Origin of the sequence: Streptomyces sp. NPDC046716, assembly GCF_040645755.1 — a bacterium.
GTDB lineage: Bacteria > Actinomycetota > Actinomycetes > Streptomycetales > Streptomycetaceae > Streptomyces.
On sequence record NZ_JBEYYU010000031.1, the window covers coordinates 18,886 to 74,791 of the forward strand.

The 55,906-nt window shown below is 70.0% G+C and carries 53 protein-coding genes, 1 tRNA gene and 1 pseudogene (1 of these 55 cut by a window edge); 18 read left to right on the forward strand and 37 right to left on the reverse strand.

All coding sequences use genetic code 11. The annotated features are described in order from the left end of the window. Both ABZ930_RS22980 and ABZ930_RS22985 read right to left on the reverse strand, forming a co-directional pair. A pseudogene (locus tag ABZ930_RS22980) lies at positions 1–321 on the reverse strand (hypothetical protein); the annotation flags it as partial. Beyond that, entirely contained in the window at positions 318–1,622 is a 1,305-nt protein-coding gene (locus tag ABZ930_RS22985; RefSeq protein WP_361550587.1) for a peptidoglycan-binding protein, read from the reverse strand. The pseudogene ABZ930_RS22980 and the gene ABZ930_RS22985, both read right to left, overlap by 4 nt. A gap of 207 nt (positions 1,623–1,829) precedes the next feature. On the opposite strand from ABZ930_RS22985, the gene ABZ930_RS22990 reads away from it, so the two are divergent. The 3 genes from ABZ930_RS22990 to ABZ930_RS23000 all read left to right on the forward strand — a co-directional run bounded on the left by ABZ930_RS22990 (position 1,830) and on the right by ABZ930_RS23000 (position 6,285). Beyond that, positions 1,830–1,903: transfer RNA gene (locus ABZ930_RS22990), tRNA-Lys, on the forward strand. 504 nt (positions 1,904–2,407) lie between these two features. Further along, on the forward strand, positions 2,408–4,348 hold the full coding sequence (locus ABZ930_RS22995) for a cellulose synthase catalytic subunit (protein WP_361550589.1): 1,941 nt from the start codon (positions 2,408–2,410) through the stop codon (positions 4,346–4,348). Next, positions 4,345–6,285, forward strand: coding sequence for a kelch motif-containing protein (locus ABZ930_RS23000; RefSeq protein ID WP_361550591.1), 1,941 nt, complete (start codon positions 4,345–4,347; stop codon positions 6,283–6,285). Before ABZ930_RS22995 ends, ABZ930_RS23000 begins: the two co-directional genes overlap by 4 nt. Before the next feature lie 62 nt (positions 6,286–6,347). On the opposite strand, the gene ABZ930_RS23005 is transcribed toward ABZ930_RS23000, so the two are convergent. After that, entirely contained in the window at positions 6,348–7,352 is a 1,005-nt protein-coding gene (locus ABZ930_RS23005; protein ID WP_361550593.1) for a glycoside hydrolase family 6 protein, read from the reverse strand. Positions 7,353–7,515: 163 nt separating this feature from the next. On the opposite strand from ABZ930_RS23005, the gene ABZ930_RS23010 reads away from it, so the two are divergent. Beyond that, complete coding sequence (locus ABZ930_RS23010; protein ID WP_361550595.1) at positions 7,516–8,268, forward strand: GAF and ANTAR domain-containing protein; 753 nt, start codon at positions 7,516–7,518, stop codon at positions 8,266–8,268. Between the two features lie 279 nt (positions 8,269–8,547). On the opposite strand, the gene ABZ930_RS23015 is transcribed toward ABZ930_RS23010, so the two are convergent. The 11 genes from ABZ930_RS23015 to ABZ930_RS23065 form a co-directional block, all read right to left on the reverse strand. Further along, entirely contained in the window at positions 8,548–9,216 is a 669-nt protein-coding gene (locus ABZ930_RS23015; RefSeq protein ID WP_361550597.1) for a class F sortase, read from the reverse strand. Positions 9,217–9,226: 10 nt separating this feature from the next. Next, positions 9,227–9,805, reverse strand: coding sequence for a hypothetical protein (locus ABZ930_RS23020; RefSeq protein ID WP_361550599.1), 579 nt, complete (start codon positions 9,803–9,805; stop codon positions 9,227–9,229). A gap of 80 nt (positions 9,806–9,885) precedes the next feature. Continuing rightward, positions 9,886–10,665 carry an HAD-IIA family hydrolase gene (locus ABZ930_RS23025; protein ID WP_361550601.1) on the reverse strand — a complete coding sequence of 260 codons (780 nt, stop codon included), beginning with the start codon at positions 10,663–10,665 and terminating at the stop codon, positions 9,886–9,888. Positions 10,666–10,748: 83 nt separating this feature from the next. Beyond that, entirely contained in the window at positions 10,749–12,233 is a 1,485-nt protein-coding gene (locus tag ABZ930_RS23030) for an alkaline phosphatase family protein (protein ID WP_361550603.1), read from the reverse strand. Positions 12,234–12,364: 131 nt separating this feature from the next. After that, the gene (locus tag ABZ930_RS23035; protein ID WP_361550605.1) at positions 12,365–13,426 is read right to left on the reverse strand and encodes a 2-aminoethylphosphonate ABC transporter substrate-binding protein; all 1,062 of its coding nucleotides are present in this window, start codon (positions 13,424–13,426) and stop codon (positions 12,365–12,367) included. Positions 13,427–13,475: 49 nt separating this feature from the next. Continuing rightward, positions 13,476–14,273, reverse strand: a complete 798-nt coding sequence (locus ABZ930_RS23040; protein WP_361550607.1) for an ABC transporter permease subunit — start codon at positions 14,271–14,273, stop codon at positions 13,476–13,478. Between the two features lie 90 nt (positions 14,274–14,363). After that, positions 14,364–15,236, reverse strand: a complete 873-nt coding sequence (locus tag ABZ930_RS23045) for a 2-aminoethylphosphonate ABC transporter permease subunit (protein WP_361550609.1) — start codon at positions 15,234–15,236, stop codon at positions 14,364–14,366. Continuing rightward, positions 15,229–16,293, reverse strand: coding sequence for an ABC transporter ATP-binding protein (locus ABZ930_RS23050; RefSeq protein ID WP_361550611.1), 1,065 nt, complete (start codon positions 16,291–16,293; stop codon positions 15,229–15,231). Before ABZ930_RS23050 ends, ABZ930_RS23045 begins: the two co-directional genes overlap by 8 nt. 192 nt (positions 16,294–16,485) lie before the next feature. After that, positions 16,486–17,262, reverse strand: a complete 777-nt coding sequence (locus ABZ930_RS23055; RefSeq protein ID WP_361550613.1) for a GntR family transcriptional regulator — start codon at positions 17,260–17,262, stop codon at positions 16,486–16,488. A 61-nt stretch (positions 17,263–17,323) separates the two neighbouring features. After that, positions 17,324–18,094: a hypothetical protein gene (locus ABZ930_RS23060; RefSeq protein ID WP_361550615.1), complete on the reverse strand. Its 771-nt coding sequence runs from the start codon at positions 18,092–18,094 to the stop codon at positions 17,324–17,326. A gap of 180 nt (positions 18,095–18,274) precedes the next feature. Continuing rightward, positions 18,275–19,408 carry an ROK family transcriptional regulator gene (locus ABZ930_RS23065; RefSeq protein ID WP_361550617.1) on the reverse strand — a complete coding sequence of 378 codons (1,134 nt, stop codon included), beginning with the start codon at positions 19,406–19,408 and terminating at the stop codon, positions 18,275–18,277. 56 nt (positions 19,409–19,464) lie between these two features. On the opposite strand from ABZ930_RS23065, the gene ABZ930_RS23070 reads away from it, so the two are divergent. Next, positions 19,465–20,547, forward strand: coding sequence for a Gfo/Idh/MocA family oxidoreductase (locus ABZ930_RS23070; protein WP_361550619.1), 1,083 nt, complete (start codon positions 19,465–19,467; stop codon positions 20,545–20,547). Further along, positions 20,544–21,020 (forward strand): heme-degrading domain-containing protein, encoded by a 477-nt coding sequence (locus tag ABZ930_RS23075; RefSeq protein WP_361550621.1) that lies wholly within the window; start codon positions 20,544–20,546, stop codon positions 21,018–21,020. Before ABZ930_RS23070 ends, ABZ930_RS23075 begins: the two co-directional genes overlap by 4 nt. Here ABZ930_RS23075 and ABZ930_RS23080 read toward each other — a convergent pair. The 5 genes from ABZ930_RS23080 to ABZ930_RS23100 all read right to left on the reverse strand — a co-directional run bounded on the left by ABZ930_RS23080 (position 21,004) and on the right by ABZ930_RS23100 (position 25,378). Beyond that, on the reverse strand, positions 21,004–22,389 hold the full coding sequence (locus tag ABZ930_RS23080) for a choice-of-anchor A family protein (RefSeq protein WP_361550623.1): 1,386 nt from the start codon (positions 22,387–22,389) through the stop codon (positions 21,004–21,006). The two genes, ABZ930_RS23075 and ABZ930_RS23080, sit on opposite strands and share 17 nt — an antisense overlap. A 210-nt stretch (positions 22,390–22,599) precedes the next feature. After that, positions 22,600–23,457 carry a fumarylacetoacetate hydrolase family protein gene (locus tag ABZ930_RS23085; protein ID WP_361550625.1) on the reverse strand — a complete coding sequence of 286 codons (858 nt, stop codon included), beginning with the start codon at positions 23,455–23,457 and terminating at the stop codon, positions 22,600–22,602. A gap of 157 nt (positions 23,458–23,614) precedes the next feature. After that, complete coding sequence (locus ABZ930_RS23090; protein ID WP_361550627.1) at positions 23,615–24,379, reverse strand: YidC/Oxa1 family membrane protein insertase; 765 nt, start codon at positions 24,377–24,379, stop codon at positions 23,615–23,617. A gap of 88 nt (positions 24,380–24,467) precedes the next feature. Beyond that, entirely contained in the window at positions 24,468–24,785 is a 318-nt protein-coding gene (locus tag ABZ930_RS23095) for a DUF6412 domain-containing protein (RefSeq protein WP_361550629.1), read from the reverse strand. Positions 24,786–24,850: 65 nt separating this feature from the next. After that, positions 24,851–25,378: a helix-turn-helix domain-containing protein gene (locus ABZ930_RS23100; protein ID WP_361550631.1), complete on the reverse strand. Its 528-nt coding sequence runs from the start codon at positions 25,376–25,378 to the stop codon at positions 24,851–24,853. A 109-nt stretch (positions 25,379–25,487) separates the two neighbouring features. Between ABZ930_RS23100 and ABZ930_RS23105 the strand changes: the two genes are divergently transcribed. Continuing rightward, a complete protein-coding gene (locus ABZ930_RS23105) occupies positions 25,488–26,912 on the forward strand; it encodes an MFS transporter (RefSeq protein ID WP_361550633.1) in 1,425 nt (474 codons plus the stop codon). A gap of 389 nt (positions 26,913–27,301) precedes the next feature. Here ABZ930_RS23105 and ABZ930_RS23110 read toward each other — a convergent pair whose 3' ends face one another. From ABZ930_RS23110 to ABZ930_RS23120, 3 genes are read right to left on the reverse strand one after another with little or no spacing between them, the layout of a single operon-like run. Next, complete coding sequence (locus ABZ930_RS23110) at positions 27,302–28,789, reverse strand: sodium:solute symporter family protein (protein ID WP_361550635.1); 1,488 nt, start codon at positions 28,787–28,789, stop codon at positions 27,302–27,304. Continuing rightward, entirely contained in the window at positions 28,786–28,989 is a 204-nt protein-coding gene (locus tag ABZ930_RS23115) for a DUF3311 domain-containing protein (RefSeq protein WP_361550637.1), read from the reverse strand. Before ABZ930_RS23115 ends, ABZ930_RS23110 begins: the two co-directional genes overlap by 4 nt. A gap of 11 nt (positions 28,990–29,000) precedes the next feature. After that, positions 29,001–29,795: a class E sortase gene (locus ABZ930_RS23120; RefSeq protein WP_361550783.1), complete on the reverse strand. Its 795-nt coding sequence runs from the start codon at positions 29,793–29,795 to the stop codon at positions 29,001–29,003. A 117-nt stretch (positions 29,796–29,912) separates the two neighbouring features. On the opposite strand from ABZ930_RS23120, the gene ABZ930_RS23125 reads away from it, so the two are divergent. From ABZ930_RS23125 to ABZ930_RS23135, 3 genes are all read left to right on the forward strand, one after another. Then, positions 29,913–30,353 (forward strand): DUF3592 domain-containing protein, encoded by a 441-nt coding sequence (locus tag ABZ930_RS23125; RefSeq protein ID WP_361550639.1) that lies wholly within the window; start codon positions 29,913–29,915, stop codon positions 30,351–30,353. 182 nt (positions 30,354–30,535) lie between these two features. Further along, positions 30,536–31,579, forward strand: a complete 1,044-nt coding sequence (locus tag ABZ930_RS23130) for an SEC-C domain-containing protein (RefSeq protein ID WP_361550641.1) — start codon at positions 30,536–30,538, stop codon at positions 31,577–31,579. 204 nt (positions 31,580–31,783) lie between these two features. Continuing rightward, positions 31,784–34,942 (forward strand): DUF3427 domain-containing protein, encoded by a 3,159-nt coding sequence (locus tag ABZ930_RS23135; protein ID WP_361550643.1) that lies wholly within the window; start codon positions 31,784–31,786, stop codon positions 34,940–34,942. A 5-nt stretch (positions 34,943–34,947) separates the two neighbouring features. Here ABZ930_RS23135 and ABZ930_RS23140 read toward each other — a convergent pair whose 3' ends face one another. Further along, on the reverse strand, positions 34,948–35,586 hold the full coding sequence (locus ABZ930_RS23140) for a hypothetical protein (RefSeq protein ID WP_361550645.1): 639 nt from the start codon (positions 35,584–35,586) through the stop codon (positions 34,948–34,950). A 201-nt stretch (positions 35,587–35,787) separates the two neighbouring features. Then, on the reverse strand, positions 35,788–36,393 hold the full coding sequence (locus ABZ930_RS23145) for an ATP-binding protein (protein WP_361550647.1): 606 nt from the start codon (positions 36,391–36,393) through the stop codon (positions 35,788–35,790). 229 nt (positions 36,394–36,622) lie between these two features. Between ABZ930_RS23145 and ABZ930_RS23150 the strand changes: the two genes are divergently transcribed. Together ABZ930_RS23150 and ABZ930_RS23155 are read left to right on the forward strand one after the other, a co-directional pair. Next, a complete protein-coding gene (locus ABZ930_RS23150) occupies positions 36,623–37,468 on the forward strand; it encodes a helix-turn-helix transcriptional regulator (protein ID WP_361550649.1) in 846 nt (281 codons plus the stop codon). Between the two features lie 2 nt (positions 37,469–37,470). Beyond that, the gene (locus tag ABZ930_RS23155; protein WP_361550786.1) at positions 37,471–37,674 is read left to right on the forward strand and encodes a DUF397 domain-containing protein; all 204 of its coding nucleotides are present in this window, start codon (positions 37,471–37,473) and stop codon (positions 37,672–37,674) included. On the opposite strand, the gene ABZ930_RS23160 is transcribed toward ABZ930_RS23155, so the two are convergent. Beyond that, complete coding sequence (locus ABZ930_RS23160; protein ID WP_361550651.1) at positions 37,667–38,311, reverse strand: hypothetical protein; 645 nt, start codon at positions 38,309–38,311, stop codon at positions 37,667–37,669. The genes ABZ930_RS23155 and ABZ930_RS23160 overlap by 8 nt on opposite strands. Before the next feature lie 32 nt (positions 38,312–38,343). On the opposite strand from ABZ930_RS23160, the gene ABZ930_RS23165 reads away from it, so the two are divergent. Then, the gene (locus tag ABZ930_RS23165; RefSeq protein ID WP_361550653.1) at positions 38,344–39,375 is read left to right on the forward strand and encodes a hypothetical protein; all 1,032 of its coding nucleotides are present in this window, start codon (positions 38,344–38,346) and stop codon (positions 39,373–39,375) included. Positions 39,376–39,389: 14 nt separating this feature from the next. Here the strand turns inward: ABZ930_RS23165 and ABZ930_RS23170 are convergent, their stop codons facing one another. Then, a complete protein-coding gene (locus ABZ930_RS23170; RefSeq protein ID WP_361550789.1) occupies positions 39,390–40,313 on the reverse strand; it encodes a hypothetical protein in 924 nt (307 codons plus the stop codon). Between the two features lie 198 nt (positions 40,314–40,511). On the opposite strand from ABZ930_RS23170, the gene ABZ930_RS23175 reads away from it, so the two are divergent. Then, the gene (locus ABZ930_RS23175) at positions 40,512–41,435 is read left to right on the forward strand and encodes a hypothetical protein (RefSeq protein ID WP_361550655.1); all 924 of its coding nucleotides are present in this window, start codon (positions 40,512–40,514) and stop codon (positions 41,433–41,435) included. Here ABZ930_RS23175 and ABZ930_RS23180 read toward each other — a convergent pair. Further along, positions 41,432–42,001 carry a VanZ family protein gene (locus ABZ930_RS23180; protein ID WP_361550657.1) on the reverse strand — a complete coding sequence of 190 codons (570 nt, stop codon included), beginning with the start codon at positions 41,999–42,001 and terminating at the stop codon, positions 41,432–41,434. The two genes, ABZ930_RS23175 and ABZ930_RS23180, sit on opposite strands and share 4 nt — an antisense overlap. A 25-nt stretch (positions 42,002–42,026) precedes the next feature. After that, the gene (locus ABZ930_RS23185) at positions 42,027–42,452 is read right to left on the reverse strand and encodes a hypothetical protein (RefSeq protein WP_361550659.1); all 426 of its coding nucleotides are present in this window, start codon (positions 42,450–42,452) and stop codon (positions 42,027–42,029) included. Between the two features lie 211 nt (positions 42,453–42,663). Between ABZ930_RS23185 and ABZ930_RS23190 the strand changes: the two genes are divergently transcribed. Next, positions 42,664–43,524, forward strand: coding sequence for a maleylpyruvate isomerase family mycothiol-dependent enzyme (locus ABZ930_RS23190; protein WP_361550662.1), 861 nt, complete (start codon positions 42,664–42,666; stop codon positions 43,522–43,524). A 164-nt stretch (positions 43,525–43,688) separates the two neighbouring features. Beyond that, on the forward strand, positions 43,689–43,994 hold the full coding sequence (locus tag ABZ930_RS23195) for a hypothetical protein (RefSeq protein WP_361550665.1): 306 nt from the start codon (positions 43,689–43,691) through the stop codon (positions 43,992–43,994). Between the two features lie 259 nt (positions 43,995–44,253). On the opposite strand, the gene ABZ930_RS23200 is transcribed toward ABZ930_RS23195, so the two are convergent. The 5 genes from ABZ930_RS23200 to ABZ930_RS23220 all read right to left on the reverse strand — a co-directional run bounded on the left by ABZ930_RS23200 (position 44,254) and on the right by ABZ930_RS23220 (position 49,676). Then, positions 44,254–45,177 carry a calcium-binding protein gene (locus ABZ930_RS23200; RefSeq protein WP_361550668.1) on the reverse strand — a complete coding sequence of 308 codons (924 nt, stop codon included), beginning with the start codon at positions 45,175–45,177 and terminating at the stop codon, positions 44,254–44,256. A 165-nt stretch (positions 45,178–45,342) separates the two neighbouring features. Then, positions 45,343–45,717, reverse strand: coding sequence for a VOC family protein (locus ABZ930_RS23205; protein WP_361550671.1), 375 nt, complete (start codon positions 45,715–45,717; stop codon positions 45,343–45,345). A 5-nt stretch (positions 45,718–45,722) separates the two neighbouring features. After that, positions 45,723–46,700 (reverse strand): helix-turn-helix domain-containing protein, encoded by a 978-nt coding sequence (locus ABZ930_RS23210; RefSeq protein WP_361550674.1) that lies wholly within the window; start codon positions 46,698–46,700, stop codon positions 45,723–45,725. A 13-nt stretch (positions 46,701–46,713) separates the two neighbouring features. Then, positions 46,714–48,189, reverse strand: a complete 1,476-nt coding sequence (locus tag ABZ930_RS23215; RefSeq protein ID WP_361550677.1) for an MFS transporter — start codon at positions 48,187–48,189, stop codon at positions 46,714–46,716. A 128-nt stretch (positions 48,190–48,317) separates the two neighbouring features. After that, positions 48,318–49,676 carry a DUF445 domain-containing protein gene (locus ABZ930_RS23220; protein ID WP_361550680.1) on the reverse strand — a complete coding sequence of 453 codons (1,359 nt, stop codon included), beginning with the start codon at positions 49,674–49,676 and terminating at the stop codon, positions 48,318–48,320. Between the two features lie 283 nt (positions 49,677–49,959). Here ABZ930_RS23220 and ABZ930_RS23225 point away from each other — a divergent pair, with 283 nt between their 5' ends. Then, complete coding sequence (locus tag ABZ930_RS23225) at positions 49,960–51,282, forward strand: SGNH/GDSL hydrolase family protein (protein WP_361550683.1); 1,323 nt, start codon at positions 49,960–49,962, stop codon at positions 51,280–51,282. Positions 51,283–51,794: 512 nt separating this feature from the next. Here the strand turns inward: ABZ930_RS23225 and ABZ930_RS23230 are convergent. The 4 genes from ABZ930_RS23230 to ABZ930_RS23245 form a co-directional block, all read right to left on the reverse strand. Beyond that, the gene (locus tag ABZ930_RS23230) at positions 51,795–52,658 is read right to left on the reverse strand and encodes a DUF1707 domain-containing protein (protein ID WP_361550685.1); all 864 of its coding nucleotides are present in this window, start codon (positions 52,656–52,658) and stop codon (positions 51,795–51,797) included. An 18-nt stretch (positions 52,659–52,676) separates the two neighbouring features. Continuing rightward, positions 52,677–53,678 (reverse strand): ATP-binding cassette domain-containing protein, encoded by a 1,002-nt coding sequence (locus ABZ930_RS23235; protein WP_361550688.1) that lies wholly within the window; start codon positions 53,676–53,678, stop codon positions 52,677–52,679. Between the two features lie 6 nt (positions 53,679–53,684). Beyond that, complete coding sequence (locus ABZ930_RS23240) at positions 53,685–54,461, reverse strand: ABC transporter permease (protein ID WP_361550791.1); 777 nt, start codon at positions 54,459–54,461, stop codon at positions 53,685–53,687. Between the two features lie 148 nt (positions 54,462–54,609). Continuing rightward, positions 54,610–55,422 carry an ABC-2 family transporter protein gene (locus tag ABZ930_RS23245; protein WP_361550691.1) on the reverse strand — a complete coding sequence of 271 codons (813 nt, stop codon included), beginning with the start codon at positions 55,420–55,422 and terminating at the stop codon, positions 54,610–54,612. 119 nt (positions 55,423–55,541) lie between these two features. Here ABZ930_RS23245 and ABZ930_RS23250 point away from each other — a divergent pair, with 119 nt between their 5' ends. Further along, positions 55,542–55,906, forward strand: partial view of a transglycosylase domain-containing protein gene (locus tag ABZ930_RS23250; protein ID WP_361550694.1) — the start only. The gene runs 1,894 nt beyond the window's last position; 365 of the gene's 2,259 nt are visible here — the first part of the coding sequence; the start codon lies at positions 55,542–55,544; its stop codon lies off the right edge, out of view.

Here is a 55,906-nt window from a genome sequence, read left to right on the forward strand (position 1 = left end):
CGCGGCCGCCCCGATCGGTACCTCGGCAGCCATCCCGGCCGTCGCCCTGGCTGCCGTACGGACTGTCGCCCCGATCGCCACCTCGGCCACCGTCCCGGCCGCCCCGATCGGTACCTCGGCAGCCATCCCGGCCGTCGCCCTGGCTGCCGTACGGACTGTCGCCCCGATCGCCACCTCGGCCACCGTCCCGTCCGCCACCTCGGCCACCGTCCCGGCCGCCCCGATCGGTGCCTCCGTCGCCGTCCCGGCCATCGGCCTGGCTGCCGTGCCGGTCACCCCGGCCATCGCCCCGGCCGTCGTCCCGGCCCCGGTGGTGGTCATGAGAAGAGCCGCCGCCAGGTCTCCGGGCCGGGATAGCCGTCGGCCGACGCGCCCCGCCAGCCCTGCGCGCGCTGGAACGCCTCGACGGCCCGCCGGTCCGCCTCGCCCCAGCGCGGGCCCGGACCCTGCGCGTAGTACTTGCCGAATCCTTTCTTCACGAGCCGCTCGCCGAGCTTCGTCACGGCGGCGCCGCTCGCGCCCGGCCGGAACGCCGCCCGGCCCGGGAAGGCCGGGACCTTCGTGGCACTGGCCCCCTTGGCGCCCGACGCGCCCTTGCTCGCGGCCGGGATGTCCTTGCCCTTCCCGGTGACCAGGTACGACCAGGTCGTCGGGCCGGGGATGCCGTCGGCGTCGGCGCCGCTCCAGCCCTGGGCCTTCTGGAACGCCTGGGTCGCCTTCCGGTCGGCGTCGCTCCAGCGCGGGCCAGGGCCCTGGCTGTAGAACCGCTTGCCGCCGCGCTCCACGAGCAGCCGGCCGAGCTGGGTGACGTAGGCGTTGTTCGCCCCGGGACCGAAGGATCCGGCGCCCGGGAACTTCGTGGTCGAGGTGCCCGCGCCCGAGGTGGAGCCCGCCTTCACGCCCTTGTAGCGGTAGGCGAGGTACTTGCCGGAATTGCTCCAGTACGCATACGGGGTGGACTGTTTCCTGGTGCCCGGGCGGGTCTGCTCGTAGGCGATGTAGTGGTTGCGCGTGTAGTCCGTCCACCCGCCGAAGATGGTGACGTGCGAGCCCTTCTCGGGGTCGGACGGGTTGTGGAAGAGCAGGATGTCGCCGGGCTGGAGCTGCGCCTTGGTGATCCGGGTGCCGTACGCCGCGAGGCTGCCCGTCCACTCGTTGCCCGGCAGGTCCCAGGCCATGGAGACGAAGCCCGAGCAGTCCTGGCGGTAACCGTCGTTCCAGTACTTGTCCATGCTGTACGGGACCTTGGCCGCCACCCAGGTCTTGGCGCGGTTGATGATCGCCGCCCGGGTCGTGGTGCGCAGCGCCGTCTGCTGCGTCAGGTCCACCGCGTTCGCGGCCTGGCCCGGCGCTCCGTGCAGCGGGCTGGTGCCGCCCTGCGGGGTGACGTCGTCGTCGCCCGGCGCGGGGTCACCCGGTCGCGCCTCGTGCTGCCCGGCCGCGGTGGCCGGGGTGAGCTGGACACCGCCGATGACGGTGCCGGCCGCCGCGGCGACGGCCAGGGCGTGCCGCGCGCCGAGCCGGGTCCGTCCCGGCGGCGGTGCGGTGCGCCGCCACTGGACGCACCCCGCGCAGCGGCAGCCGCCCGCCGGGTCGTAGTCCTCGAATACCGGAGCCTCCATGCGATTCCCCTCACACTCCAGAGCCGCCAATGAACTGACGAGCCTCGCCGTCGCACGCTGGCAGCGTCTCAACTGTCCGGACAAACCGCATGTTGACGGTCCGAATGATGTAAATCCCCACAAATCCCCCTCCCGCTCGGCGCGTCGCCTGGCCAACGGCGGTCCGGAGCACCCCGGGAGTTCGGGTAAAGTTATGCAGGTCAGCGGGCGCCATTAGCTCAGTTGGTTAGAGCAGCGGACTCTTAATCCGCGTGTCCGGGGTTCGAGTCCCTGATGGCGCACAGCAAGCCGAAGGCCCTCCACGAGCGTGGAGGGCCTTCGTCGTTCATGTGTCCGAGTGGCGGGTTTTTGGTCGCACAGGAAACACATAGGCCACTCACAGTCGCGGGCGATATGGGATCGCTGCACATTAAGGCCGGTAAACACCGTGTTTCGATCCGTATCGACCTTGCGATCATGAGGTGGGGCGCTCCAGGCTGTCCTGGAGCCTTTGGCTCCAAAGAGTCTTACGGTGCACGGCAGTTGCCACCCGCTCGGCGGGGGTGCCGAGGCGGGGTTCGGCGGGAGTACGGCGCGATCCGGTTGCTCAAGGCGCGGGGACGGGGGCCCCGTTCATGAAGCGATGTCGAGGGGGGCATCATGCAACCGGAAGGTTGTCGTTCCAGTCTTAGAGAGGGTGGGACGGTGGCCAGCCACTGATACGCCCGGGGATGGTCGAGGGGGACCGGTCACGGGCGGAGGACCGACGACCACGCGGTGACTCGCGTGCGGGGGGATGACTCAACATGACGTCGACGCCGACGGGTGCCCGCGGGCAGTTCGACCCGTCCGAGACGACCCAGCTGCGGGTGCCACCGCACCGCACCGGCGGCTTCAAGCGCATAAAGAAGACGCTGCCGCGCTACGACTACGAGCACTACAGCCGGCTCGCCGGGCCCCTCACCCAGCCCGATCCGAGCAAGCCGTACACGGTGCAGTACCGCTCACTGCTCTCGCAGGAGCCGCACCGGATCCGCGCGGCGCTCATGCTGGGCGCGGCCCCGCTGCTCTCGCTCGTGCTGCTGTTCTGGCTGCTCCAGCCCGAGCACTGGACCGAGCGCGACTACGTGCAGTACGACTTCCTGCCCGCGCTCGACATCGTCATGCTCGTCGCGATCGGCCTGATCGAGCTCTTCCGCTGCATGAACGTCCTGTCGAACGCGCACGCGACGCTGGTCGCGAGAGACCCGATCCCGGTGGTGCCCGAGACCGGTACGAGAGTGGCGTTCCTGACCTCCTTCGTGCCCGGCAAGGAGCCCATCGAGATGGTGACGAAGACCCTGGAGGCGGCCGTCAAGCTGCGCCACCGGGGCCTTCTTCACGTCTGGCTCCTCGACGAGGGCGACGACCCGGAGGTCAAGGAGGTCTGCGCGCGGCTCGGCGTGCACCACTTCTCCCGCAAGGGCGTCGCGAAGTGGAACCAGGCGAAGGGCCCGCACCGCGCGAAGACCAAGCACGGCAACTACAACGCCTGGCTGGACGCGCACGGCGGCGACTACGACTTCTTCGCCTCCGTCGACACCGACCACGTGCCGATGCCCAACTACCTGGAGCGGATGCTCGGCTTCTTCCGCGATCCGAACGTCGGGTTCGTCATCGGCCCCCAGGTGTACGGCAATTACGACAACTTCGTCACCAAGGCCGCCGAGTCCCAGCAGTTCCTCTTCCACGCGCTGATCCAGCGCGCGGGCAACCGCTACGGCTCGCCGATGTTCGTGGGCACCTCGAACGCCGTGCGGATCAGCGCCCTGAAGCAGATCGGCGGCCTGTACGACTCGATCACCGAGGACATGGCGACCGGCTTCGAGATCCACCGCCACAAGAACCCGGCGACGGGGAAGAAGTGGCGTTCGGTGTACACGCCGGACGTGCTGGCCGTGGGCGAGGGCCCCAGCGCGTGGACGGACTTCTTCACGCAGCAGATGCGCTGGTCGCGCGGTACGTACGAGACGATCCTCAAGCAGTACTGGAAGGGCTTCTTCACGCTCCCGCCGAGCAAGCTCTTCAACTACACGATGATGATCATCTTCTACCCGATGGCCGCCATGAACTGGATTCTGGCGGCGCTGAGTTGTGCCCTGTTCCTGGGCCTCGGCGCCTCGGGTGTCAACATCGACCCGACGGTCTGGCTGATGCTGTACGGCAACGCGTCGGCGCTGCAGATCGGCCTCTACATCTGGAACCGCCGGCACAACGTCTCGCCGCACGAGCCCGAGGGCTCCGGCGGTGTCGCCGGTATGGTCATGTCCGCGCTGTCCGCGCCGCTGTACGCGAAGGCGCTGATCGACTCACTGCTGCGCCGCAAGAGCAAGTTCGTCGTGACCCCGAAGGGCGACTCGGCCAGCCCCGACCGGTGGTTCGGGACCTTCCGCTACCACTGGTACTTCATCGTCATCTTCGGCGCCTCGATCACGGCCGGCTTCGTCCTCGGACACGCGCACCCGGCGATGATCACCTGGGCCTGCTTCGCGCTGCTCATCACCGCGCTGCCGATGTTCGCCTGGCGCTACATGCTGCGCCAGGACAAGAAGAAGCCGAAGCCGCCCGCGGCCGAACCGGCCGACCAGCCGCACACCGGCCGCCATGCCGCGCCGCAGCACGGCGCACCGCAGCAGAAGCCCACCTGGGTCGCCGGCGAGGGCAACGACCAGACCATGCAGATCTCCCTGGGGGGACGTAACAAGTGAAAGACGGTGCGAGCCGACGCCGTGCCCGACGGATAGCCATCGGCACGGTGGTGGTACTGGCGATCGCCGGGATGAACGGTCCCTGGCTGTATCGCTTCGGATCGGCCAAGTACCACGAGTACAAGATCAACAGACCGGAGTACAAGGCCGAGAACGGGCACTGGGACGTCATCGACTTCCCCAAGGACCTGCGCCTCAACACGATCCACGCGGCACTGCTGCACACCGGGAAGATCCTGCTGATCGCCGGGTCGGGCAACAACCAGAAGAACTTCGACGCGAAGAAGTTCGACACCCGGCTCTACGACCCGGTGAAGAACACGATCAAGAGGATCGACACCCCGACCGACCTGTTCTGCACGGGCCACACCCAGCTGGCCAACGGCAATCTGCTGATCGCGGGCGGCACCAAGCGCTACGAGAAGCTCAAGGGCGACGTCACCAAGGCCGGCGGCCTGATGATCGTGCACAACGAGGACCCGGACGAGCCGAAGACCATCAAGGCCGGCACGAAGTTCACCGGCAAGGAGAACGGCAGGACGTTCGTCGCCAAGGACAACATCGTCGTCCCGCGCGCCAAGAAGGTCTTCGACCCGGCGACCGGCGCGTTCGTGCGCAACGACCCGGGGCTCGGCCGGGTCTACGTCGAGGCGCAGCGCTCCGGCACCAAGTACGAGACGGGCACCCAGGACAACTACCGGGTGCAGGGCCTCACCGGCGCCGACGCGCGCAACGTGTACGGCATCGCGCAGAAGCTCGCGCTCGACAAGAAGGACTTCCAGGGGATCCGCGACTCCTACGAGTTCGACCCGGTCGCCGAGAAGTACATCAAGGTCGACCCGATGAACGAGGCGCGCTGGTACCCCACGCTGACCACGCTCTCGGACGGCAGGGTGCTCTCCGTCTCCGGCCTCGACGAGATCGGGCAGCTCGTGCCCGGCAAGAACGAGGTGTACGACCCGAAGACGAAGAAGTGGACGTACCTGACCAAGGACGTCCGCCAGTTCCCCACCTACCCCGCGCTGTTCCAGATGGAGAACGGCAAGATCTTCTACTCGGGGTCGAACGCGGGCTACGGCCCCGACAACGTCGGCCGCAAGCCCGGCATCTGGGACCTGACGAACAACAAGTTCCAGAAGATCCCCGGCCTGTCCGACGCGAACATGATGGAGACGTCGAACACGGTCGAGCTGCCGCCCGCGCAGAGCCAGAAGTACATGGTGGTCGGCGGTGGCGGCGTCGGCGAGTCCAAGCTGGCCAGCGACAAGACCCGGATCGTCGACCTGAACGCGAAGAACCCGGAGTTCACCGACGGCCCGACGCTGGAGAAGGGCACCCGCTACCCGCAGGCGTCGGTCCTGCCCGACGACTCGGTCCTCGTCTCGGGCGGCTCGGAGGACTACCGCGGCCGCGGTGACTCCAACATCCTCCAGGCCCGGATCTACGACACGAAGACCAACGCGTTCAAGCGGGTCGCCGACCCGGCGGTGGGCCGCAACTACCACTCGGGGTCGCTGCTGCTGCCCGACGGCCGGGTGCTGTTCTTCGGCTCGGACTCGCTCTACGCCGACAAGGCCGACACCAAGCCCGGCGTGTTCGAGCAGCGGCTGGAGATGTACACGCCGCCGTATCTGTACCGGGACTCCCGCCCGACCCTGGAGAGCGGCCAGAAGACCATCAGGCGCGGCGGCTCGGCCACGTACGGCACCGCCCACGCCTCGGCCATCAAGACGGCGCGGCTGATCAGGCCGAGCGCTTCCACGCACGTCACGGACGTCGACCAGACGTCGATCGCGCTGGACCTGAAGAAGTCCGGCGACTCGGTCACGGTGACGGTGCCCAAGAGCCGGTCACTGGTCGAATCGGGCTGGTACATGCTGTTCGTGACGGACGATCAGGGCACGCCCAGCAAGGCGCAGTGGGTGCACGTGCCGTAGCGCCGCACGCAACGGCCAGAGGGGCGCGGGGAGTCGATCCCCGCGCCCCTCCGGTTTTCTTGTCACGAACCGGCGTTGGCCAGCTTCACCGCGTACGCGCCCCACCAGGCGCCGGCCTTGGGCCCGCCCTTGCAGGTGCCGTCGGACTCGCCCGGCCGCTTCACCCACAGGTACGCCTTCACCAGCGGGTCGCCGGTCTTCGTGGTCGGTGTCTCGCCGAGGGCCCGCCCCGGCGGGTTGCACCAGCGCTCGTCCGGATCGCCGCCCGTGTACGGCCCGTTGCCGTTGCGGCTGGTGTCGACGACGAACGGCTTGTCGCCGACCTTCGCCGAGAGCTCCTTGCCGTAGGTGATCGAGTCCTCGGTGGAGTAGAAGTTCGACACGTTCACCGAGAAGCCGTCGGCCTGGTCGACGCCCGACCGCTGGAGCGGCTGGAAGATCTGCTCGGGCTTGCCCCAGCCCGCGTTCCCCGCGTCCAGGTAGACCTTGGTGTCCTTCAGCGTCTTGAGCTTGGCGACGGCGCCCTTGAGCAGGTCGTAGCGCTCCTCGTGGAACTGTCCGGGCGTGCAGTTGTCCACCATGTGCTGCACCGCGTCCGGCTCCAGGATCACCGTCGCGGGCCGGTCGCCGATGCCCGCCGCGACCTGGTCGATGAACGCCCGGTACGCGTCGCCGTCCGCGGCGCCGCCCTGCGAGTAGTTGCCGCAGTCGCGGTGCGGGATGTTGTAGATGACGAGCAGCGCGTCCCGGTTGGCCTTCTGGGCGGCCTCCGTGTAGCCGCGCGCCTGCGATTCGGCGTTCTCCGGCAGGATCCACTCGCCGCTCGGCTGCTCCGCGATCTTGCGGACCGCCTTCGCCTGGTCGTCCTTGCCGTCCTTCTCCAGGGCGGCCACGGCCTCGGCCGCCTTGCTGTCGGGATTGACCCAGAACGGATCGGCGCTCTTCGGCTGCTGCCCGACCGGACGGGCCGAGCTGTCGTCGCCCTTCTTGTCGCCTCCGGAGGAACACGCGGACACGAGCAGCGCCGCCCCCACGACGACTGCGCCGGCCCTCAGTTTCCGGTACATCCACTCCCCCTTGGGTGCACTGTCTGGCCCTCAATCGTGACATACGCCGCCGCGCGGTCACGAGGCCGGAGGGCGCTTGTCAAAGAGCTGTTACAGCACGCCGGAGCAGGGTAGGCGCCGGGCGTCGGGGGCCTGGCCCCGGGGGGCGGAAGAGGTGGCACACATGTCGCAGGAGTCCCACGAACTGCGTCTCGCCGCAACACTGGTGGAGTTCGCCGACACCCTCATCGGTGACTTCGACCCCGCCCTCCACCTGAGCCGGCTGGCCGACCGCTGCCTGGAGTTCCTGGGGGCGCGCGGCGCGGGGGTGACCCTGCTGGAGGGGAACGGCCGGCCGGGCCCGGTCGTGCACGGCGCCCGGCAGGCGCCGCCCGTCCGCGAACTGCTGGAGTGGGAGCAGGAGTCCGGCCCGGTGCGCGACAGCCTGGCGCCCGGGAACGCGGCGCGGGCGGTGTCCCTGGTGTCGCGGGAGGCCGCCGCCCGCTGGCCCGAGTTCACCGAGGCCGCCCGCCGGTTCGGGATCGCGTCGACGTACGCGGTACCACTGCTGCGGCACGAGACGCTGCTCGGCGCGCTCAGCGTCTACGCCCCGCGTCCACCCTCCGCCGAGCGGGGGTTGGCGATCGCACAGACCCTTGCCGACGCAACCACCGTGGGGCTGCTCAACCATCGTGCCTACGCCCAGTACAGGCAGTTGTCGGGGCAGCTGAGAGAAGCGCTTGCCAGCCGTGTGCGGATCGAACAGGCGAAGGGCATGCTCGCCGAGCGCTGGGGCACGTCTCCGGACGGCGCGTTCGACACGTTGCGGCAGTATGCGCGCAGGAACCGGCGCCCGCTCGACCAGGTGGCCCGCGCGGTCGTGCACCGCGCGCTGACCGACGCGCAGTTGCGCCCCTTCAGGTCCGGACCTGCCTGAGAAGCGGCTCCCACCTGCGTCGACCACGCAGCGCCACCATCCTCGTACTTGGCGTCAAACACCCTCTATCCTGCGCGCCGCATCCGTCCTAGAGTCGGTCGCAGTGGCCCCAGACCTCGGCCTTCAGGACCGGGAAGGTTCCTCTCCCAGGGGAGCGATTCTCCTTCAAGCCTCCTGCGCCGGCGCCGGGTTACTCCCGCAGCCCGCTGCGCGCGCGGTCGAGGACCAGTCCGGCCGGCGGCTCCGGGGGGAGCGGGCCGCCGGCCGGCCAGGTGCGGTTCAGCCGGTCCGGTGCGCGGGCTCCTGGACGCCCGACAGATACGCGGAGACGACGACGTTCGCCGTATAGGTGCGCGAGGCCTTGTCGAAGGTGCCGCCGCAGGTGATCAGGCGCAGTTCGGCGCGGGACGGGTCGTGCGGGCCGTAGGCCTTGGCGGGGTCGAAGTGCGCGCGGTCGTAGACCTCGACCTCGTCGACGGTGAACGTGGCGATGGAGCCGTCGTCGCGGACCACCTTCACGGTGTCGCCGGGCTTCGCCTCGCTGAGGTGGTAGAAGACGGCCGGCTTCGTCTCGGTGTCGACGTGGCCGACGAAGAGGGACGTGCCCCGCTCCCCCGGCCGGGCGCCCGCTCCGTACCAGCCGACGACGCCCGCCTGGTCGTAGGGCGGCGGGTCGACGGCGCCGCCGCCGTCCAGGCCGCGGGCCACGACGGGTGCCTGGATGCGCAGCGCGGCGACGTCGACACGCTGCGGCTTCGCGCCCTTGACGGGCTTGTGGGCGGCGGGCAGATCGGCGCCGAAGGGGCGGCCGACGGCGGCGGCGTCGCCGGTGGCGGGCCCGGACAGGGACACGTCGGTGGCGCCGCGGCCCCACAGCCACAGGCCGAGGAGGAGCACCGCCCAGGCGATGCCCGTGATCAGCCGTCCCGTGCCGGGATGCTTGCTCACCGTGGGCTCGTCACTGCCGTGCGGACCGGCGGCGCCGGACGCTGCGGAAGGCCACGGCGACGGCGGCGACCGCGGCGAGGACGAGGCCGATGACGGCGTGCCGGGTGCCGGGGCCCTCGGCGGCCACGGCCGCCTGGCCGGTGTGCGCGGCGGCCGCCGGGTGGGCCGCGGTGCCGCCACCCCCGGCGTGCACGGGCGCGGTCGGCGTCGGCGCGGGGGTGTGGCCGCCCGGCAGCACCCGGACGCTGCCCTTGATCTCGGAGAGGATGTCGGGGCCGGGGCAGACCACGAGGATGTCGTAGGTGCCGGGGGCCGCGGAGGACTTCACCCGGGCCTCGCCGAACAGGGTCGGCCGATCGGCGGAGGGTCCGAGCCGCGCGGCCGACACGAAGGCCGCCGAGGTGGCCGTCCCGGTCTTCCCGGCGCAGCCGGAGACCCGCAGGTCGACCTCGGTGCCGGGCGGCACGCCGTAGGGGGTGACGGTGACGGATCCGCCGCCCTCCGCGTGGGCCGGGGCCGCGACGACCGGCAGCGTCACCAGAACGGCGGCCGCACCTGCGGCACGGAGAGCGAGCAGACCAGTACGCATCGTGAACCTCCTGTTACTGGCAGGTTCACGCGCCCGGCGGCATTCCGCATCCCGGGAGCCGCCGTGCGGAGGTCAGCCGGTCACACCAGGTCGACGAGGTCCGCGATGGAGTCGACGACGTGCGACGGCGTGAACGGGTACTTGGCGATGTCGGCGTCGCTGGTCAGGCCGGTGCGCACCAGGAAGGTCTGCATGCCCGCCTCCAGTCCGGCCAGCACGTCGGTGTCCATCCGGTCGCCGATCATGGCGCTGGTCTCGGAGTGCGCGCCGATCGCGTTGAGCCCGGTGCGCATCATCAGCGGGTTCGGCTTGCCCGCGAAGTAGGGCTGCTTGCCGGTGGCCTTGGTGATGAGGGCGGCGACGGCGCCGGTGGCGGGCAGCGGGCCCTCGGTGGAGGGGCCGGTCTCGTCGGGGTTGGTGCAGATGAAGCGGGCCCCGGCGTTGATCAGCCGGACCGCCTTGGTCATGGCCTCGAAGGAGTACGTGCGCGTCTCGCCGAGGACCACGTAGTCGGGGTCGTGGTCGGTCAGCACGTAGCCGATGTCGTGCAGGGCGGTCGTCAGGCCCGCCTCGCCGATGACGTACGCGGTGCCGCCGGGCCGCTGGGACTCCAGGAACTTGGCGGTGGCCAGCGCGGACGTCCAGATGTTGCCGACCGGGACCTCGAGGCCCATGCGGGTCAGCCGGGCCTGGAGGTCGCGGGCGGTGTAGATCGAGTTGTTGGTCAGCACCAGGAAGGGCTTGCCCGAGTCGCGGAGCTTCTTGATGAAGGCGTCGGCGCCGGGGATCGGCACCCCCTCGTGGATGAGCACCCCGTCCATGTCGGTGAGCCACGAATCGATGGGCTTGCGCTCTGCCATGGGGTGCACTCCTGCGGTCTCGCTGCGAAACAAGGGAACTGAGGGGCGCCGGGACCACTCTGTGCCGACGCCCCTCACCCTAATCAGGATTGGGTGATCGCGACCCCGTCGATCGTCCAGAACCAGTTGTTGCCGCCGGTGTACCGGAAGCGGACCTGCGCCGTGGTCGCCCCGGCCGGGACCTGGAGGGTCACGGTCTCGGTGCGGGAGGAGGTGTCGGCGGTGTACGTCTTCACGGAGACGGGGGCGGCGCCGCCGTAGGAGACCAGGACCTCGCCCTTCTGCGGGGACTCCTGGCGGTAGTACGTCGTGTACGTGAGGGTGGCCGTGCGGCCGCCGGTGACCGGGTAGGCGGGGCTGATCAGCGTCGAGTCGAAGGTGCCGGAGACGGTCCTGTCGGACCACTCGTCGCCGTCGGCCACCGCGAAGACGTTCCGGGCGCGGATGTTGGACTCGCGCTGCTGGTCGCGCTCGGCCCTGGTCCAGAACTCGTCGGTGGTGAAGGTCCAGCCGCGCCACTCGGTGACGCCGCCGGTGCCCATCGTCGAGTTGTCGACGGACCAGCCGCTGGGCGGGGTGTGCGTGAAGCCGACGACGCCGGAGCCGATGCCGCTCTCGTCGACCGGGCCGGTGAGCTTGGCGCGCAGGCCGTCGAAGTCGTCGGGGCGCGGCTGCTGGACGGGGCGGCCGTCCAGGCCCCAGGCCGGGTCGAGGGCGATGCCGAGGTGGGCGAGGGCGCTGGCCGCGATGTCGGGCATCTTCACGTCGTAGCGGGTGGATCCTGCGGTGACCGTACCGCCGACGGCGATCATGAAGGTCTGCCGCTCGGGCCAGGTCGAGCCGCCGTGGCCGCCCGCGTCGGTGTGTCCGTGGTCGGCGGTGACCATGATCAGCCAGTCCTCGGCCGCGTACGTGGACCGGGACTTCACCGCGTCGACGAGCTGCCCGACCTGTCCGTCGACGCCGTGAATGGCGTCCAGGTACTGCTGGCTCGCGGCGCCGTAGCTGTGGCCCGCGTGGTCGACGTTGTCGAGCTGGAGGAAGACCGCGTCGGGGTTGGCGCTCTTGAGCTGCGCGACGGCCCGGCTGGTGGTGCCGGTGTCGTACTCGGCGCTGGGTGTGGAGACGCGGGTGTCGACCTTCGAGGAGAAGACGGTGTCGGTGAGCGGCGCCCAGGAGGAGACGGCGTACGTGGACAGGGCGGGCTTCGCGGTCTCGATCCGGGTGAGGAAGTCCGGGTACTGGGCGAACTTGTGGCCGGTGAAGTTGTTGTCCTTCACGTTGTGCTTGTCGGGCCACACGCCGGTGATGAGCGTGGACCAGCCGGGCCCGGAGAGGGTGGGCGCCAGCGGGTTGGCGTAGATCGAGCTGGGGGCGGTGAGGCCGGCCGCCATCAGGGCCTTCAGGCGCGGGGCGTCGGCGTCCTTGACCCTGCTGAGGAGGGTGCCGTCGAGGCCGATGACCAGGACCTTGGGGGTCCGGGCGGCGCCGAGGGCGGTGGTGGGGACGGCGAGGGCGGCGGCCGCGGTGGCGGTGCCGATGAGCAGGGAGCGGCGGGTGAGCGACATGCGGTCCTCCGGGAGGTAAGGGCATGGCTTGGTCCAACGACCCCGATGACACAGGAGCGTTGGACCAGACCCGTTATCTTTTGGTGACGTCGGCGCGAATGGCCATGGACATTCGTCACCGCGCGATGGACTCAGCTGCCGGTGGCGGACTTCCAGTCGTCGACGTACGCGGTGAGGTTCTTGTCGATGTCGGTCCAGTCCGGCTCGAAGATCTCCACGCCGTCCATGATCTTGGCGAGGGCGATCGCGTTCTCGTCGGTGGCCTTGACGTCGGCGCGGGCGGAGAAGCCGCCGCCGATGGAGCTGACCTCCTGCTGCTGCTTCGCGGCGAGCATGAAGTCGAGGAGCTTCTTGCCGTTGGCGGTGTGCGGGGCGTTCTTCACGAGCCCGGCCGCGTACGGGAGGGCGAAGGAGGTCGGCTTGCCTCCGTCGGCCTTCGGGAACCAGATGCCGAGGTTGGGCATGTCCTTGGACTGGGCGTAGTTCATCTGCACATCGCCGTTGGCGACGTGGAGTTCGCCCTTGTCGACCTTGGGGGCGAGCTTGCCGGTGGAGGCGGACGGGCCGACGTTGTTGGCCTGGAGCTTCTTCAGGTAGGCCATGGCGGCTTCCTTGCCGCCGAAGTCGTGCATGGCCTTGACGACGACCGCGGTGCCGTCGCCGGCGACGCCCGGGGTGGAGTACTGGAGCTTGTTCTTGAACTTCCCGTCGAGCAGCTCGTCCCACGTGGTGGGCGGGGTCTTCAGCTCCTTCTTGTTGTAGATGAAGCCGAAGTAGTTGTTGACGACGGAGGTCCAGGTGCCGTCGGCGCCCTTGTCCGCGCCGTCGACCTGGTCGGCGCCCTCGGGGCTGTACTTGGCGAGCAGGCCCTTGCCGTCGGCCTGCTGGATGAACGGCGGCAGGGTGACGAGGACGTCGGCCTGCGTGTTCGTCTTCTCGCGCACGGCGCGCTGGACGACCTCGCCGGAGCCGCCCTCGACGTACTTGACCTTGATGCCGGTCTTGGCGGTGAAGTCCTTGAAGACCTTGTCGTACCAGCCGTCGCCGTTCTCGCCCTTGAGGCCGTCGGCGCTGTAGACGGTGACGGCCTTCTCGTCGGAGGCGGCGGAGCTGCCGCCGCAGGCGGTCAGGGAGGCGGCGAGGGCGAGGCTGCCGGTGACGGCGCCTGCGGCGGTGAGCGTGTTTCTGCGCATGGCGAGGTGAACTCCGTTGGAAGTCAGGGGTGTTGTCGTTGCGAGGGCGTTATCGGTACGAGGCTCTGGTGCGGATCCGCGACACGGCGAGCAGGACGATCAGCGTGGCGGCCATCAGGACCACCGCGATCGCGGAACCGGTGAACAGCGAGCCGCGGTCGGTGGTCGCGTAGATCTGCACCGGCAGCGGCATCCAGTCCGGCGGGTAGAGCATCATCGTGGCGCTCAACTCCCCCATGGACAGGGCGAAGCAGAGTCCGGCCGCCGCGTTCAGGGACGGCAGCAGCAGGGGCAGCTTCACCTTCCACAGGACGTACGCGGGCCGGGCGCCGAGCGACGCCGCGGCCTGTTCGTAGACCGGGTCGAGACGCACGATGGCGGCCGAGACCGACTGGTAGGCGAACGCCGTGACAAGAATCGTGTGCGCGATGATGACGATCCAGCGGGTGCCGTTGAGCAGCATCGGCGGCTGGCTGAACGCCACGAGCACGGCGAGGCCGACGACCACGGACGGCACCGCGACGGGCAGCACGAACAGCGCGTCCATGGCGCGCCGCCCGCGCTTCTTGAGCGACGCGGCGGCCAGCGCGGCCCACCCGCCGGCCAGCAGCGCGAGCACGCTCGCGGTGACGGCGGTGACGAGGCTGGTGGTCAGCGCGGTGAACGAGTCGCCGCTGGTGGCGGCGGAGTAGTGCTCCCCGGTGAACCCGGAGGGCAGGGCCCCGGACCAGTTGGTGGCGAAGGACGCGGCGACGATGACGAGCAGCGGCAGCGCGAAGAGGGGCAGGAAGAGCAGAAAGAAGAGGCTCCAGGCGGCCCATTTGCCCGGCTTGCTGTGAACGAGCATCAGCTGTCCTCTCCCGTCGGGCACAGGCGCCCCGTCAGGGGCGCGGGGAACTGCGCGAGAAGCGGCCACCGGGCCGCAGCCGAAGAACGCTCAAGCACCCACACGGCGACTCACCACCCGATACATCCCGTACAGGCCCACGGAGATGGCCACATTGACGACGGCCACGACACAGGCCCCCGGATAGTCGGACTCCAAGATGGCCTTGCTGTACACGAGCATCGGCAGCGTGGTGACCCCCTTGGCCCCGGTGAACAGCACGATCCCGAACTCGTTGAGGCACATCACCAGCACCAAGGACCCGCCGGCGGCCAGCGCCGGCAGCGCCTCGGGCAGGATCACCTGCCGCACGATCCGCGCGGGCCGCGCCCCCAGCGACGAGGCGACCTCCAGCTGCGCGGTCTCCACCTGCGAGAACGCGGCGAGCAGCGGCCGCATCACGAACGGCGTGAAGTAGGTGATCTCGGCGAGCAGCACGCCCCACGGCGTGGTGAGGAACTGGAAGGGCCCGGTGGCGGCGCCCGTGACGTCCCGCCACAGCCCGTTGGCCATGCCCACCTGCCCGTAGACGAAGAGCAGGGCGAGCGTGATCAGGAAGGACGGGAAGGAGAGGAAGACGTCGATGAACTTGGCGACGGCCTTGCCGCCGGGGAACGGCACGAACGCGATGATCAGCGCGAGCGCGAAGCCGAGGACGAGGCAGCCGACCGTCGAGCCGACGGCCAGCCACACCGTCGTGCCGAGCGCTTCGCGGAAGGCCGTCGAGGCGAAGACGTCGGCGTACGGCTTCAGGGAGGTGCCGCCGGTGTCCGGCTGGAGGGACTGCCGGACGACGAGGAAGAGCGGGTAGAGGAAGACGACGGCGAGGGCGGCGACCGGCGGCAGGGCCCACACCCAGGCGGGCGTCTTCCTGGGCGGCTTCGGCGGCGCCGCGACCGGGACGTCGAGCGTGGCGCTAGTCATCGTCGGCCACCCCCGCGCGGAGCAGCACGGCGTCCTCCGGCGCGAAGTGCACCGTGACCTGTTCGCCGAGCGCGGGCGGCTGCCGCAGTTCGCGCACGTCGGCCTTGACCTGGCGGCCGTCGACGTCGACGTACAGCCGGTGGGTGGAGCCGCGCCACTGCACCTCGGCGACGGTGCCGGTCAGGGCGTTGGGCCCGTCGCCGAGTCCGACGAGGTGCGGGCGGACGCAGAGGGTGGCGGTGGCGCCGGCCGCGACGCCGTCGGTGGGCACCTTGAGTTCGGCCTGACCGAAGGAGACCGCGCCCGAACCGACGCGTACGGGGAGGAGGTTGGCGCCGCCGACGAAGGACGCGGTGAACTCGGTGCGCGGGGTGCGGTACAGCTCCTGCGGGGTGCCGACGTCCTGGAGCCGGGCCTTGTCCATGACGGCGATCCGGTCGGCCAGGGTCAGCGCCTCGACCTGGTCGTGGGTGACGTAGAGGATCGACACGTCCGGCAACTCGCGGTGCAGCCGGGCCAGTTCGGCGAGCATGCCGGAGCGGAGCTGGGCGTCGAGCGCGGACAGCGGTTCGTCGAGGAGGAGCACTCCGGGCCGGATGGCGAGGGCCCGCGCGATGGCGACGCGCTGCTGCTGGCCGCCGGAGAGTTCGCGCGGGTAGCGGCGCGCGTAGGCCGCCATGCCGGTGAGCTCCAGGGCCTCGGCGACCCGCCCGGGTATCTCACCCTTGGGCACCTTCTGCGCGCGCATCCCGAAGGCGACGTTGTCGGCGACGCGCAGGTGCGGGAAGAGCGCGTAGCTCTGCACGACCATGCCGATCCCGCGCCGGTACGGCGGCAGGTCGGTGACGTCGCGCTCGCCGATGAACACCCTTCCCGACGCCAGCCGGACGAACCCGGCGACGGCGCGCAGGGCGGTGGTCTTGCCGGATCCGGACGGCCCGAGGAGGGCCATCACCTCACCGGGCTCGACGGTCAGCTCCAGGGAGTCGAGCACGGTGTTCCCGCCGTACGCGACACAGACCCGGTCGAACCGGATGCCGCTGCGGCCCTGCGTCATCAGGCCTCAACCTCTCTGTCTTCCAGTGCTCTCACGGCGCCCACGCTCCTCAAGGCGGGTGTCCCGGGCCGGTCCACCCGGCAACGGGACGGTGAACGGGCTCCCAAGGTTGGCCTAGACCCGTTACGTTCCCGTTATCGTTCCGCGTCGATTCGGCTCAACGGGCCGAGAGCAAAGGGCAGTTGTCCGCCGCTACCGGTCGTTTCCGCCCAGCCGCGTGGTGAAGGAGAACCGGTCGCCCCGGTACAGCGTCCGCACCCGCTCGGTGGGGTCGCCCCCGGTGTCGTAGGAGACGCGGTGGATCAGCAGCATGGGCAGTGCGGGCGGCGTGCCGATGAGCAGCGCCTCGCGCGGGGTGGCGAGCACCGTCTCGATGCGTTCGTCGGCGGAGCCGAAGTCGATGCCGAGGCGCTCGTGGACGTACGAGTAGAAGGACGAGTCGGGGTCGAAGTCCTGGTCGAGGCGGGGCATCCGGGCCACGGACACATAGGTGGACTCCAGGCCGACCCGCTCGTCGTCGGCGAGCAGCACCCGCTCCATGTGCCAGACGGGCTCACCGCGCTCCAGGCCGATCTCGGGCGCGAGCGCGGGCGGGCACGGAAAGCGGTCGAGGCCGATGAGGGTGCGGCCGGGCCGCCTGCCCTGGCGGCGCACGCCCTCGGTGTACGAGGCCAGGGAGAGCGGCTGCTCCAGTTTGGGTCCGGCGACGACGGTGCCCCGGCCGCGGCGGCGCAGCCGTCCTTCGAGCAGCAGGTCGCGCAGCGCCTGCCGGACGGTCTCGCGCGCGACGCCGTGCCGCACGGCGAGGTCGCGTTCGGTGGGCAGCGCCTCGCCTTCTCCCAACTCGTCGACGAGTGCGCCGAGTTGTGCCTTGACGGCGTAGTACTTGGGGATCCGGCCGTGCTCGGGAATGCCGTCGCGCACGGGGGCGCCGGGGGCCTGGGCGTGCGGGTAGTTCGGGTGGTCCACGCGGGGATGGTCCCAGACGCGGGTGAACGGACCGGGTCGCCGGGTGCGCGAGGGGCCGGTTTCAGCTCCTCGGGAGGCGCAGGCGGCGGGATCCGATGACGAGGGCGCCGCCGCAGGCGAGGAGGGCGCAGGCGGTGGCGCCGAGGCCGAGCAGGGAGGCGTCGCGGCCCGTCTCGGCGAGCTGGTCGGGCAGGGACGGGGACGGGCCCGTCTCCTCGTCGGCGCCGGCGTCGGCGTCGGCGTCGTCGGCGATCGCGAACGGGTAGTCGCCGGACTCCCCCACCCAGTCGCCGTCGTCGCCCCGGCGCTGCACGACGGCGGCGTCGGCGACGACCCGGCCGGGTCGGGTGTCCGCGGTGAAGGCGAGCCGCAGCTGGACGGTCACGGTGCGGCCCGCGCCGACCGGGAAGCCGGGGAAGCCGTCGTCGAGGACGCCGATGTTCTCGTCCTCGTCGGTGTGCTCGAAGGGCACCGGCCGCCAGCGGGTACCGTCGTGGAACTCCAGCCGGATCTGGCGGGGCTTCAGTTTCCGTTCCCGGTCGACGAGGACGAGCACGGGGTGGATGGCGGAGCAGCTGCTGCCGGTGGTGTTGGTGAGGTCGATCGACCAGCGGCGATGGCCGTCGCCGGGGTGGTAGGTGTCGGGCCCCGGGTGGATCCGGGCGTCGACCGGGAAGCGGGTCCCGTCGGCCGCCGCGTCGCAGGAGAGGTCGCGGGAGACCTCGCGGGCGACCGGGGCCCCGCCGTGCGCGGTCGCCGGGGGCGGTCCGGCGAGCGCCAGGGCGGCGGCGGTCGCGGTGATGCCGAGGGCGAGCGGGCGGCGCAGTCGCATGCGGGGCCTTTGCTGGTCCGGGGTCGGGCGGTCGCGGGCACGGCCGACGCCGTGGCGCCCCGCACGCTGCCACGCCCGCCCGGCACGACGGCCGCGCCACGACCGCCCGCGAGCGGATAACCATCAAATAGCCCGCCGAACGGCCCTCTTTCGGCCCAGCGCCCCCTATCGCCCGCCGCCCTAGCGGACCAGCCTGCCGAAGAGGGGGGCGAGGATCAGCTGGGCGGCGCCCTCGACGACGAGGCCGGCGCCGCCGGGTGCCCCGCGCACCGGTATCGGCGCGCACCCGCCGCGCCGTGCCCGCGCCTGAAGCACCGCGCCGACCCCGCCCACGAACCGCTCCTCGGCGCCGAGCACGGTCCGCCCGCCGAGCAGCACGGCGTCGATGTCGAGCAGGCTCACCAGGTTCCCCGCCCCCTCGCCGAGCACCCGCGCGGCCTCGTCCAGGCCTGCATCGGTGCCGCGCGCGACGGCGGCCAGGCACAGCGCCTCGATGCAGCCGCGGTTGCCGCAGTCGCACAGCGGCCCGTCCAGCTGGATCACCTGGTGGCCGAACTCCCCCGCCCCGGTGCGCGCCCCGCGGTACAGCGCGCCGCCCAGGACGAGCCCGGCGCCGAGCCCGGTCCCGAGGTGCAGATAGACGAAGGAGCGCGGGCCGTCCCCACCCGCGCCGAGGGCGAGGCCGAGCGCGGCGGCGTTGGTGTCCTTGTCGACGACGACCGGCAGCCCGAGCCGCTCGGCGAGCGCGTCGCGCAGCGGGAACCCGTCCCACTGCGGGAAGCCGGTGACCCGGTGCAGCACCCCGTCGGTGTGGTCGAGCGGTCCGGGCACGGCGACGCCGACGCCGAGCGCCTGCCCCTGGGCGGCCTCGTCGAGCAGCCGGTCCACCGCGCAGGCCGCGGCGGCGAGGACGGCCTCGGCTCCCGCGCCCAGGTCGAGCGGGACCCGCCGGCTCGCGACGACCGCCCCCGACAGATCGGTCAGGACGGTGTGCAGTTCGTCGCGGTCCAGGTGCAGGCCCACCGCGTGCCCGGCGTCCGCGACCAGCCGCAGCACCGTGCGCGGCTTGCCGCCGGTGGAGGCCCGGCGGCCCGCCTCGACGGCGAGCCCCTCGCCCCGGAGCCGGGCGGTGATCTTGCTGACGGCCTGCGGGGTCAGGCCGGTGCGCTCGGCCAGCTCCAGGCGGCTGATGCCGTGCTCCCCGGCGGTGCGGAGCAGGTCGAGCACGAGCGCGGCGTTGTGCCCGCGCAGGGCGGTCAGGTTCACGCCCGCGGTGGGCTGCGCATGCTGGGCATGCGTGACATGCGTGTTCACCCCGCCATTGTCCCTCCCGCTTGCACTTTGGCAACAGCGTTGTTTAAGTGGGGAGCATGACTGGTACGAGTGCTTCTCTTCGCGTGGGCCTGATCGGCTACGGCCTCGCGGGCTCCGTCTTCCACGCCCCGCTGATCGCCGCGACCGAGGGCCTGACCCTCGACACGGTCGTCACCTCGAACCCGGAGCGGCAGGCGCAGGCCCGCGCCGAGCACGGCGACGGGCTGCGCTTCGTGGCCTCCCCCGACGAGCTGTGGGAGCACGCCGGCGAGCTGGACCTGATCGTCATCGCGTCGCCGAACAAGACGCACGTACCGCTCGCGAAGGCCGCGCTGGAGGCCGGTCTTCCGGTCGTCGTGGACAAGCCGGTGGCGGGCACGGCCGCCGAGGCCCGTGAGCTGGCGGCGCTCGCCGACGAGCGCGGGCTGCTGCTCTCGGTCTTCCAGAACCGCCGCTGGGACAACGACTTCCTGACCCTCCAGTCCCTCCTGAAGGACGGCGAGCTGGGCGACGTGTGGCGGTTCGAGTCGCGCTTCGAGCGCTGGCGCCCGCAGCCCAAGGGCGGCTGGCGCGAGTCCGGGAACCCGGAGGAGATCGGCGGCCTGCTCTACGACCTCGGCAGCCACGTCGTCGACCAGGCCCTGGTGCTGTTCGGCCCGGCCGTCTCGGTCTACGCCGAGTCCGACGTGCGGCGCGCGGGCGCGGAGGCCGACGACGACACGTTCATCGCGATCACGCACGCGAACGGCGTCCGCTCGCACCTCTACGTCTCGGCGACCACGGCCCAGCTCGGCCCGCGCTTCCGCGTCCTCGGCTCGCAGGCGGGCTATGTGAAGTACGGCCTCGACCCGCAGGAGGCGGCCCTGCGCGACGGCAGGCGCCCGGTGGCCGGCGAGCCGTGGGGCGTGGAGTGCGAGTCGATGTGGGGCCGGGTCGGCTCCGGCGAGTCCCCGGCGACCGGCGGCGGCCGCCCGCAGCCGACGGTGGACGGCGACTACCCGGCCTACTACGCGGCCGTCGCCGCCGCCCTGCGCGACGGCGCCCCGAACCCGGTGCCCGCCACCCAGGCGGCGGACGCCCTCGACGTCCTGGAAGCGGCCCGCCGCTCCGCCGACCAGAAGGTGACGGTGACCCTGTGAGCACTCCCTCCACTCCCGACATCCCGGCCCTGGAGGAGCAGGAGCGCCGCCTGGTCCTGGACGGCTTCGACCACGACGCCGCCTGGCGGCTCGGCACTCTGCTGGTGGAGCTGGCCCGTGAGCGCCGGGCGCCGGTCGCGATCGACATCACGCGCTCCGGCCAGCAGCTCTTCCACGCGGCGCTGCCCGGCTCGACGCCGGACAACGACGCGTGGATCGCCCGCAAGCGCCGGGTGGTGGAGCGCTACCAGGTCTCTTCGCTGCTGGTCGGCACCCGTTTCCGGGCCAAGGGCACGACGTTCGAGGACTCGTCCCGCCTGGACCCGGACACGTACGCGGCGCACGGCGGAGCCTTCCCGCTGACCGTGCGGGGCACGGGCGTCGTCGGCACCGTCGTCGTCTCGGGCCTCCCCCAGGTCGAGGACCACGCCCTCGTGGTGGAGGCCCTGAGCCGCTTCATCGACGCGGGCTGACCCCGCGCTTCTTGCGCGTCGCGCCGGCGATCGCCGCGCCCGCCGTCAGGGTGGCCGCGGCGATCCCGCCGAGCACCACGACGCCCCCGGGCGACCCGGTCTCGGCGAGCTCCCCGCCCCCGGTGCCGCCGCTCGAACCCCCGCCGCCCGTCGTGCCGGGGGTGCTTTCGGAGGGGCTGGGAGTCGGAGTCGGGGTCGGTGTGGGAGTTGGGGTCGGTGTGGGAGTCGGCGTGGGGGTCGGCGTCGGCGTGGGGGTCGGAGTAGGCGTTGGAGTCGGCGTGGGCGTAGGAGTGGGTGTAGGTGTCGGCGTAGGAGTCGGCGTCGGGCTGGTGTCGTCGCAGGACGGCAGGTCGCCCACGAACGGGTAGGCGTGGAACTCCTGGCCGCCACCGCCCCCGGCCGACGATGCGTGGGTGAGCGAACCTGCGGTGTAGAACCTGCCGTTGAACCCGGACATGGTCACCGTGGTCGTACTGGCCGGGTTGCCGACCAGGGTGCTGCCGGAGAACTGGGTGGTGCCGGCGAGGGTCACGTCCGTGGCGTCGGGGAAGTTCCACAGCAGCCGGTCGCGGAGTTCGGCGGGGAGCATCGCCTCGTACGTGTTGATCTGGCGCGCGTCCCCGTAGACGTTGACGAGGACGGTGGCGCCGGACGGAATCCCGGCGAACGAGAAGCCCTCCTGGCCGCCGCTCCTGCTGACCAGGTCGAAGTCGACGTCGAAGATCTGGATCGGAGACCGGCCGTCGCCGGTGAAGACGGTGCTGCTGCCGTCGTTCACGGCCGTGCCGGTCGGGGTGCGGCGGTCGCCGCCCACGTACGCGTAGCAGTGGCTGGCGTCCTGCAACTGCTTGCGCAGCGCGGTGTAGGGCGCGACGGCGTCGGCGTCGCGGATGTGGTCGGTCTCGACGGTGCCGGTGAGGGTGCCCGCGTGCCGTACGTCGCCGTGGGCGCTGGCGTCCTCCACGGCGAGGCGCTCGCCGGAGTCGACGGTGACGTTCCCGCCGACGGTGAGGAAGTCGGTGTCGTCGGGGGGCGGGACGCGTGAGCCGACGCCCGCGACGCCCACGTTGTAGATCTGCGAGACCCCGGCGTCCTTGTCCTGGTCGAAGTCGCCGAGCACGACGACCTTGCCCTCCGCCTCGGCGGCCGAGCGCCGGACGAGCATGTCGCCGCCGACGAAGACGTTGATGTTGCTGTCCCGCCCGGTCGGGGCGCCGTTGTTCGGGTCCGGGTAGGTGCCGGGACACTGACTCCCCAGACAGGGCCCGAGCCCGCCCGGCAGCGGATCCGCGACGGCGACCCCGGCGGCACCCCCGACCAGCAGGGCCGCCATGGCGGCCACGGACATGCGCGCGCTGATTTTTCCCATAGACGCACTATGTGAACGCCCCCCGCCCCCAGAAAGCAGCCACGCCCCGAGGCCCCCCGTTCGGGGGCCCCTCGGGGCCCTGGGGACCGCACGAAGTGCGCCCCCCAGGGGCGCGGGGAACTGCGCGAGAAGCCCCACCGGCCGGTACCCGCCAACGCACCCGCACCCGCAACGGCGCACCCGCGATGACCAGCCCCCCGAGCGGAGCGACTAGGCCGGCTTCAGCTCCTGCCGCTGCCTCCCCAGCCCCGAGATCTCCAGCTCCACCACATCCCCGGCCCGCAGATACGGCTTCGGCTCGGGCTGCCCCATGGCGACCCCCGCCGGCGTCCCGGTGTTGATGACGTCACCGGGATACAGGGTCATGAACTGGCTGACGTAGCGCACGACCTCCGCCACGGAGAAGATCTGGTCGGCGGTGCTGCCGTCCTGCTTCAGCTCGCCGTTGACCCACAGCTTCAGGCCGAGCGCCTGCGGGTCGGGGACCTCGTCGGGCGTCACCAGCCACGGCCCGAGCGGGTTGAACGTCTCGCAGTTCTTGCCCTTGTCCCAGGTGCCGCCGCGCTCGATCTGGAACTCGCGCTCGGAGACGTCGTGCGCGACCGCGTACCCGCCGACACAGGCCAGCGCGGCCTCGTGGGACTCGACATAGCGGGCCGTACGTCCGATGACCACGGCCAGCTCCACCTCCCAGTCGGTCTTGGTGGAGCGGCGCGGAACGAGCACCGTGTCGTCCGGGCCGACCACCGTGTCCGCGGCCTTGAAGAAGACGACGGGCTCGGCGGGCGGCTCGGCGCCGGTCTCGGCGGCGTGGTCGTGGTAGTTCAGGCCGATGCACACGACCTTGCCGATCCGGGCCACCGGCGGGCCGACGCGCAGACCCGCGGAGTCAAGGGCGGGCAGCTCTCCGGAGGCGGCGGCGGCCCGCACCCGGTCCAGCGCGGCGTCGTCCGCGAGCAGCGCCCCGTCGACGTCGGGGACGAGTCCCGACAGGTCACGGAGGGTTCCCTCGGCGTCGAGGAGTGCGGGACGCTCGGCTCCGGCGGGTCCGACTCGCAGCAGCTTCATGGTGTAACTCCCTCTGATCTAGGAGGAGCCTCCATGGCAAGGTGCGGCCTCAGCCATCGGAGGTCTGGTCGATCCTCCAAGTTCGGCGTCCAGTCCGCAATACCCCGTTCACGGACTGGACCCGCCCCCTGACTCGGACGCCGCCTCGGACGCCGCCTCAGACGGGGAGCGCCGCGGCGCCCGCGTACGGCATGTCGCGGTAGAGGGCGGCGCGTTCGACGGCGCTCCAGGTCGTCGAGGTGACGATGTACAGCGCGGCGGCGAGCGGCACGTAGGCCACCGAGAACAGGGTCATGAAGGACATCAGCGGCATGAGCTTCGTCATCGCGCCCATGCCCGGCACCTGCGGCTGGTCCGAGGCGGGCGTCGCGGCCGCGGACAGTGCCATCTGCCGCTTCGTGCGCCGGTAGTTGAAGGTGGCCACGGCCGCGACGAGCACGAACAGCGCCACGTACACCAGCCCCTGCGCCCCGAAGAGCCCGCCGTGCGCGAGCGCGTCCTTGAAGCGCCCGCCCAGCGGGGCGGCGCCGAGGGTGTGGCCGAGCAGGGCGTTGGGGTCGCCGCCGATGCTGGTGCTGGAGAACAGGTGGTAGAGCAGGAAGAACGCCGGCATCTGGCACAGCATCGGCAGGCAGCCGGAGAGCGGGGAGACCTTCTCCTCGCGGTGCAGCTCCATGATCGCCTTCTGTAGCGCCTCGGTGTTCTTGCCGTGCTTCTTGCGCAGTTCGGCGATGCGCGGCTGGAGCTTCATGCGGTCGCGCTGGCCCCGGGCGCCGGCCCGCGACAGGGGATGGACGAGGAGCCGTACGAGCGCGGTGAACAGGACGATCGCGGCGGCGGTCGCCGAGGCGTGGAAGAGCGGCTGGAGCAGGGTCGCCAAGTGCTCGACAAGACTGGCGAATACGGACATGAACGACGACATGGGTGAGCCCTCCGGGGGTCTCGTCGTGCCGGAAACAGGAGTGGTTTCGGCGTGACGGACCGCGGGCCCGGCAGGAGGAGCAGCCGGGTCAGCAGGCCGTCGGGACGAGACGTCCGGGCGCTCGGGGTCGGGTGCGCCCCCGTGCGTCGGGGTCGCGCTGCGGCAGGAAGGCCGTGCGGTGCCTGCGGTCCCGCATCGCCGTGCGCACGCTGGTCGGCGGCACGGCGGGCGCGGAGCGCGCGGTGAGCAGGGAGCAGACGGCGAGCGCGGAGCCCGCGGCGGCGGTCGCGGCGAGCGCGACGGCCCCGGCGAGGCTGCCGGTGTCGACGAGGACGGACTCGACGAGGAGGAAGAGCAGCAGCGCGGCCGGGCGCAGCGTCGCGACCCAGGTGCCCGTACGGGACATGCGCCGTCCTCCTCTCCGTCGTTCTCCGCGTATCCGTCGTTCTCCGCGAATCGATGTCCTGCCAGTTATACAGGCTCGGTCACGACCGGCTGAAGAAGGCGCCGGGGTGCGAGCAGGGCGCGGCTGACCGGATCGGCGGGGTCCGGGTCGAGCCCCGCGCCGGGCAGCATCTCGACGTCCTCGAGCGGCACGGGCCCGCCGCAGGTCGCGCACTCCCCGACGATGCCGAGCGGGGTGCCGCACGCGGCGTGCCGGAACTCACGCATCGGCAGGGCCCCGGGAATGCCCCGCCCCCAGGCGCTGAGCGAGCGCAGCACCGGCCACAGTTCGCGCCCGCGCCCGGTGACGACGTACTCGTCGCGCGGCGGGGACTCCTGGTAGCGCCGCTTCTCCAGGATTCCGGCGCCGGTGAGCGCCTGGAGGCGGGAGGCGAGGACGGCGCGCGGGATGCCCAGGTGCACGAGGAAGTCGTTGTAGCGCCGCACGCCGTAGAGGGCGTCGCGCACGACGAGCAGCGTCCAGCGCTCGCCGACGATCTCCAGCGCGCGGGCGATGGAGCACTCCTGGGTCACGTAGTCCTTGCCGAGAGCCATGCCCCCACTCTGCCATTTCCCGATCCCAGGTTCAATGAACGAACCAACCGTGCTACGTTCATCGGGCACCATCAGTTCATTCACTGAACCCACCTCTGGATGGCGACCCATGTCCCAGCCCGTCCGCACGGCACCGGCTCCCGCCCCCGCCCTCGCCCACCCCGCGGCGCCGGAACCACGCCCGGCCGCCACCCTCGCCGTGACCAGCGCGGCGACCGCGGTGGCCCTGATGACGTACACCGCGCCGATGGTCACGCTCGGCGACACGGCCGCGTCCCTGCACACCGGCCTCTCCGCGCAGGCCTGGCTCCTGAACGGCACCCCGCTCGGCCTCGCCGCGCTGCTCCTGGTCGCGGGCAGCCTGGCCGACGACTACGGGCGCCGCCGCGCGTTCCTCCTCGGCACCTTCGCGCTCGGCCTGACGACGGCACTGGGCGCGCTGGCCCCGACCACCCTGCTGTTCACCCTCGCCCGGATCGCACAGGGCGCGGCGTCGGCGGCGATCCTGGCCGCGAGCCTGGGCCTGCTGGTGCACGCCTTCCCGACCCTGTCCGGGCGGATCCGGGCCACCGGAGTGTGGGGCGCGTTCGTCAGCGGCGGCATCGCGCTCGGCCCGGTCGTGTCGGGTTACGTGTCCCAGGTCGCCGACTGGCGCTGGGCGTACGGCACGCTCGCCGTGGCGGCCCTGCTGGTCGCCGCGCTGGCGCCGCGCTCACTCACCGAGTCGCGCTCGCCCCGGGGCGGCCGCCCCGACCTGCCCGGCGCCCTCACGCTCGGCCTCGCGCTGGCCGCGCTCCTCGCCGCGCTGACGCTCGGCCGCGACGGCTGGCTGCGCGCGCCGGTCGGTGTTCTCCTCGCCTCGGCGGTCGCCCTCCTGACGGCCTTCGTCGTCGTGGAACGCCGCGGCGCCACCCCGATGCTGGACCTGTCGCTGCTGCGCCGCCCGCTCTTCCTCGCCTCCACGGCCGGCGCGTTCTTCACCGGTCTGTCCGTCATCGCGCTCTTCAGCTACGTTCCGACGCTGGTCCAGCGCACGATGGCGGTGACCCCGATGGGCACGGCGGGCCTGTTCGTCATCTGGTCCGGCGCGGGCTTCGTGGTGGCCCTCCAGGCGCGGCGCCTCGCCGGCCGGGTCTCCCCGCGGCATCAACTGGCCGTCGGTTTCGCCCTGCACGCGCTGGCCGTGCTGACCCTGCTGGGCGCGGCGGGCTCCGGCCACTGGACCCGGCTGCTCCCTGGCCTGCTCATCTCGGGCATCGGCAGCGGCCTGCTCAACGCCGCGCTGCCCCTCCTGGCCGTGGAGTCCGTCCCGGCCGGCCGCGCCGCGATGGGCTCCGGCGCCAACAACACGGCTCGGTACATCGGTTCGGCGGCCGGCGTGTCCCTGATGATCGCGCTCGCCACGTCTTCCGGAACCTCGCCCCACGCCCTGTCCGAGGGCATGAACACGGCACTGATCGTCTCGGCCGCCCTGGCGGTGGTGGCGGCGACCCTGCTCCTGACCTTGCGGGAACGTCGTTCCAGCGCGGCTTGAGTGTGGCTGGCCGCGCAGTTCCCCGCGCCCCTGAGATGCGCACTGCGTGCGCCATCTCATCGGGGAAGGGTGCGCGCAGCGCAAGCCTTCAGGGGCGCGGGGAACTGCGCGAGAAGCGGCCACCGGCCGTCAGCCGACAACGAAAAGAGCAGCGCGAAGCGCACGCTCCAGGGGCGCGGGGAACTGCGCGAGCAACCACGACGAGAGCCGCGCATGACGGACGGCCCAGGGGCGCGGGGAACTGCGCGAGAAGCGGCCACCGGCCCGCAGATGGCGACGAACCCCGTAGGGCAGACGCGGATCTTTCAGGGGCGCGAGGAACTGCGCGAGAAGCCCCACCGGCCCGCGGACGAAGGACGACCCAAAGCGCCCCCACCCCCACCGGACGGTCACCCGACCACCGGATCCCGGGCCAGCACCTCCCGGTCCAGCCGCTCATCCCGATCAGCCGGACGCGCGTACGTCACCAAGAGCGTGACCCCAAGATTCAGCGCGAGAGCCACGATCCCGGCATTCACCCCCCACACAGGATCCCGCCCACTGAACACCAGCCCACAGACAACCCCCACCCCCACCACAACCCCACTCAACGCCCCCACCAGACTCAACCGCCGCCACACCAACCCCACCAACAACATCGGCACCAACTGCGCCATCCCCTCATACGAAATGAGAGACAGCCGCACCAAGGTGTTCGGCGCCGAGTACGTCAGCACCAGCGCCAGCCCCCCGGCCACGACGACCACCACCTGCGACCACGTCTTCTGCGCCTGCGACGACTCCCGCCACCGCGGCACGAGCGAGAACACGCTGCTCCCCCACATCGTGCCGATGACCAGCATGAACACAGCCATCGGCACGATCGACGACAGCGCGGCCGCGACCCCGATGATCCCGACGGCCCAGGCCGGCAGCGAGTCGACGACCAGCTTGAACAGCGCCAGATTGGAGTCGGCCCCGGTCAGCCCCGGCACCACGAACAGCGCCGCCATCCCGAGCAGCATCGGCACGAACAGCAGCACGTTGTAGGCGGGCAGCCAGATGGCGTTGCGCCGCAGCCCGTCGGCACTGCGCGCGCCCAGATACCCGGCGACGGTGGTCGGGAAGATGACGACGGTCAGCGCGTTCAGGAAGGTCGTCGTGGCGAACCACGCCTCCCCGTAGGGCGACCCGCCACTGCCCGGCAGGGTCAGCCACGCGCTCTTCTCGTCGACGAGCCGCCCGAGGAAGTCCCCGTACCCGTCGAAGTAGTGCACGGGAACGTACAGCGCGAGGAACGCCAGCGTGACGATGACGAGCAGGTCCTTGAGGACGGACACCCACGCACTGCCCCGCAGCCCGCTCACGACCACGAAGACCGTCGTGACGGCGAAGCCGATGAAATAGGCCCAGTTGAGGCTGATGGCACCGTAGGAGATCGTGGAGACGACGACCCCCATGCCCGTGATCTGCAACTGGATGTAGGGCAGCAGGAAGACCGTCACGAGCACGGCGACGGCGGCGCCCACCCACGGCCGCCCGAACCGGTGGGCGACCATGTCGGTGATGGACACGAGCCCGTGCTGTCGCGCGTAGGCCCACAGCATCGGCCCGACGACGTACCCGACGGCGTATCCGCAGGACATGTAGGCGACGACGTACAGGACGGGCGCGCCGAAGTTGTACCCCCACCCGGCGGCCCCGAGATAGCTGAAGCTGGTGTACCCCTCCCCCGCCATCAGCACCCAGATGAACACGGCCCCGAGCGAGCGCCCGCCCACCGACCACTCGGCGAGCCCGCCGCCCCCGCCCCGGCCCCGGACGGCGAGCAGCCCGAGGGCGACGGTGGCGACCATGAAGACGCCGAAGAGGGTGGTGGCGACGGCACCGTCACTCATCGGCGGGCCTCCCGCATCCTGCGGTCCCCGCGCCAGGTGAGCCACACGGCGACGGGCGTGAGCAGGGTCGCGGCGAGCAGCCACACGAACAGGAACGGCAGCCCGAGCACCACGGGTTCGACGCGGTTCACGAACGGAAGCGCGCCGATGTACAGCACGAAGGGCACGAGGAGCCAGAGCAGATGAGGCCGTTTGATCACGGAGAGGGAGCCTATCGGGGCGTCATCCGGCTCAGCTTCCCCCACACCACGAGCCGGTACCGCGAGGTGAACTCGGGGGTGCAGGTGGTGAGGGTGAGGTAGTACCCGGGCTGCTTGTACCCGGCGGACGGCACGACCCGGCTGCGCGGCACGGGAGCGATCACGCCCCCGTCGGACGCCGACGTCTGCGCGAGCGTCCTGTCGACGACGTACGTGTACGTGGCGCTCTTCGTCTGTACGAGGACGGTGTCGCCGCGGCGCAGCCGGTTGATGTAGCGGAACGGTTCCCCGTGCGTGTTGCGGTGCCCGGCCAGCGCGAAGTTCCCGGCGCCGCCGGGCTGGGCGGTGCCCGGGTAGTGGCCGACGTAGCCGTGGTTGAGGACGTTCGGCTTGCTGATCCCCTGCGCGACGGGCGCCCGCAGGCCGAGGCGCGGGATGGAGATGATCGCGTACGCCTGGTCGTAGTCCGGTCGCGGAGCGGCGGCCACGGCTCCGCGACCGGACGGCTGCCCCGCGTCGCCACCGCTCACCGAGGGATCGTCACCGCCCCCGCCGGTCGCCGGCGCGGAGGTGTCCCCAGTGTCCCCAGCCGGGTCCGAGGGCTCCTGTCCCTCTCCCCGCTCCTGCCCCCACTGCCGTTCCAGGGAGTGCACCTTCCGCTCGGCCCCGGCCCTGGCCTCCCGGTTCGTCCACCACAGCTGGTGCACGACGAGCAGCAGCAGGATCAGCCCGAAGGTGACGGCGATCTCGGCGCCGCTCCACAGGACGCGGGCGGCCACCGGCCGGTCGCGGCGCCCCTGCGCCATGACCTGGGGCCTGCTGTCCGTACGCGTACGTTGCGGCACGCGCGCAAGATAGATCGCGGCGCTCCAACTATCCAGAGCCAAGGCCCGATTGGGCCGTCCGCCCCTAGGGTGACGCCCGTGACCACCATCTGGCTCCTGGCCCTGCTGCCCTTCTCCGCCGGACTCGCCCTGACCGTGACGTCCGGTGTCCAGCTCGTGACGGAGACCCTGCGCCGCACGACGGGCACGGTGGTCGACGCGACGGTCACCGGCCACACGGCGTCGCGCGAGGCCACGTACGCGACCCTGCACCCGGTGGTGTCCTGGACGGCCGCCGACGGCACGGCGCACGAGGCGGCCCTGCCCGACGCCTCCGGCGCCCACGCCATCCCGGAGGGCGCACGGGTCCGTGTCCGCTTCGACCCCTCGCACCCGGAGCTGGCCGCGCTGGAGACGGACTCCCGGTACCGCAGTTGCGTCCGCGGCCTGTACCTCGGCACCTTTCTGTGGGCCGGAACACTGATCGTGGTGGTCTGGCGCCTGGCCCACGTCGTGAACGGCCTGCGTCCGCGCTACTGAGGCCGCCGGTCCCGGGGGCGCCGGTCTCGAGGCCGCCGGTCCCGAGGCCCCCGCGGCGGAGGGCGCTCCCCGGCCGCGGGGCACTCCCAGGCCGCGGGGGCGCTCCCCGGCCGCGGGGCGGCCGCCCACCGCACCCGATCCGAACGGTCCGCCCTGCGGATTCCGGCAGTACGGTGTCCCTCATGCGCCCCGACACGCCTGCCACGCCCGCCGAGAACGACCGTGCCGACCACGTAGCGGAAGCCGAGCGTCTGGAACGCACGGCGGACATGTATCCCGAGGACGCGGAGCCGCTGCTCCTCCAGGCCGCGGCCCACTACGAACTGGCCGACGACCGCGAGCGCGCCACGACGCTCTACGACGGCCTGCTCGCCGCGCCGGACGTCCACGACCCGTCCCTGATCCGCGCCCTCAAGGCGGCGAACCTGTGGGAGTACGGCCACGAGGCGGAGGCCAACGCCATCATCACGGGCCTGCGCACCACCGCTCCGCGCACCCCGGCGCCGTGGGTCATCATCGCGGAGTCCCTGGAGCAGCACGACGAGCTGGAGCAGGCCCACGAGACGTTCACCGAGGCGCTGGAACTCCTCGTCCCGGCGTCGGAGCGGGAATCGGGCGTCCCCCTCGCCAAGCACCCCCTCCTCCTGGGCCGGCACCGCGTCCGCCGCCTCCTGGGCACCCCGCACGACGAGTGGGACGCCCTCGCCGACCAGGCCAACCGCACCCCGGTCTCCCTCGACGAACTCCACGACCCCAAGCGCCTGTGGTCCCTCGGCTCGGAGAACCCGGCAGAACTCCAGGCCGAAATCTCCCGCCTCCGCGCCGAGTTGGGCACCTACCGCGAGGCGCTGTCGCGCCCGTTCCCGGTGGCCGTCCTGCACTGGCCGTCGACGGAGTACGCGGAGCTGATCGCGGCGTACCCGGGCCTCTCCGCCGAATACCCCTCCTACGAGGCGCACTTGACGTCGATAGAGGGTTCGCTGCGAGAACTGTCGGCGTCCGGCACCGCCAACCTCGGCATCGTCACGGGCACGGTCCCGTCCTACGAGGCCTTCGCGGCATCGGAAGCCTCCTCCCCGAACGACGCCTCGCTGCTCCCGCAGTACGCGACAACGCTGGCGGCGCGGGGGCGGGCGGTTGCTTGGCCTCCGGCGCAGGATGCCCCTTGTTGGTGTGGGTCGGGGGCGGCTTATGGGGCTTGTCACGGGGAGCCGTCGCAGGCCTGACCGCTCGACCTTGCCGCTGCACGCACTCGGCGAGTTCCCGGGACCTGGTCCCTAGCGTTCCGGGACAGCCGCCCTCTCTGGTGCCACCAGCGTCAGCCGTAGACAACGTTCAAGGACCACGCAGCTAACTCCCGAACAGGAGCGAGTTGTCTGTTGCCCTTGATACAACATTCTCGGCGATCGCAACGGTGAGAGGGACCTTCCATGTACCCAGAGTTGTCTGATAGTTCGGGGCCCATCGTCGGGCTGTACGAGACTCTGATTACGCGACGGCTACGGCAGCGCGTGCAGGAGATGGAAGCCCTCGGCTGGAAGGCCATCGAAAGCGACGTCAGCGAGGAGTCGTCGCCCCACGTACTGGCGAGACACGTGAGCGGGATCGTTCGACGCGTCCTTCAGGACTTGCCCATCGAAGAGCAGGTCGTTGCCGCCAACACGATCCTCGAGTCGCTCGCCACAGTTAAGGGCGCTCGCGAGTGGATTGACACCGTCGTGGACGGCCCTCGGCAACTCCTCGCGCTGGCTGAACAAGAGGCCCCTGGCGTCTACGCCATACGTCCGGCCACGCCTCTCTCTGACGCAGGGCTTATCACCAACTCGCCGGACGACCCGAGCCTTGGTTTTGAGCTGCGAGCCGAGTTGGCTACCGCCGACCGCATCGACCTCTTGTGCGCCTTCGTCAAATGGCACGGTTTGCGTGTCATCGAGAAGTCTTTGGAAGCCGCTCGCGAGCGAGGCGTACCCATTCGTGTCCTGACGACGACCTACATCGGGGCCACCGACCGAGCTGCTCTAGACCGCCTTGTGCAGGAATTCAATGCCGAGGTCAAGGTCAACTACGAGACACGATCAACGCGACTCCACGCGAAGGCATGGCTGTTCCACCGGAACACTGGATATAACACGGCGTACGTCGGCAGCTCCAACCTGTCCAAGGCAGCTCTCCTCGACGGCCTCGAATGGAACGTGCGGCTGTCTACCGTCGCCACCCCAGACATCATGCGGAAGTTCGGCGCGACCTTCGACGCCTACTGGAGCGACCCATCCTTTGAGCTGTACGCGCCTGAAGTGGACGGCACCCGTCTCGACGAAGCCCTCCTCATCGCCGGGGGTAGGTCGTCGAAGGACTCCGCCGAGCGGAGGATCACGCTTTCCGGGCTCGAAGTGCGCCCCTACGCCCACCAGCGCGACATGTTGGAGCGCTTGGAAGTCGAGCGTGAGGTCCATGACCGGCACAAGAACCTCTTGGTCGCCGCTACAGGAACGGGCAAGACGGTCATGGCAGCGCTCGACTACAAGCAGCTACGCAAGAAACATGGCCGCGACCTTCGGCTGCTCTTCGTGGCTCATCGCAAGGAGATCCTTCAGCAGTCGATGCGTACGTACCAAGATGTTCTGGTCGACGGCAACTTCGGCGAGGACCTGCATAGCGGCGAGATCCCCGAGCGCTGGACCCATGTGTTCGCCAGCGTGCAGTCGCTCACCGCACGCACGCTAGAGCGATTGGACCCCGGCCACTTCGACGTTATCGTGATCGACGAATTTCATCACGGCACAGCTCCCACCTATCGAAAGCTCATCGAGCACTTCACCCCGATGGAATTGCTTGGCCTGACCGCTACGCCCGAGAGATCAGATGGAAAGAACATCCAGGACGAATTCTTCGATGGCCGCATCGCGGCGGAGATGCGTCTATGGGAGGCTCTGGAGAACGACCTCCTAAGCCCGTTCCACTACTTCGGAATCAGCGACAACACAGACTTGAGTTCTGTGACTTGGAAACGCGGCCGCTATGACGATGCCGGGTTGAGCAAGGTGATGACGGGTAACCATGCGCGCGCTCGACTCATCATCAAGAGGGTCCAGGAAAAAATCGCAGACCCGGGATCTATGCGGGCGTTGGGATTCTGCGTATCGGTAGCGCATGCCGAGTTCATGGCAGATTACTTCCGTTCCGCTGGCCTCAACGCAGTTGCCCTGTCCGGGGAAACCCCGTCCGAAGTTCGCAGGAGGGCACTGGACGACCTGAAGACCGGTGACCTACAGGTCATCTTCTCCGTGGACCTCCTCAATGAGGGCTTGGACATCCCAGACGTGGATACGCTGCTATTTCTCCGCCCCACGTCAAGCGCGACAGTATTCCTTCAGCAGCTCGGCCGCGGCCTCCGACGCAGCGAGGACAAGGCGGTGCTGACGGTGCTCGACTTCATTGGTCAGCACCGCAAGGAGTTCCGCTTCGAGAACCAGTTCAGAGCACTCACCAACCTTACCCGCAAGCGCCTGCTCGACCACATCGAACTGGAGTTTCCGCAGCTTCCCTCCGGTTGCCAGATCCTTCTAGAGGAGAAGGCCAAGCACACAATCATCGACAACATCAAGGCACAAATCGGAGTGAACGTCACCGCGCTCGCTCGCGAGGTAGCCGACTACGGTGAAACAGATCTCGCCAAGTACCTCTATGAAAGCGGCCGCGAACTGAAGGAGCTCTACCGCGGTAACGGAAACTCCTGGACTGGAATTCTGCGTCGCTCTGGCCTCCTCAAGGGGGACGCCCCGGAGGGGGAAGCTGCGCTCCTCAAACGAGTGCCCGCTTTCCTTCACGTCGATGACCCGCTGCGCGTCGCCGCGTACTCACGGCTTTTGGAGGACGACGCTCCCTCGTATGACGAGTTGGACGAACAAGGGCAGGCCTACGCTCGGATGCTCTTCTTCCAGCTCTGGCCGCTCGGCGGCGAGACACGCAAGGGCTTCACCTCCTACGACGCAGGTTTCGCAACGCTGCGGAACCAAGACGCGACACGGAGCGAACTGCGGCAGGTACTCGCTTACAACCTCGCTCACACCGAGCATGTGCCCATCCCCCTGCTAGGTGACCACACCGGGGTACCCCTCACAGTGCACGCCTCATACAGCCGAGAGGAGATCCTTCCCGCGCTCGGCCAGTCGTACATTGGCGGCTTTATGCCCGGCGATTTCCGTGAAGGCGTGAGATGGTGCGATTCCCTCAAGACTGACGCCCTCTTGATCACGAGAGAGAAAGACGAGAAGGACTTCTCTCCGCAAACTCGTTATCACGACTACGCGTTGACAACAAGACGCGTTCACTGGGAGTCCCAGAACCAGATTTCCGCCTCCTCAGCAACTGGCCAGCGCTACCAAAACCATGTGACGCAAGGAAGCCACGTCCTGCTCTTCATTCGCCGATACAAGAAGACAGACATCGGCGGCCCACAGCCATGGATGTTGCTCGGGCCAGCCGCCCATGTGGACCACACAGGGAGTAACCCCATCGCGATCACCTGGGAGTTGAAGCACGAAATCCCGGCTGACGTGTGGACCTACGCAGCGATCGCGTCGAGTTAGAAGCTTTACGCGCACGGGCGGTCGGGAAGATCGGCGCTACGGATCTTGACGACCGCCGGCCGGGCCAGCGGCTCGACAACAGCCACGTCGCGCCCCTCAGTGCTTCTCAGCAAAAATGGGTGCCCGAGGTAGGTGTTCATCACCAGATCCCTGCCGGGCTGGATAGTCCCGTAGTCCTGCAACTGACCCTCCCAGTCCACCCAGTTCAATTTCACCGGGACCTCGGTTTGATTAATGAACCGAACTACGGTCTGCCGTGTTCCGTATTGCGAACGCAGCCGCCGCCAATCCACACCACGCGCAAGGGTGATGTTCGGAAGAGAGGTCGAGGTTGCTGGCACCAGATACCTCACAGCCGCCGTGAAGCCCGCCTGCGCCACGATTCCGAGGCTCAGCAGACACAGATCCATCAAGCTCGCATCAAGAACTAATCCAGCCGCAACAGAAAGAGCAATGACAACGATCAGGACAACCACCGGGCACACGCGGACGGCCGTGCCCCACCTATGAGCATCGCGCCGCTCGGCCTCGCCTGCCGACTCCCTGAATCTCGATATGTAGCCATCAGCCTTGGGTATCAGCAGAGCGTTAACGAATCCGGCAAACGCGATAATTCCCCATAATGACGCGAGTACTGATTCCACTTGATCTCCTGCCAGCGGTCGTTGGGACTGGCTCCGGCCTCATCCGATGGGCTGTCGATCGACGCACTCGTACGCGGCCGTGTCCAGATTGGGCATGTTGCCTCTTGTCGCCGTCCAGGACCGAGCCACGGCTTTGAGGCAATGCTGCCCGCCCACACACACTGGCTACTCATGCCCTAACTCGCCATACAGGAGCACGTTTTAGTAGACGTCAAGCTCCATGTCGAAGGTGTTCTGCGCCCGGTCCAGAGCCTCATCGGGGTCGCGGCCGTGGCAGCGGAGCCAGTGAAGAAGGTCGGCGATGGCTCTGATCGCCTCCTGTTCCGCAAGGGCGACGCTGATCAACGATGACTTCTGGGATCGAAGCAGCGCCTCCGCTCGCGTTACCCACACACCTCCACCATGGCCAAGGGGCGACGTGAGCGTCGTTGCGATCTCACACCAGGTGATCTTGCGATCGGCTCGAAGCAAAACTCCCCAGCGGTCGGCCGCTTCGCCCACAAGGGCCAACCCGCGACCAGACTCCGCGTCATCCGTGGCACTTCGCAGGGTCGGCAGAGCACGCACGTCGGGGTCGTGGACCTCCATGCGCACGAACGTGCCACTCATGGAGACCGCCAAGGTAGCTGGAGTGCCCTCACCGACATGCGTGATGACGTTGGCAACGAGTTCGCTCACGCAGACCTGAGCCGCCGCGACGGCTTCGTGCAACCCCCACGCCTTCAAGTGAAAGGCCATCACGCGCCGCAACTCTGCTACCTCCTTCGCTTCAGCCAGAAAGTCCAAGTCCCACGACTTGCGCATCATGCACGCCTCTTGGATCAAGATCCGTCCCTCTCGATGCGTTCGGAATGAAGCCCCTCGCTGCGATCAGCCGAGCGTTACCACTCGTCACCACGAGTAGCCATCACAGGAAGGATGCAGTCAGCATGTCCCGACATGCAACGTGCACAAGGAGATTCCCCCGTGCGGGTGATTGGCGAGACACAGCTCTTCCTGTGGGATGGAACTTCCGCTACTGGAGCAGGAGTTGAAGATGTCTGGTTCCCCTACCGCGCGTCGCCGCCGATTGGCAATCGAGTTGAAGAAGCTCCGCGAGGAGAGCGGCTTCACCTGCGTACAGGTCGGCAAAGAGCTGGACTGGAGCAGCTCCAAGGTCAATCGGATGGAGACCGGCCGCGGGCGGGTTCAGCCCTCGGACGTCGATGCCCTATGCCGCTTCTACAGAACACCAGACGAGCTCCGCGACCTCCTCAAGGCACTAGCCAAAGAGTCCAAGACCAAGGGGTGGTGGCACGCTCACGGCGATGCGATCCCCTCCTGGTTCTCCGTTTACGTAGGCCTCGAGCAAGCGGCGTCCAACTTGCGTACCTACCAGGCCGAGTTCATCCCAGGACTGCTGCAAACCGCCGAGTACGCCGCCGAGCAGAGCCGAGCATGGGTCGACCACACCTGCGAGGACATCCAGCGGATGGTCGACGTCCGCATGCGCCGCCAAGAGCTACTCACCGACGACAGCGCACCTGACCTGTGGGCTGTCGTTCATGAGAGCGCGCTGCAGCATGTAGTGGGCGGCCGCCAGAGCATGAGGCTTCAGCTCGAACGTATGCTGGAAATCGCCAAGTTGAAGAACGTGACGGTCCAGGTTCTCCCCTTCGACGCTGGGGCCTACCCCACCACAGGCTCGTACACGATCCTCGGCTTCCCGGAACAGGAGGACCCTGACATGGTCTACAGAGAGGGACTGACCGACTCGGTCTACCTCGAAGAGCCCAAAGACGTGGCCCTCTACACGAAGGCCTTCGATCACCTCAGGGCTTTGGCGCTCAGCCCGCAGCGCTCAGCCCTGCTGATCACCAGACTCCTGGAGGAGCATTCCTGATGATGCCGTCGTCGAGCATCCAGTGGCGCAAGAGCAGCTACAGCAACGGCATGGGGGGCGAGTGCCTGGAAGTAGCTGCACTCGCGGGAGGCATCGCGGTGCGTGACTCCAAAGTCGCCTTGGGCCCGCACCTCAAGTTGGGCACGGCCGCGTGGCAGGGCTTCATACGGGTTCTGACGTCAAGCGAAGAAGAGGCCCCTAGCTGACCGGCTGCCGTGGATCGCGCATGACCTCGCCGGCCCGCTGAAGGAAGGCGCTGTACGCCTCAGTCATCTGGTCTCGGCTTCGATCAAAACTGGACCAGCCGCTGCTCAGGTTTACGGAACTCGCATCAGCAGCTCGCATAAAATCCTGCACGGACGCCATTGCCGCGCTGGTGAGCTCGTAGGCCTTGAGGTTAGTTTCGCTTGGCCCCCAAAGTGCCAATTGACTCGTTTTCGAACGTACTTCGAGAGTGCACTGGCGAAGTTCATGCCCCGTGGCTTCATCGATTCCGCTGCCGCCTCGCACTTGTGGCGCGATGCGGACGAAAAGCTCATCGAGAGCCACATAGGCCGCGAGCAGAGCCGCAAAGGCCTGGTGCCGCTGGCTGCGCACCCACTGCCAGTGCTCTGCCGCCGCCTGGCCATGCACCTGCGTCAGTGCGGCATCAACTGCCTTACGGCCACCGGCTTCCGCTGCACGCTTGGCGTACACCCCGGCTATGCCAGCCCCCATGACTGCAGCCGCGAAGGCGACGACTGCCGCGATGACCGTACTCGTAGCCTCACTCATCGCAGCATCCTCGCTCGGACGAGCCTCCGCCACAATGGCTTCTGGATCATCTTTCTCAACTTCCAGCACTCTGTGAGCTCTGAACCCATTAGCCTCTGATCATGACGACGGCCACTACCGGGTTCACGCCTGGCGAGATCCTCACACGTCCGCAAATCCATCCCGTGCTTGGAGGAAGCGGCTACGCAGGAATATGCCCTGCGATAGAGAAGCGGAACGTTCTTATATTCTCCGACAGCAAGATAGGAAGGCGCTACGGGTATCGGGACGGATGGCTTTCCGAGAATGACGACCTGGGCCCAATATTCACCTACACGGGAGCAGGGAAGAACGGTGACCAGACCTTAAGAGGCGGAAACGCATCGATCCTGGAGCACGCAAATAAGGGACGCACTCTGCACGTGTTCATCGCCGTAGGGAAAGTCCCCAAGAGTGATATGCGCACGCATAAGTACATAGGGGCCTTCAAGCTTGACGAGCGTAGGCCCTACGACATTCGAGAGGCCAAAGATGAACGGGAGGAAGATCGCAACGTCATCGTATTTCGCTTGCGTCCTACCGGCCCGTACGTCCAAGACGCTTCCGACACTCTGCCGCGGGCAACCGAGCCCCAACTCCGATTTCAGCGAACTGCAGGACGCCTCGCTCGGGCGTACCGGCGCCAGAGACGCCAGCACCAGCCACAAACCGATGCTGCCCTGATAGCGGCGAGCAGTGATGACTTGGCAGAGGCCTTCGAAGAACACGAGACTGCCGCTGGAATGACCCTGGGGCAGATGGAGTTGTCCCTGCGGAACTCGGCAGATCGCATCTCCTTCGAGATCTACAACCAGTCGAACCACACGGTATATCGGCCGACGGGCAGCACAGAGACAGATTCAATTACCGCGGCTCTTGCTCAACTACTCCATGCACAGAGCCAATTGAGGCGCATTACCAACCGTCAGCCCCTGCATCTGATGGTGCTGACACCAGCACTCCCCCGCGAGGACCTCCGCAACCTACTCGCGGAAAACGGGATTGGCATCGTTTACCGCAACGCCAGTGGAGGCTTCTCCGAATTCGATGGGGGCAGCACCGCAAGTGAGTATCCTCAAAGTCTTCGCTGCCTGGACTGCCCCGTTCCCGCCTAATTGGCAACTGAAGGTCAGCCCACAAGCCTCCGGCGCCACTCCAGCGGCGTCACAGTGATCACCTGTCCAGGGTCGCCGTCCCACTCCGTCGCCAGCCCCTGGCCCTTCAGCGCATCCACGACCTCCCGGCCGATCGACGCGGTCGTCTCCGGGGAGTCGTCGAAGCCGCCGTACTGGAGTGCCAGGCCGCGACCGGCCGCGGCCATGTCGGTGGACTGGGTGTGGAAGTAGACGAAGCCTCGGGCCTCCGGGACGCCATCGGCCCGGATTTCCGAGTCACCGCACGAGCGGCAGCACGTGAAGTTCTCGCGGGCTGTGACGCCTGTCGCCTCCAGGGCGGTGAAGGCGCGGGCAATCAGGTCCGGGGCGGTTTCCTCGGGGCCCCATGCGGCCTGTTCTTCCACTCGGTCCAGCCACATGCGGTCGGCCAGGGCCTCGGCCTGCTTGCGTGAGACCGGGCGGACGTCGCCCGACACCAAGTAGTCCTCCGCCACTTCCGCCAGCTCGGCGCGCGTCGCGTACCCGGCCACGAGCACCTCGCGGATCCGGTCCTCCAGCAGGCGGCGATCCTCGTCACCGAGGTCCAGAGCGGGGGCGGGATCGATCGGGCCGAAGTCCAGTCGCTCCCACTCGAAGCCCTCGCTCCAGTCGGGCGCGCGGCGGGCCCAGGCGGTCATGGCCGCGATCACCGGTTCCGGGGCGTCGAGCATCGTCTGGAAGTGGCGGTCGGCGGCGCCGTCCCGGTACTCAAGCGTGAAGTCGGGGCCCGTCGCCGCGTGCCACACCTGAATGAACTCGTCCGGCTTGTCAGGTATGGGCTGGACCACCAGGAACTTGTCGCCCGCGCCACCGATCCGGCGGACCAGCGCGGCGAGTTCCTCGGCGGTCGGCCTGACGTGCCGCCGGCCGTCCTCTGTCTTCACTGTGATCGCGAGCATGCCGGTCACTTTCGCACGGGCCACTGACAGTGGAGCCTGCAACTCCGTTTACGTGGCAGTGAGTTGCAGGCTTAGGCAGAGATTGCCCGTTTCGGGGCACCTGTGTCACTCTCCGTCTACACAACTTCACACCACGACATAGGCGACCCCCGCGAGGCGGCAACCTCCGGGGGTCCGGCACAGGAGACAACACCTCCCATGCAAGTTCATCGTATCCGTCGGCATGAGCGGGACTTCACCGTCATCGCCAACAAAGCCATCCGCGATCCGCGGCTCTCCCATACCGCTCGCGGCATCCTCGTCTACGTTCTGTCGCTGCCCAGCGGCGCTCAGGTCAACGTCCGCACCCTCAGCGACGGGTTCCCTCAAGGGCGGCTTGCCGTGTCCAAGGCCGTCAAGGAGCTGCGGGAGCTGGGGTATTGGGTGACCCGGACCGAGCGGGACGCACGTAGCAAGCGGATCTTGTCCAGCGTCGATGTCTACGAGCTTCCCGAGCGCGGTGCTTCTCCGGCTGCCAGCCAGCCGGTTCCCGGGCGGGTGGGAACCGGGGCGTCGGGAGCGAAATCCCCTGGCGGGGAGGACTACTACGACAAGGACGGGAGGAAGGACCCTCCCCTCCCTCCCGCCGAGGCCGCCGAGCCCGTCGAGACCGCCGAGCCCGTCGAGATCGGGGAGCCCGCAGAGAGCGAAGTCGGGGCCGAGCCTGACAGCAGCCGCGACCCCCGTGCCGCCGAAAGCGCCGGGATCCTGTGGCGGCTCGGCGCTGTGGACGCGCGGCTGCGGTTGTCCGAGCGGAGTGTGCGGGAGCTCGTGCCCGAGGTCTGTGACTGGCTCGATCGAGGGGCCACCGGCGCTCAGGTCATCGACGCCGTCACCGCCGGGCTGCCCGCCAAGGTGTACTCCGCCGCCAAGCTGGTCGCCGATCGGCTCACACGGAAGCGGCCCGCCCGGAAGCGGGCCTGGCGAGAAGTCTTCGAGTGTCCCGAGTGCCGTGATCCGTTGCCTTGGGGGCAGGAAGCGGGCAACTGTCGGTCGTGTGAGTTGAGTTCGGCGGGTGGCTGCTCGAACGGCGGCGGCGGGTACGTAGAGGCGCGGCGGCTGTTGCGGGAGCGGGTGCGCTAGGCAGGTCCGGCCGCATGTCTGCCCGAGGGCTTCGGGGCGGCCGTCGCGCGGGTCCACAGGGTGACGAGGGCCGCGCCGAGGAGGGCTCCCGCGCTGTTGAAGATGACGTCGTCCACGTCGACCACCCGGCCTGCCGCCATGAGGAGTTGGGCCAGTTCGATGAGCAGGCTCAGGCCGGCGCACAGGAGGGTGGTGCGGAGGACGGAGGGGTGTCGGGCGGTCGTCGAGGCCAGGATGCCCAGGGGGACGAACATGGCCGCGTTGGCGATCTGGAGGGCCAGGATCATCTGGCGTTCGACTGCGTCCATGAAGAGCTGGTCGGGTCCCCACAGGCCCTCCCCCGGTGTCAGGAACACCGCCATGCCGCCGGAGCCCAGCGGCTGCGTCGGCAGGAGGGTCGCCGCAAGCGTCAGGAGCAGCCAGGCCGAGCCCAGCGTGCCCGCCGTCCAGCGGGCCGGTCCGGGGGCACGGGAGCGCCACAGGGTGAGTACGAGTGCCAGGACCGACGCCGCCACGACGAACAGGGCGGTGCTCAGCGGAGTGACGTAGAGGACTACGCGCCACATACGAGTACGGGCCGTCCGCGCGCCGTCAGCAGGGAAGCCACTTGGAGACGAACTTCCTCCCCCCGTACTCCATCTTCCCTCTGACGCAGTCCTTCTCGCCCATGGTGATGTGCTTCTCGAAGGCCGCGAAGCCGTTCCTCGTCTTCTTCGAGCCGACCCACTTCGACTCGTAGATCCTGCCGTCCCGGATCATCTTGATCTCGTAGCCGAGTTTCACCTTGATCTCGCCGTCGGCGTTCCAGCGGTTGTAACTGATCTTGTACGTGCCGGTTCTCGGGCTCGGGCCGCCGATGCAGAGATGGCCGTTGTCGGTCTCGCCGCATCCGTTGGGAGACGTGTGGGCGGGCGTCGTCGTGGCTCGGTGGTGGTGTGTGCCGGGCGGAGGGGAAGCCGCGAAGGTGGTCGCGGCGAGGAGCAGGGCGGCGGAGGTGGTGATGAGGCGCAGGTTCACGTCTCTGATGATCTCGGTCGAGTGCGGTCGGTCGTCAGTGTTCGGGGGTGGGGCCACCCGACTGGGGGAGATACGGGCCCGGGCGGCAAGCAGAGTCGTCGAAGCGGTTCTCCCGGTGGGGCCGAAGTCGTAGCGTCTTCAAAGGCGGGCCGTGTGTGGGGAGGAGGGCGCTGTGTGGGGCGTCGACCATGTCGTGAGCTTCCGTCGCGAGGTGTCTGCCTTCGAGCGGTGCGTGGCGGGCTGGGAGGGGCGGGACGTTCCGCTCGTGCCGGGATGTCCGGAGTGGTCCGTCGCGGATCTCGTGCTGCATCTCGGGACCGTGCACCGGCAGGTGGCGCGCATCGCCGGGGCGGAGTCGTGCGAGCCGCCCGAGGGGCTCGGGGATCCTGCGGTGCTGCGGCTGCCCGAGGACCGGTGGGGGTGGCCCGAGGCGGGGCGCGGGCCCTTGCTCGGGCGGATGCCGCGCGGGCTGCTCGACTGGTTCCGGGACGGCGCCGACCGGCTGGAGAAGGTGTTCACCGCCCGGGATCCCGGGGAGCCGGCCTGGTCCTGGGCCGCGGGGAGCGGCCCGCCGGAAGGGGGCGCCTTCGGCGGGCGGACGGTCGGGTTCTGGCTGCGGTCGCAGACCGTCGAGGCCGCCGTGCACCGCTGGGACGCCGAGTCCGCCGCCGGGGCGCCCGCGCCCGTGGACACCTGGCTCGCCGCCGATGCCGTCAGTCACGTCTTCGAGGTGCTGGCCCCGGCGCGGCAGGCCTGGGGGCAGACGCCGCCGGGGCGGGGCGAGCGGCTGCGGTTCACGCAGACCGACGGGTTCCGCAGCTGGATCGTGCAGGTCGACGCCGATGACGTGCTGCTCAACCAGGGCAGCGGGTGCTGTCTCGTCGAGCTGGCCGGTTCCGTGTCCGACCTGATGATGCATCTGTGGCAGCGCATTCCTCGTACGGAGTTGGGGGTGCGGGGCGAGGAAGCTCTGCTCGACCGGTACTTTCCGTCGCCCGCGCCCTGGGCGGCCTCCGGCGGCGTCGGGTGTTGTCCGGCTCCCGGCGGGTGGGATTCAACCGGGCTCGGCTGAGCTACGTCAGGTCCAGTAGGGCGGGGCGGGTGAGGCGGGGCACAGTCGCCGACCCGTCGGGATCCTCCCGAGGGGTACGGCGTAACCTCGCAAACGGCGCCAAGCGGCGCCGTTCAGCGCATTGCCGGGCATCCGGTCCGGCACTCCGCCCACCAGGAGATTCCATGGCCCGCACCCTGCCCACCGCCCCGCTCGCCGCCGCCGGTCTCATCGGCGGCTACGCCACCGCCCGCTTCACCAAGAAGCGTCAGCTGGGCGGCGCCGTGCTCGCCGTCGCCGGGGCGGCCGCGGCCACGCAGTGGACCAAGGTGCGGGGGGCCAAGGTCGCCGGGGCGCTCACCGGGGTCTACGTCGCCGCGTTCGCCGGGTCGCATCCGCTGGCCAAGAAGGTCGGGGCCTGGCCTGCCGTGTTCGGGGTCGCCGGGGCCGTCGCCGCCGCGTCGTACGTGGTCGTGGACCGTCGGGCCTGAGCCTCTTCCACGGTCCCGGCGCGGCCCGCCCCGGGTTGTCGTTCGTCCGCGGCTCGGTGGGGGCTGGTCGCGCAGTTCCCCGCGCCCCTGTCGGGGCGGTGGGCGGTTCTCCCGGCGTTCCCCGCGCACCTGTCGGGTCGGCTGACGGCGCGAGCGGGGCCGACCCGGCCCGCGCCAGCGGATCCGCGGGTCGGCCGACACCGGACGAGCACGCGTCCGGTGTCTCGCCGACGCGGTGTGATCAGCCGGCTCAGGGGGCTCAGCGCACGTCGACGCAGTCACCGGTGGCGGTGACCGGCGGCGTGGTGGAAGTGCCCTCGAACTTGTAGCGGTAGCAGCGGTCGGTGGTGGCCTTGCGCGTCTGCTTCTCGACGCCCGCGAGACTGCCGGTGCCGGTGACGTGGCTGCTGGTGGTGGCGTACGAGCCGGTCAGCGAACGCTCCTGGAGGCGGACGGTCTGCTGGGTGTAGCCCGCGTACTTGTGGGTGTCCCAGTTGGCGCGCTCCAGCTTGCCGGTGATCGTGATCGTCTTGCCCTTGGCGATGGGCTCGGGGGCCGCGTTGTTGCTCAGCCGGGACCAGCGCTTGAGGTACCAGGTCTTGGCGTTGTCGGTGTCCACGCTGGATGCGTCGGTGACCGCCCAGAGGGAGATCTTCCAGGCTCCGGCGTCCTCGTTCGTCAGGTCGATCTGGGGATTGATCTTGTAGGTGGCGGTGCAGTCGTACGTGGTCGCGTCGCGCTGAACACAGGGGTCGATGCCCGCGTTGAACTCCTCGGAGGTGACGAACTGCTCCCAGTCGCCGTTGTCGAGATCGGCGCCGCGCCAGAGCGACGCGTTGGTGCCGTACAGCGTCGCCCCGCCGCTGACCGTCCACTTCACGGTGATCGTCTGCGTGTTCGTCGTCCCGACGCGGGCGCTGTTGCCGCCGTCGACGGAGACGCCGGAGACGACGGTGGCGTCGGCAGCCCGCGCGGCGCGGGCCTTGGGCGCGGCGGCCTTCGCGGCCGACGCGTCGGCGGCCGCGGCCCTGTTCCGCTTCAGCGCCTCGGCCGCGCCGGTCTCGTCCGCCGTCGCGGACGGAGTGACGAGCAGGCCGACGGCGAGCCCGGAGGCGGCCAGTGCGCCGACTCCCAGGGTCACCTTCTTGCCGGACGTCAGCTTCTTGCGGGAGTGCTGGGACATGAGGACGCTCCGTTATCGACTCTCGACGGGCGGAGGCAGGTCGCGGGACAGGCGGACCCACATCACGCACGGCCACAGCGACCGCACAGTCTTGATCGGCGATGGAGCGAAAGGGTTGTACGCGCGCGACGGTTGAGGCGGGTGAGGTGCATCACCCGGCGGGGTCTACTTCAGGTGCGCCAGTACGTTCACCACCCGGCCCTGAGGGTCCCGTACGAAGAAGCGGCGGACGCCCCACTCCTCGTCCTGGAGGGGATGGACGATCTCGGCGCCCGCCGCCCGCAGGGCCTCGTACGCCTTGTCGACGTCCTCCACCGAGCCCAGCTCCACGCTCACGTCCGGCACCACCGGGGCCGTCGCGTCGTGGGTGAGGAAGGTGAGCTGGGCCTCGGGGTGGCTCGGGGAGGCCAGGGTCGTGACCCAGCCGAGGTTCATGACCTCCTCGAAGCCGAGGGTGCCGTAGAAGGCGCGATTGGCCTCGGCGGTCTTCTCGCCGGGCTCCACCTGGACGTTCGGGACGGCTCTGCGGATCTGCGTCATGGCGTTCATCGTCCCCGGAACGTGGCCCGGTACGCCCCCGGCGACACCCCGAGCCTGCGCTGGAAGTGCTGGCGCAGCGAGACGTCCGTGCCGAAGCCCGTCTCCGCCGCGACACGGTCCACCGTGTGGTCGGTCTGCTCCAGCAACTCCCGCGCCCGGTCGACGCGTTGGGCGGCCAGCCAGGTCATGGGGGTGACGCCCGTCTCCTCCCGGAAGCGGCGGTTGTAGGTGCGGACCGACAGGCCGTCGCGCGCCGCCAGGTCGGCCAGGGTCAGGGGTTGGGCGAGGTGGTCCAGCGCCCAGGTGCGGGACGCCGATGTCGAGGTCAGGCCCTCCTCCTCGACCGGGCGGCGGATGTACTGGGCCTGGCCGCCCTCCCGGTACGGGGGTACGACGGTGCGGCGGGCGACGTCGGCCGCCACCGCCGCGCCGTGGTCCGCGCGGATCATGTGCAGGCACAGGTCGATGCCGGCCGCCTCACCGGCCGAGGTGAGCACCGGGCCCTCGTCCACGTACAGGACGTCGGCGTCGACCGTGACGGCCGGGAACGTACGGGCGAAGCGCGCCGACGACATCCAGTGCGTCGTCGCCCGGCGGCCGTCCAGCAGACCGGCCGCCGCCAGGACGAACGCACCCGTGCAGATGGAGGCCACCCGGCCCCGTACGGCGCCGACGGCCGCGCTCAGCTCCGGTTCCACGCTGCCCGGCCGCAGACTTTCGTCCGTCTCGTGCGACGCCGGAACCAGGACGGTGTCCGCCGCCGGCACCGTCTCCAGGCCGTGTTCCGCGTAGATCGGGAAGTCGGCGTCCGTACGGATCCTGCCCGGCCGGGGCGCGCACGTACGGACGTCGTAGAGCGGGTCGCCCGTCGACGGGTCGCGGGCCGTGCCGAACAGCTGGTGGACCAGGCCCAGCTCCATGGGCAGGACACCGTCCCTGACCAGGACCGCCACCGTCGTCCGTCGAGCGCGCCGCGTTCCCATGGAGTCGATGCTGTCACCCCGGCGGCGACACCGCCGACAGCGGGCGGGCCACGTCCTCCAGCGACCTGCCCTCCGCCCGGACCGCGAACGCGACCGCCACCAGGCCCGCCAGACACATCAGCCCGGCCCCGATCTGGAAGGCGAGCACCGTGTCGGCGACCTTGCCGCTCTCGGTGAGGTCGGCGAAGAGCAGCGGGCCGCTGATGCCGCCGGCCGCCGTGCCGATCGCGTAGAAGAAGGCGATCGCCATCGCGCGGGTCTCCATCGGGAAGATCTCCGAGACGGTGAGGTACGCGCTGGAGGCGCCCGCCGACGCGAAGAACAGGACCACCGACCAGCAGGCCGTCAGGGTCGTCGCCGTGAGCGAGCCGCGGTCGAAGAGCCAGGCCGTGGCGAAGAGCAGCACCCCGGACAGGAGGTAGGTGGAGGAGATCATGATGCGGCGGCCGAGCGTGTCGAAGAGCCTGCCGAGCAGCAGCGGGCCGATGAAGTTGCCGGCCGCGATCACCGCGAAGTAGTAGCCGGTGGAGCCGGTCGGCACGTCGTAGAAGGTGGTAAGGATCGCGCCGAAGCCGAAGGTGATCGCGTTGTAGAGGAACGCCTGGCCGATGAAGAGGGCGAGGCCGAGGGTGGTGCGGCGCGGGTAGGAGCGGAAGACCGTGCGGGCGATCTCCAGGAAGCCGATGCTCTTGCGCTGGTGGATGGTGATCTCGCCGGCCGGGGGTGGCAGGGATCCGTCGCCGTGTTCCGTACGGATTCTGTCCTCGACCTCCGTGACCAGGGCCTCCGCCTCCTCTCCCCGGCCGTGGATGAACAGCCAGCGGGGGCTCTCGGGGACGTTGCGGCGGACGAGGAGGATGACCAGGCCGAGGACCACGCCGAGGGCGAAGGTGAGGCGCCAGCCGACGTTCTTCGCGAACAGGTCCGTGTCGAGGGCGACGATCGAGAGCAGCGAGCCGCCGATCGCGCCGAGCCAGAAGCTGCCGTTGATGATGAGGTCGACGCGGCCGCGGAACTTCGACGGGATCAGCTCGTCGATCGCCGAGTTGATGGCCGCGTACTCGCCGCCGATGCCGAAGCCCGTGAAGAAGCGGAAGACGAAGAACCACCAGGTGGAGAAGGAGACGGCGGTGAGGGCCGTCGCCGCCAGGTAGACCGCCAGGGTGACGAGGAAGAGCTTCTTGCGGCCGAACCGGTCGGTCAGCCAGCCGAAGAACAGCGCTCCGGCGCAGGCGCCCGCCACGTACAGGGCGGCCGCGATGCCGGTGACCTGCGCGGAGGAGATCGGCAGCCCGCTGCCGGACTCCGACAGGCGGCCCGCGATGTTGCCGACGACCGTGACCTCGAGGCCGTCGAGGATCCAGACCGTGCCGAGGCCGATGACCACCATCCAGTGCCAGCGGGACCAGGGGAGGCGGTCGAGGCGGGCGGGGACGGCCGTGGTGACGGTGGCTCCGCCGGTACCGGAATGGTGCTGACCCAGGGACATGGGGCCCTCCTCGTCGAGGGAATCTGGCCACTCCCGAGTGCCCCGAAAGAGCGCCGCCGCACCAGGGGCACCGCCTCGGGGCTCCGCCCCGGACCCCGCTCCTCAATCGCCGGAGGGGCTTGTTTCGCCTACGCCCCCAGCGCCTTCGACACCGTGTAGATCAACAGGCCCGCCAGCGAACCGACCACCGTGCCGTTGATCCGGATGAACTGGAGGTCGCGGCCGATGTGGGCCTCGATCTTGCGGGAGGTGTGCTCGGCGTCCCAGCCGGCCACCGTGTCGGTGATGAGGGAGGTGATCTCGGCCCGGTACGTCGTCACGACGTACACCGCCGCGCCCTCCACCCAGCCGTCGACCTTCCCCTGCACCTTCGGGTCGGACGCCATCCGCTGCCCGAGCGAGAGCAGCGACGCCCGCACCCGCAGCCGCAGCTCGCTGCGCTCGTCCTCGGCCGCCGCCACGATCATCGAGCGGACCGCCGACCAGGTGGAGGCGATCAGGTCCTGCACCTCGGAGCGGCCGAGCACCTCGGACTTGAGGCGCTCGACGCGGGCACGGGTGTCGGAGTCGGCCTGGAGGTCGCCCGCGAAGTCGCGCAGGAAACGGTCGACGGCGCCGCGCGCCGGGTGCTCGGGCATGTCGCGCATCTCGGTGACGAAGCGGAGGAGTTCCTTGTAGACGCGCTCGCCCACGCGCTTGTCCACGAACCGCGGGGTCCAGCCGGGCGCGCCGCCCTGCACCGCGTCCATCACCGAGTCGGAGTGCAGGACGAGCCAGTCGTGGGCCCGCGTGCACACCAGGTCGACGATCCGCTTGTGGCCGCCGTCCGCGACGACCTTCTCCAGCATCTTGCCGATGCCGGGCGCGATCTCGGCGTTGTCGGCGCGGCGCGTGATGGCCTCGCCGACGACCGCCTGGACGTCGGAGTCGCGCAGCACCGTGAGGGCGCCGCGCAGCGCGGTGGCCAGCTCGGCGGTCACCCGGTCCGCGTTCCTGGGCTCGGCGAGCCAGGCGCCGAGCCGGGATCCGATGCCGACGGAGCGCAGGCGGTCGCGGACGACGTCGCCGGAGAGGAAGTTCTCCCCGACGAACTCGCCGAGGGACACGCCCAGTTGGTCCTTCTTGCGCGGAATGATCGCGGTGTGCGGGATGGGGATGCCGAGAGGGTGGCGGAAGAGGGCCGTGACCGCGAACCAGTCGGCGAGCGCGCCGACCATGCCGGCCTCGGCGGCGGCCGCGACATAGCCCGTCCAGGCGCCCGCGCCGGAGTGCTCCGCCCAGGTCGTCAGGGCGTAGACGACCGCGACGAGGACCAGCAGGCCCGTCGCCGTCGCCTTCATCCGGCGGACACCGCGGCGCTTCTCCTCGTCCGCGGCGGTGAACTCGGTGACGGAGCGGCGGGCGGTACGGGGTTGCGCGGCGGGCCCATGGGCATACTGCCCAGAACCGTCCGCGCCCGCTTCACCCCTTTTGTCCAGATCGCTCATCGACTGCCTGCCCGCCTCACTCGTCGCCCTGACGTCACCCGGACGTCCTGATCATCCCGATCGTCCCGTTCGTCGCCGCTCCCGGCTCCGGCATCCGTCGCTCCGATGTCATCCCCCTCACACATTGTCCCTTCCTGCCCTACTAACGGAACGAACCACAAGTTCCCGGCGTCTGAATGGGCGGAGGGGGGCAGTGTCGGCCTCGTCTCGCCCCATGACGCATCATGGGATCATCACACCGGAGCCTTCTTGGGCTCCCCCTGCCCGAGGAGACACACACCGCATGACCAGGCGTCACGGTTATGTGCTGCTGGCCGCGCTCGTCGCGGTCGCCGTAGTGATCTCTGCCGCTATCTACGTCGGTTTCTCCGGCGTCCTCAAGAGCGGCGACGACAACGTCCAGGCGAGCGGCGCCCATCCGCGCAGTTCGGCCGCGCCCGCCTCCACCGGCACCTGGGCCGGAAGCTGGTCGGCCGCCCCCGCGGGCGCCGAACCGGGGACCGAGACGAATGGTTTCTCCGGCCGTTCCATCCGCAATGTCGTGCACACGAGCATCGGCGGCACCGGTGCCCGCGTCACCCTCTCCAATCTCTACGGGCAGCAGCCGCTCAGCATCACGCACGCGTCGATCGCCGTGGCCTCCGCGCCGAACAACCCCACCGCGCTGGCGGGCACCCTGCGCCGGCTGACCTTCTCCGGGAACACCTCGGTGGTCATCGCGGCCGGCTCCCAGGTCGTCAGCGACGCCGTACGGCTGCGGGTTCCGGGCGACTCGGACATGCTCGTCACCACGTACTCGCCGACCCCGTCCGGGCCCGTCACGTACCACCCGCAGGCCCGGCAGATGTCGTACGTCGCGAGCGGCGACGTCGTGGAGGACCCGACCGGCACCCGGTACACCGAGCAGAGCCCGTACTGGCGCTATCTCACCGCGCTCGACGTACTCAGCAACGAGGCCGCGGGCACCGTCGTCGTCCTCGGTGACTCGCTCACCGACGGCATCACCTCCACCATGGGTGCCAACCGGCGCTGGACGGACGTCCTCGCCGACCGGCTGAGCACCGAGTCGGGTGCCCCGCGCTACGGCGTCGTGAACCAGGGAATCAGCGGCAACCGCGTGCTGTCCGACGGGCTCGGGCGGCCCGCCAACAATCCGAGCGGCCTGTCCCGGTTCGGCCGCGACGCGCTCGACCGCTCCGGGGTGCGGGCCGTCGTCATCGACCTCGGGATCAACGACATCCTGCGCAACCCGCAGCAGACCGACCCGAACAAGATCACCGAGGGGCTGCGGGAGCTGGTGCGGCAGGCGCATGCGCGCGGGCTGCGTGTCGTGGGGGCGACCCTGATGCCGTTCCAGGGGCATCGTGGGTACGAGCCCCGGCTGGAGGTCGTGCGGCAGGGGGTCAACGAGCAGATCCGCGCCGGGAAGGTGTTCGACAGCTACGTCGACTTCGATCGGGCGTTGCGGGATCCGTACAACCCGCGCAAGCTGCTGCCGCAGTTCGACTCGGGTGATCATCTGCACCCCAGTGATGCCGGGTACCGGAAGATGGCCGAGTCCTTCGATCTGACCTCGCTCAAGGGGTCCACCGGCGCCGAGCTCTGACCGAGCCGCACCTGGCCCCGGGCCGGCACCCAGCCTTCCTCGGGCTTCCACCTCATCCCGGGGTGGCGCCCAGCGCCGCCGCCTCGGGCCGGGCCCCCTCACCCTTGGGCTGGCGCCCGCGCCGCCCCGCCTTGGGCAGTCTGCCGCCTGGGGCGGCAGGGTGGGCAAGGCGGCACCCCGGCGCGGGGTGAGCGCTTCAGAGGGGGGTCGGTGCAGCGCCGTTGGCGGGTGCGGCCCCGGTGGGGCTTCTCGCGCAGTTCCCCGCGCCCCTGGCGGGGCTGTAGCTGAGCCGCATTCAGAGCACGGGGTCGGCGCAGCGCCATTCGCGGGTGCAGCCCCGGTGGCTGGTCGCGCAGTTCCCCGCGCCCCTGGCGGGGCGGTAGCTGGCGAGGCCGGCAGCAGACCGTGATTTCGGCGCGACCCGGCGGGGTGGGCAGCAACCCGCGATCACAGCGCTACCGGCGGGGCGGTGGCAGGCCTCGAGGGGAAGTGCGGGTCAGTGGGAGTTGCGGTTACTCCCAGTGGTGGCGGCGCCGGCGGCGTTCTCGGCGTTCTTCCAGGCGGTCCAGGTGCTCCTCGATGCGTTCGCGATGCCGCTCGAGGTGGTCGTCGTGGAGGCGGGCATGACCGTCGAGGAGGGCGCGACGGTCCTCCCGGCGCTCCAGCCGCTCACGCCGCCGCTCCTCCTTCAACCGCTGCCGCTCGGCCTTGGGCAGCTTCCGCTCGACCCCGACACCGCCCCAGAACGCGAACCCGGTGATCACCACGCGCGGCGCCCCGGGGTCCCCGGGCACCCCGGACTCGCTGTGGTCGAAGCCGCCCATGATGCCGATGCCGCGCACGACGACCTCGACCCCGGGCGGCACGATCACATTGACGCCGCCCATGATCGCGACGCAGTTGAGGACGGTCTCGCGGGACTCGAAGTTCGCCTCGCGCAGGTCGAGTTCGCCGCCGCCCATGACGGCCACGCAGTCCATCCGCGCCGGCACCGTCCAGCGCCCCTTGCGCTCGAACCCGGAGAGGACGCCGACGCCCCACGCGGACCCGCCCGCCGCACCCCCGATCCGCGCCGCCCAGTCGACGGCCCCCTCGGGCAGCGGCTCCTTCACCAGGTTCACCGGGGCGGGCGCCGGCATGGGAGTGCCCGTGCCGGGCAGATCGCGGGTGACGGGCAGCAACTCCCGGTACGTACGCGCCTTGTACGTCTCCTCCAGGCGCTCGCCGAACTCCTCCATGTCGAGGCGGCCCTCGGCCAGCGCGTCGCGCAGCCGCTCGGCGACCTGCTCGCGGTCGGCGTCGGAGGCCCGCAGATCGAGGGCGTCGTCCTGGGGTCCGGACTCTTCGGGGCGGTCCGGGAGCGCTGCGTCCGTCATGTTTTCAGCGTACGGGGATCAGTACGTCAGGGAAGCGCCCCCGGCATACATCCGTGCGATGACGCTCTCGATGTCCGGCTCCCGCACCGACAGGTCGGCCAGCGGATAGCGCCCGGCGATCGCGGCGACCAACGGCGCCGCGGAGTGCGCGGCGGGGAACGTCAGCCACTGCCGCACCCCCTCCACCTTCACCACCCGCGCCGACTCCACCTCGATCGGCGGGAGTTCGCGCTCCAGGTCGACGACGAGGGTGCGCTCGCCGCCGCCCAGCTCGTGCAGCCCGTCCAGATCACCGTCGTACATCAGACGCCCGTGGTCGATGACCATGACACGGCGGCAGAGCTGCTCGATGTCGGTGAGGTCGTGGGTGGTGAGGAGGACGGTCGTGCCGCGCTCCGCGTTCAAGTCCCGCAGGAACGACCGCACTTTGACCTTCGAGACGATGTCCAGGCCGATCGTCGGCTCGTCCAGGTACAGCACCTCGGGGTCGTGCAGGAGCGCCGCCACGATGTCGCCGCGCATCCGCTGCCCGAGCGAGAGCTGCCGCACGGGCACCTCCAACAACTCCGCCATGTCGAGGAGTTCGACGCAGCGGTCCAGGTTCTCCGCGTACCGGGCGTCGGGGATGCGGTACATCCGGCGCATCAGCCGGTACGAGTCGATGAGCGGCAGGTCCCACCAGAGCGTGGTGCGCTGCCCGAAGACGACGCCGATGCGGTGCGCGAGTCTGGAGCGCTCGCGCGAGGGGTCGATGCCCGCGACGCGCAGCCGGCCCGCGCTCGGCGTCAGGATGCCGGTCAGCATCTTGATGGTGGTCGACTTGCCCGCGCCGTTCGGCCCGATGTAGCCGACCATCTCGCCGCGCGGCACGCTGAACGTCAGCGAGTCCACGGCCCGCACCTCGCGCCGCTCCCGGCGCAGGAAACCCGCCTTGCGGCGCACGTCGAAGACCTTCTCGACACCGTCCAGTTCGATCAGCGGATCCCCGGCCACCGCATCCTCGACTTCCTTGCTCGACAACAGACTTCAGCTCCCTGTACTCCGATAGCCCCGCAACGCCGCCCGCCATGCGCAGCCCGCCGCCGCCAGACACACCGCGGCCACCAGCGGCGGCGCGAAAGCGACCCACCGCGGCAGGTCCAGCGGATAGGGGCGGCCGAGGATGTAGAGCGCCGGGATCCAGTTCACGAAGGCCAGCGGCAGGACGAACGTGACGCCCCGCAGCAGGTTGTCGCCGAACACGGTCGGCGGGTACTGGAGCAGCGCGTTGCCGCCGAACGTCGCCGCGTTCTGCACCTCGGCCGCGTCCTGCGCCACGATCTGGAAGGACGCGCCCGCGATGAACACGGCGACGAAGATGGCGGCCCCGCTGACCACCAGCAGCGGCACGAGCAGCGCCTTCACCGGCGTCCAGGCCACGTCGAGCGCCACCGCCGACCACACCAGCACCACCAGCCCCTGGCTGATCCGTCCGAGCCGGCGCAGCGCGAACTTGTCCGCGGCCAGCTGCACCAGCACCGGCGCGGGCCGCACCAGGAACACGTCCAGCGTCCCGTCCCGCACCCGCTGCCCGGTCCGCCCCAGCGACCCGGCGACCAGATCGGCGAGGCCGAAGGAGGCGCCCGCGGTGCCGTAGAGGAACGCGATCTCGGGGAGCGTGTAGCCGCCGAGCCGGTCCACCTGGGAGAACATCAGCAGGATGCCGCAGAACTCCAGGCCCGTCATCGCGAAGTTGCCGAAGGTGGTCAGCACGAACGACGCCCGGTACGTCATCGTGGAGCGGATCCAGGCCCCGCTGACCATCCGGAACACCCGCCAGGCCGGCAGCACCCGGCCCCGGCCCCACTCGGCCGCCCGCGCCTCGGCCGCCCGCGCCTCGGCCGCCCCGGGCCCACCCGCCGCGTACTCATCCACGCCGTACTCACCCACGCCGCACTCACCCGCTCCCGGCTCAGCCACCCTGCACCACCACCCGCCGGGTCGCCGACCGCTGGAGCAGCCGGCCCGCGCCGAGCAGCCCGGCCGCCCAGCTCGCCTGGAAGAGATAGCTGCCCAGCGGGCCCCGCCCGGGATGCGTGCCCATCAGCACGTCCGCCGGGACCTGGAGCAGCGCCGACCAGGGCAGGGCCCGGGCCACGTCGCCGATGGTCCCCGGGAAGACGTTCAGCGGCAGCAGCATCCCGGAGAAGAAGGTGCCCACGATGCCGTACATCTGCACCGCGCCGTTGCCGTCCATGAACCAGAACGCGGACATCGCCACGAGATAGCGCATCGCGAAGCTGACCACGCAGCCGAGCACCACCGCGACCAGGAACGCCAGCCAGCGCAAGGCGTCGTGCGGCAGCGCGAGCGGGAAGAGGAGCGCCCCGACCACCATCGGCACCACCCCGCGCCCGAGCAGCTGGAACAGCGCCCGCCCCAGGTCCAGCGAGAGCCACCAGCACTGCAGATCGACCGGCCGGTACAGGTCCACGGCGATGTCTCCGCTGCGGATCCGCGCCATCAGTTCGGCCTCGACGCCGGACGGCATACCGAGCATCATCACGGCGAAGAGGGCCTGGCCGATCCAGACGAAGGTGAGCGCCTGTGCCTGGTCATAGCCGCCGAGGTGCGGGCGCTCGTCCCACAGCGCCAGATAGGTGTAGGCGATGATCACGCCGAAGACGGTGTTGGTGACGATGCCGGCCACGGTGGAGGCGCGATACGTGGCGTATCTCCGCAGTCCACTGGCGACGACAGCCGCGTACAACCGAAGAGCTCCCACTGGCGGCAGCCTAGGGCGGCCTGGCCTCGCCTGCCATGCAATTTTCCAGTGATGTAGGAGGCTTATGTGTCATACGAGGCGTACGTGACGTACGACGCGAATCAGGAGTTCCACAGGACATGAGCAGCGACGGCGAGCCGCCCCCGCAGGACCCCGCCAAGAGCAAGGGGAAGGGCAGGACCAAGCGCCCCAAGCGCAAGGGCTGGCGGCGACTGATCCCCACCTGGCGCATGGTGCTCGGCACGCTCATCGGCTTCATCGCGCTGTGCTGCGGCCTGTTCGCCCTCGGCTACGCCCTCGTGGACATCCCGCCCGCGAACTCCGCGGCGACCGCGCAGAGCAACGTGTACCTGTACGCGAACGGCGCGCAGATCGCCCGCGACGGCGACGTCAACCGCGAGAACGTCCAGCTCGCCCAGATCCCCAAGCCGGTCCAGCACGCCGTCCTCGCCGCCGAGGACCGGGACTTCTACTCCGAGTCCGC

Excerpts from the sequence above, each read along its gene's own strand:
- ABZ930_RS22985 (WP_361550587.1), bottom strand. The coding sequence starts at position 1,622 with ATGGAGGCTCCGGTATTCGAGGACTACGACCCGGCGGGCGGCTGCCGC.
- ABZ930_RS22995 (WP_361550589.1), top strand. The coding sequence starts at position 2,408 with ATGACGTCGACGCCGACGGGTGCCCGCGGGCAGTTCGACCCGTCCGAG.
- ABZ930_RS23005 (WP_361550593.1), bottom strand. The coding sequence starts at position 7,352 with ATGTACCGGAAACTGAGGGCCGGCGCAGTCGTCGTGGGGGCGGCGCTG.
- ABZ930_RS23010 (WP_361550595.1), top strand. The coding sequence starts at position 7,516 with ATGTCGCAGGAGTCCCACGAACTGCGTCTCGCCGCAACACTGGTGGAG.
- ABZ930_RS23020 (WP_361550599.1), bottom strand. The coding sequence starts at position 9,805 with ATGCGTACTGGTCTGCTCGCTCTCCGTGCCGCAGGTGCGGCCGCCGTT.
- ABZ930_RS23025 (WP_361550601.1), bottom strand. The coding sequence starts at position 10,665 with ATGGCAGAGCGCAAGCCCATCGATTCGTGGCTCACCGACATGGACGGG.
- ABZ930_RS23030 (WP_361550603.1), bottom strand. The coding sequence starts at position 12,233 with ATGTCGCTCACCCGCCGCTCCCTGCTCATCGGCACCGCCACCGCGGCC.
- ABZ930_RS23035 (WP_361550605.1), bottom strand. The coding sequence starts at position 13,426 with ATGCGCAGAAACACGCTCACCGCCGCAGGCGCCGTCACCGGCAGCCTC.
- ABZ930_RS23040 (WP_361550607.1), bottom strand. The coding sequence starts at position 14,273 with ATGCTCGTTCACAGCAAGCCGGGCAAATGGGCCGCCTGGAGCCTCTTC.
- ABZ930_RS23045 (WP_361550609.1), bottom strand. The coding sequence starts at position 15,236 with ATGACTAGCGCCACGCTCGACGTCCCGGTCGCGGCGCCGCCGAAGCCG.
- ABZ930_RS23050 (WP_361550611.1), bottom strand. The coding sequence starts at position 16,293 with ATGACGCAGGGCCGCAGCGGCATCCGGTTCGACCGGGTCTGTGTCGCG.
- ABZ930_RS23060 (WP_361550615.1), bottom strand. The coding sequence starts at position 18,094 with ATGCGACTGCGCCGCCCGCTCGCCCTCGGCATCACCGCGACCGCCGCC.
- ABZ930_RS23070 (WP_361550619.1), top strand. The coding sequence starts at position 19,465 with ATGACTGGTACGAGTGCTTCTCTTCGCGTGGGCCTGATCGGCTACGGC.
- ABZ930_RS23080 (WP_361550623.1), bottom strand. The coding sequence starts at position 22,389 with ATGGGAAAAATCAGCGCGCGCATGTCCGTGGCCGCCATGGCGGCCCTG.
- ABZ930_RS23085 (WP_361550625.1), bottom strand. The coding sequence starts at position 23,457 with ATGAAGCTGCTGCGAGTCGGACCCGCCGGAGCCGAGCGTCCCGCACTC.
- ABZ930_RS23090 (WP_361550627.1), bottom strand. The coding sequence starts at position 24,379 with ATGTCGTCGTTCATGTCCGTATTCGCCAGTCTTGTCGAGCACTTGGCG.
- ABZ930_RS23095 (WP_361550629.1), bottom strand. The coding sequence starts at position 24,785 with ATGTCCCGTACGGGCACCTGGGTCGCGACGCTGCGCCCGGCCGCGCTG.
- ABZ930_RS23100 (WP_361550631.1), bottom strand. The coding sequence starts at position 25,378 with ATGGCTCTCGGCAAGGACTACGTGACCCAGGAGTGCTCCATCGCCCGC.
- ABZ930_RS23105 (WP_361550633.1), top strand. The coding sequence starts at position 25,488 with ATGTCCCAGCCCGTCCGCACGGCACCGGCTCCCGCCCCCGCCCTCGCC.
- ABZ930_RS23110 (WP_361550635.1), bottom strand. The coding sequence starts at position 28,789 with ATGAGTGACGGTGCCGTCGCCACCACCCTCTTCGGCGTCTTCATGGTC.
- ABZ930_RS23120 (WP_361550783.1), bottom strand. The coding sequence starts at position 29,795 with ATGGCGCAGGGGCGCCGCGACCGGCCGGTGGCCGCCCGCGTCCTGTGG.
- ABZ930_RS23130 (WP_361550641.1), top strand. The coding sequence starts at position 30,536 with ATGCGCCCCGACACGCCTGCCACGCCCGCCGAGAACGACCGTGCCGAC.
- ABZ930_RS23135 (WP_361550643.1), top strand. The coding sequence starts at position 31,784 with ATGTACCCAGAGTTGTCTGATAGTTCGGGGCCCATCGTCGGGCTGTAC.
- ABZ930_RS23145 (WP_361550647.1), bottom strand. The coding sequence starts at position 36,393 with ATGATGCGCAAGTCGTGGGACTTGGACTTTCTGGCTGAAGCGAAGGAG.
- ABZ930_RS23150 (WP_361550649.1), top strand. The coding sequence starts at position 36,623 with ATGTCTGGTTCCCCTACCGCGCGTCGCCGCCGATTGGCAATCGAGTTG.
- ABZ930_RS23155 (WP_361550786.1), top strand. The coding sequence starts at position 37,471 with ATGCCGTCGTCGAGCATCCAGTGGCGCAAGAGCAGCTACAGCAACGGC.
- ABZ930_RS23165 (WP_361550653.1), top strand. The coding sequence starts at position 38,344 with ATGACGACGGCCACTACCGGGTTCACGCCTGGCGAGATCCTCACACGT.
- ABZ930_RS23170 (WP_361550789.1), bottom strand. The coding sequence starts at position 40,313 with ATGCTCGCGATCACAGTGAAGACAGAGGACGGCCGGCGGCACGTCAGG.
- ABZ930_RS23175 (WP_361550655.1), top strand. The coding sequence starts at position 40,512 with ATGCAAGTTCATCGTATCCGTCGGCATGAGCGGGACTTCACCGTCATC.
- ABZ930_RS23180 (WP_361550657.1), bottom strand. The coding sequence starts at position 42,001 with ATGTGGCGCGTAGTCCTCTACGTCACTCCGCTGAGCACCGCCCTGTTC.
- ABZ930_RS23195 (WP_361550665.1), top strand. The coding sequence starts at position 43,689 with ATGGCCCGCACCCTGCCCACCGCCCCGCTCGCCGCCGCCGGTCTCATC.
- ABZ930_RS23200 (WP_361550668.1), bottom strand. The coding sequence starts at position 45,177 with ATGTCCCAGCACTCCCGCAAGAAGCTGACGTCCGGCAAGAAGGTGACC.
- ABZ930_RS23205 (WP_361550671.1), bottom strand. The coding sequence starts at position 45,717 with ATGACGCAGATCCGCAGAGCCGTCCCGAACGTCCAGGTGGAGCCCGGC.
- ABZ930_RS23210 (WP_361550674.1), bottom strand. The coding sequence starts at position 46,700 with ATGGGAACGCGGCGCGCTCGACGGACGACGGTGGCGGTCCTGGTCAGG.
- ABZ930_RS23215 (WP_361550677.1), bottom strand. The coding sequence starts at position 48,189 with ATGTCCCTGGGTCAGCACCATTCCGGTACCGGCGGAGCCACCGTCACC.
- ABZ930_RS23220 (WP_361550680.1), bottom strand. The coding sequence starts at position 49,676 with ATGAGCGATCTGGACAAAAGGGGTGAAGCGGGCGCGGACGGTTCTGGG.
- ABZ930_RS23225 (WP_361550683.1), top strand. The coding sequence starts at position 49,960 with ATGACCAGGCGTCACGGTTATGTGCTGCTGGCCGCGCTCGTCGCGGTC.
- ABZ930_RS23230 (WP_361550685.1), bottom strand. The coding sequence starts at position 52,658 with ATGACGGACGCAGCGCTCCCGGACCGCCCCGAAGAGTCCGGACCCCAG.
- ABZ930_RS23240 (WP_361550791.1), bottom strand. The coding sequence starts at position 54,461 with ATGGTCAGCGGGGCCTGGATCCGCTCCACGATGACGTACCGGGCGTCG.